Here is a 57,671-nt window from a genome sequence, read left to right as displayed (position 1 = left end):
GCAACCAATATGTATTAAATTTCATGGGGGTTACTAAAATTTTTGACGGACAAAAAACATACACTATTGTTCCTGAAGACGAAGAAGTTACAGTTTCTAAAGTGAACGAGAAAGATGATAATGCTATCACTCCTTCAAAAATGCTTACTTTCTTTAATTCTGGCTATAAATACAATATGGATATTGTACAAAACGTAAAAGGAAGAAAAATTCAATACATTAAACTAGTCCCAACTACTGGAAAAGACCAAAGAAAAGAAATTCTTTTAGGCATTGATGTTCAGACAAAACACATCTATAATTTGATTGAAACTGGAAAAAACGGAACAAAAACAACTTTAACCGTTAATTCTTTTAAAACCAATCAGCCTTTATCAAAAAATCAATTTACCTTTGTAGCGAGTAAATATCCGAAATACTACATCAATAAATTAGATTAATCAGAAGGTTGAAAATTCTAGACAAATACTTATTAAAAACATTCTTACTTACATTTACTACGGTATTTGTAATCTTATTTTTCATATTCATACTTCAAACAGTATGGCTATTTATATCAGAACTAGCAGGTAAAGATCTCGACTTAATATTGGTTGTGAAATTCCTGCTTTTTTCTATGCCTCGTATTATACCACTGGTTTTACCCTTATCGGTTTTATTGGCCTCTATTATGACTTTCGGAAACTTAGCCGAAAACTATGAGTTTGCCGCAATGAAATCGTCAGGGATTTCGCTGCAGAGAGCGATGCGAGTCTTAATTATTTTTATTTTCGTTTTAAGTATTGTTGCATTTTGGTTTGCCAACAATGTTATTCCTTACGCTGAATATAAATTTGTCAACTTTAGAAAAAATATAGCACAAGCTAAACCTGCAATGGCGATTGCTGAGGGTCAGTTTAACGATGTTGGCTTCTATAATATTAAGGTTAATAAAAAAACAGGCGAAAACGGAAATCATCTTACAGGAGTAACCATTCATGAAAAGCCTAATAATATGGGCGAAAACAAAACAGTTATAAAATCTAAAACTGGCGAACTGGTAAGCAGCGAGCAGTCTAGTATTTTAAAACTGATTTTAAATGATGGTTATTATTATCAAGATGTCACTCCAAAAAAATACGAAGATCGCGCTAAACTTCCTTTTATAAAAGGAAAGTTCAAAAAACAGATCATCAACATAGATTTATCGGAATTAAACAAAGTGGATGACAGCAAGGAAAGTATCGCTGGTACAAATGCAATGTTGAATGTTAATGAATTACGATACACATTAGATTCATTAAACAAAAACTTAGACAACGAAATTATTTCTTTTTCAGAGAATATAAATCAGCGTGTCGGAATTAGAAAAGCTCCTCCAGTAGCAGTAAAAAAAGATTTTAAGAAAAAACAACTTCCTAACGATCTTATGTCAATGTATTCTAACAAAGACCAAGTAGACATTTTAAAAATGGCTGCAAGCACTGTTACAAGTAATATTTATTCGATAGAAACTACTCAAAAAGATTTAAAGGACAAACAACGTGAAATCAACAAACATTTAAGTGCTTTTTACGAAAAGTTTGTTATTGCCTTTGCCTGTTTTTTAATGTTTTTTATTGGAGCTCCCCTCGGTGCTATTATTAGAAAAGGCGGACTTGGGCTTCCAATTGTTTTTGCCGTTTTAATCTTTATTACTTTTCACTTTATCAATACTTTCGGAAAAAGATTATCACAAGAGGGCGGTATGACTCCTTTTATGGGATCATGGATGTCGTCGTTTATTTTATTGCCGTTAGCAGTTCTTTTGACTTATAGAGCAACAAACGACAACGGATTAATTAATTTTGATGCGATTACAACTCCAATTTCACAACTATTTCAGAAAATTTCTGAGCGGTTCTCACCTGCTCAAAAGCAACAATAATTATGTCAACAACAAAAATACAACTGAATACCATTGAAGAAGCTATAGAAGATATTCGTCAAGGTAAAGTAATCATTGTAGTCGATGATGAAGATCGTGAAAATGAAGGTGATTTTTTAGCAGCAGCTGAAAAAATAACACCTGAAATGATCAATTTTATGGCTACCCACGGACGCGGTTTAATCTGTACACCATTGACAGAAAGCCGTTGTAAAGAACTAGACCTTCGTGCCATGGTTACTAACAATACAGATCATATGGAAACTGCTTTTACAGTTTCTGTTGATTTAAAAGGAAATGGAGTTACAACTGGAATTTCGGCTGCCGACCGTTCAAAAACAGTTGAAGCTTTGGTTGATCCTAATACAAAACCACACGATTTAGCTCGTCCTGGTCATATTTTTCCTTTGATCGCTAAACAAGGCGGTGTTTTAAGAAGAACAGGCCATACCGAAGCTGCAATTGATTTTGCTCGTCTAGCAGGTTTTAAACCAGCTGGTGTAATCTGTGAAATCTTAAACGAAGATGGAACAATGTCTCGTTTACCTGAATTGATAAAAGTGGCGCAGAAATTTAATTTGAAATTAGTTTCGATTGAAGATTTGGTTGCTTACAGAATGCAGCACGATAGTTTGATCGTTAAAAAAGAAGATTTTGATATCGAAACTCGTTTTGGAACTTTTCGTTTGAGAGCTTACGAGCAGACTACCAATAAACAAATTCATATTGCATTAACAAAAGGAACGTGGAGTTCTGGAGAACCTATATTAACTAGAATCCACTCTAGTCAGGTAAATAATGATTTATTAGGAACATTGACTAATAATGCAGAACAGCAATTAGACGAAATGTTTAAAGTGATTAATGAAAACGGAAAAGGTGCTGTTATTTTTATCAATCAAGATATGACCGCTGTTAATCTTCTAAACAGAATTTCAGAACTTAAATCACTCCAATCGCAAGGAACATTAAAAGCTCCAAAAGTTATTATTGACAGCAAAGACTACGGAATTGGCGCTCAAATCCTTCATGATATTGATATTTCTAAAATTAGATTAGTTTCGAATACAGAGCAAACAAAACGTGTTGGTATGATTGGTTACGGACTTGAAATTACAGAATACGTTAATTACTAATATGGGGACAATAGAAGAAAGAATTCAGAAATCTGAGACACGTATATTCAAAGCCGTTTTTCCAAGCACAACTAACCATTATGATACTTTATTTGGAGGAACTGCACTTCATTTAATGGATGAAGTTGCTTTCATTTGCGCAACACGCTTTAGCCGTAAAAAAGTTGTTACAATATCTACAGGACAAATTGACTTTAAAAAAGCAATTCCGGCCGGTACTTTAATCGAATTAGTTGCAAAAGTAGACAGCGTTGGAAGAACCAGCTGTAAAATCCATGTTGATATTTTTATGGAACAAATGTATTCTGAGCTTCGCGAAACGGTAGTTTCGGGAACTTTTTCTTTTGTTGCAGTTGATGAGAACAAAAAACCGACCCCGATTTTGGACGATTTGGATTAATTTACAAAAAAATCGTGTTTCGGAAATACTGATAATTAGATACTTGAAAATTATATTAAAAAAACTCAGAAAAAAGTTTTTATAATCGGAAAAGCGCACTATATTTGCACTCGCAATCACGAAATGATAGCGACATATTGGAGAAATGGCAGAGCGGTCGAATGCGGCAGTCTTGAAAACTGTTGACTGTAACAGGTCCGGGGGTTCGAATCCCTCTTTCTCCGCCAGTAGAAGTTTCAGAAGAAACTTTAAAAGTCAAAAGCCTTTAAACACTAGTGTTTAAAGGCTTTTTCGTTTTTGCAGACTTTTCAAAAAGCACATGTTTTATCAAAGAATGGTTACCCTATTAGTTACCCCGTCTTTTTTTGATTTTTTTTTCTCAAAAAAGGGTAACTAAAACAAAAGAATTCCTTGGGAATTCCCTGCTGTTTATGGGCTCTCTTAAAATTTTTAATTCAATTTGATTATTAATTTTAAAACTAGATAACATGTTAAAAGTAATTTTTTACCAGAAATCCGACAGAGTAAACAAGAACGGCGAATCTCCAATCTATGCCCGTTTGAGTTACAATGACAAACAAATTTCAATGTCAACCGGACAAGCCATTTCAAAAGAAAGATGGGCCAGCACCAATAACCTTAGAAACCAGCTTAAAATTGAAAAGGAAATAGTAATCAAAAACCTGCTTGATCTTTTCCAGCTCAATGTTGCCAAAAAATTTACTGAACTATTCAGAATCGATCCTGAGGTCAACCTTCAATTATTAAAAGCTGAACTGACAGGAAAAGACAAAATCGACCAGTCTCAAGGCTCTACCATAATTGTGATTTTGGACACTTATATCTTATTTTTCAGCAAAAGAGTCAACTCAGGAGAACGTGCTCCGGCTTCATTGCAGAAGTACAAAAGGGCAAAAGACCTGCTTCTGAGTTTCATCAATAGCAACTATAAAAAGGAAGACATGCCGTCATCTGAACTATCCAGCTCATTTGTCTTTAAACTGGAACAGTTCCTTAAATATGAGAGCAGTTTTAAAGATCAGACAGGCATAAAAAACAATTCGGTGGTAAAATATATGAAAATGTACAAAACTGCCTGCAATTACGCCATCAAGATGGATTTGATCATAAAAAATCCATTCAATATATATGACGGCAGACTGAGTGTCAAAGATGCTGTTTTCCTTACCCAGCAGGAACTGAACACAATCGAGAGCAAAATATTTCAGACGCCGCGTCTGGAAAAAGTTAAGGACATATTTCTTTTCAGCTGCTATACAGGATATGCACCCATCGACGCCTTGGAACTCACTGAAAGAAACTTATCCGAAGATTCAAATGGAAATTTATGGATTATGACCAGCAGGGCAAAAACTGCAATTAGGGCCAATGTACCGGTACTACCTACGGTTGAGAAAATTATTTTTAAATATAAAAACCAGCAGAAAGGTCTTATTCCCAAAATTTCAAACCAGAAAATGAATGCCTATCTGAAGGAAATTGCCGATGTCTGTGGCATAAATAAACACCTTACTTGGTATGTTGCCAGACATACTTTTGCCACCACTGTCACTTTAGGAAATGGGGTAAGACTGGAAAATGTATCTGCAATGATGGGACATACCAACACTAAACAAACCCAGCATTACGCAAAAGTTTTGGATGTGAACATAATGGAAGACATGGAAAAACTGAAATCTAAATTTAGGTAAAATACTTTCAAAAAAAAGGTTTCTTGATTTGAAACCTCCATTTAAAATTTAATCAAATACGTCTAACTATTAAATTAAAAAAAATGCTAAAAAACCATTCCATAATTCCTGATATAAAAGCAATAATTGAAACTTCAAAAGAACGCGCAATTAGAGCTGTCGACAATGAAAGAACTGCGATGTATTGGTCGATCGGAAAACGAATTTTCGAGGAAGAACAGCAGGGAAAAGAAAGAGCCGACTATGGCGCTTATTTAATTAAATATCTTGCAGAAGAATTACAGCCGCAATACGGAACTGGCTTTTCAATAAGGCAATTAGAAAGATACCGCCAATTTTACAGAACTTTTCCAATTGCGTCCGCACTGCGGACGCAATTGAGCTGGACACAATACAAACTTCTGATATCCATTGCTAATCAGGAAAAAAGAGAGTTCTATATTGCCGAAAGTGTTAAAAACAATTGGACATCACGCCAGCTGGAGCGACAGATAAACAGCAGTCTATTTGAACGACTCTTAATAAGCAGTGATCAAAAAAGTATACTAGCTGTTGCACAAAATGAAAAACTGCCTTCAGATGCCCGCGAAATCATAAAGGATCCTATGTATTTAGAATTCTTGGGCTTAAAACGCGAAGCTGCATACTATGAAAAAGATCTGGAAAAGGCAATTATCACTCATCTTCAGGAGTTCTTATTAGAAATTGGAAATGGTTTTTCATTTGTTTCTAGACAAAAAAGAATACATATTGATGGAGATGAATTTTTTGTAGACATGGTTTTGTACAATCGATTACTTCAGTGTTTTGTTTTGATAGAAATTAAAACTCACAAACTTATCCATCAGGATATTGGACAATTGCAGATGTATGTCAATTATTATGACCGCATTGAAAAAAACGACAACGAAAACCCTACTATAGGAATATTGCTGTGTGCTGATAAAAATGACGGAGTAGTTAAATTCACATTACCTGAAAACAACAAAAGTATAATTGCAAGCCAGTATCATTTATACCTTCCGACTGAAGAGCAACTACTTGAAGAAGTCAAGAAAGAACTGGCAAATTTCGAAGAAGACAAAAAATGATTTTAAAAATAAGTCCCAGAAATTCACAACGCAGTATCCGAAGACGATTTACTTAAATGAGATACGGATAAGACACAAAACAGAAAGCCTGCAGAAAATCTGCAGGCTTTCTTAAATCCAGCTAAATCTGTGACGGTAATTCATCAAGTCATCTTAATGTTGCAGAGTCTGTAGTTCTACTTCTATCAGAAACAACAGGTCTGCATTATCTTTATTAGCATATCTAACTGAAACAGCACCATCTGCATAAGCTTAAATTTATATCAGCACTAAAAGCTAATATTGATACAACATTAAAAGCTAATACTCAATCAACATTAAAATTGCTTTTAAAAAGACCTTTAAAAGATAGGAAACCCTTCCAGTTGAACTTAAGTCCTATATTTAACCTCATATATGTATATAGATTTCTATAGTTTTCTATACATAAACTCATAACTCTATACAGATCTTGGACAGAATACATCTCAAATCTTACCATCATCAAATTATAAAATTCACAGGCAAAAAAAACTCTAAACGTTAATTGGAGGACATACCTTTTTGTCCAAAAAAACTAAGGCTGTTTTTAAAAATATTTCACGGGTCAATGTTTTGGAGCAGAATCATGACACTCAGCACTTATCAATAAGTTTGCTAAGATTAAAATCAAACCCTTTTTAACTTGGGTTCGAATGGTAGAGCTTCAGTAATCTTTAACAATTTTATCTGAGTTTGAAAATATGGATCTCAATTGTCGTTACAGTGTCACGACAATTTTCCTGTTAACTAGCTGTAAAATGCTTGCACTTTATTTTCCCAAAGTTAATTTGGTATTTACTTTCCAATTGTGCCGACAGTGACGGCACAATTGGTTTTCACTATTGTATCCGCAGTTTGGACCTAATTCTATAATGGCCTATTAATTTTCAGTGCTTTCAATTAATTTGTCTATATTTCCTTTTACAAGTTGTTCTAATTGATAGGTCTCAAGCCCTAAAGGTTTATCTAACCCGCGCATTGCATATTCAAATTTTATTTTACTTTTTGAATATGAAGGTTTCAAGGTTTAGGTTCGAATCCTGCTCTCTGCGTTTATCACAAACATTACCGATTGTATATTTCCTTTTTTTTTATGGAATTCAACACGTTATCTTTATGTTGCGGATTCTGAAGCTCCACCAGTACAATTTTCAATGGCAAACAAATTTCAATGTCAATTGGGCAAGGCATTTTAAAAGAACGATATGCCTGGAGGCACAGACATCTCGGTAAAAGTTAGATACAAATCTGGATGAATTATAACATAACAAAAGATACACTAGAAGGACTCAATATTGATAGTAAATTATAATATTCCGAATAACAACTTTTAGCCATGTAGGTTGGACAAATGTATTAACCAATATTATCAGGATTTACAAGTTTATTTCCATTCTTAAATTCCCTATCAACAAGATGGAAATTTTCCAGCTTCTCTTCAGCCCATACATTTTCTGGAATGTGCTCCAGTAAAATGATCTGAAATTGCTTCTTTTTTTTCTTGAAGCCGTTGATAAAATTATCCATGTATTTGAGTGCCTTGTTTAATTTCTCCCTATCCGTTTCTGATAAATCCTTAATATCAACCTTATCCGCTTTTTCTATCTTTTTATCTTTTCTGGTCTGATCATAATATGGCGTACTTACCTGGTCCAACATAAGGAATGTCGGGACATAGATATTTTCCTTATCCCTATTGATATAGTTATGCGTTCCTCCGAAAAATGCAAGATGCAGATACAAATAGATAGAGGCACTGCCCAATTGTTGCCATTTGATCACTTCATTTGTCTTTGAATTAATTAAATCCAATCTATTAGCGGACTCATTATAAAAGGCTTTATATTCAGAATAGTTTTCGATTTGAAGTTCTTTTAATGCCTCATCTATACTTTCTCCTAAAAAATTCAGAACAACCCTCTTTAATTCTGGATCTTCATCTAATTCCTTTGATTTTTCAATTATTTTTTCTTCCAGTTCTTTTTTCCTGCTATTATAATCTTCAGTCTTGGAATCATTTTCGTAATCTTCTAATTTACTTTTGACATAGCCAAGATGGATATACTTTTGCTTCTCTGTCGCTCGAATACTTTGAGCTTCGGGATGTTCCTGAATTTTGGAATTAACTTCTGCTAAATCGGATTTAAATTTTTTGATTTCCCCACTGACATCCAAAGTCATTGAATCTTTAACTGTCATTTTTTTTGTCAGTGACTGCAGGCTGCTGAATTCGCCGTCTAAATTATCAATTAGATTTACTACCGTTTTAGTAGTCAGAAGATCATTAAAATTATCTTTTATGTACCTAATAGGCAACAGACTGTCAATATCCGATTTCAGATAATCCTGATACTTTTTATTCTGCTTTTCATATCCGCTGAGGTTTCTAATTTTAAGCAGAATCTCCGTTTTTTTATTTTTTAATTGAGTGAGTTCCGATGGTGTTGGATCGATGTCTTCAATACCATTGTGAATCAGACTTTTCAATTTTGCAACCACCTCAGCATCGTCGTAAATATTATGATTAATCAAATTTAGCTCTTTGGTTTTCGTATACAAGCCGCCCAGAATTTCCTTAAATTTCAGTTTATTGGCAATCTCTATCGATTGTCTTTTTTCCAGTTTTGCAAGTTCAATCTCAATTTTTTTGATTTCACTATTGAGCAAAATATTTTTTGGAGTCTGGGCTCCTATAACCCAGTCTAAGAGCTTCATAACAGAAAGTGCATCCTTATACCTGCTTTCTTCATGCTTGTCAAATAGATAGTGCCCGCTTGGAAGGGTTTCCTGTCTCTGTATGCAAAACAGCCAGAGAAAATACCTAAAAGAAATCTTGGTATTGGCTTTTATGCTACCTGAACCTGTAAAATTAGTTTCAGCATCTATGCCAAATTCCTTGCTCAAAACCTTCTTCAGCCCCCCGTTCGTCATGTTGGCTACAGGCATTTCCGGTATTATGCCGATATCTGAAAAATAATACTCATTAAATGTCGTTGAACTTGTTATCGCCCCCCTTGCAATAGTAAATTCTTTGCCGTTAATGACAAAATTAACTCCATACCATTTTACATTTTCACCTATGAATTTAGGGGATATATCAGTTGAACTTGCTAAAAAGCAATAATCGATTATCCGTATTATGGACGATTTTCCTGTCGTGCTGTCCCCTGTAATAACATTGATTTTATTAGGCAGGAAATCCAACTCTCTTGTGCTGCCGTTATTAAACCACAATTTGATCTGCTTTATGTAAAAATTCATAATTCTATCTTTAATGATGAGTATAATTCAATCGCTTCAATCTCTAAAATGACCTGCAATTTTTCCGAAGCTGCCACTATATTCTTAGCCCTAGATCCCAAAGAGTCGGATTGCAGATCAAAGCTGTTTTCGAGATAGATGATTGAATTCGATTCCATTTTTATAAATTTTAACTCCTCTGCAATACAGACAGCATTGAAAGTCAATGCATAAAAATTCTTGAATGAACCATTGAAATTTAAAAAACTTCCAATCCTGCGTGAAACTAAATCCTGAATTCCGATTACCTTTGCATTCTTATTCTTCAGGAATGACACTAGATTATCGTTTAACAGAAATGGAAGTATCAGAAAAACTTTCGAGTATTCAAGAGTTTTCATTTTTGACATTACACTCAAGATTGCCACCAAGGCAACTCCTTCATTATTATATAAAAATTTATTTGTTGCCATATTTGTCTTTCCACTCTTTTAGCCATCCTATTCTTAACTCATCGCTTAAATAGATAAATGTTCCATTTGAAATATCCTGTTCCATTTCGACGGAACTTAATTTAAGCACTTCCAGCATACAGTCATCATAACAGTCAAGCGAATTATTCTCTTCACTATTTACCTGTCTATGTCTAATCTGATGTCGATGTTTCCATCTCTTAACCGCTTGCTGAAAGTAAAGCTCCCGTTCCTCAGGCAAAATTATATTATCCCGCTCTTCCCATTTTTTTAAGTTTGCCAGACATATTTGCATATAATGGTTATATTCAATAACATCCTCCAAATTCACATTTAGATCAAGAAGCTGCTTAGCAAATATTTTATCTTCCAATTTTGGATTTAACACCCGTTCATGAGTGGTTTTATAAAATTTCGAATTTCGAACCTTATCCAAAACAGGCTGCAGAATTTTCTTTGAAAAATCTTCCTTGCTGTATACAACCTTTTCATTATCCTTAATTGTCAGGTAATTAATCGTTCTCAATCTTCCCTCAATTTCAAAGTAGGCATCTTCATAATTATCGACAGCCAAATTTATTTTTAGATATTCTTGAATCTGACCGATCAGATCGTCTTCATTTAGGGTAACATTAATTCTACCGAGGAATTGCTCTAAATGTTTAAACTCTAGAAAATCACTTACAGATTTGTTTAAAACAGGTTCCGCGGGGGATTCATCATCGCCTTTTTTCTTTTTTGAAATTTTTTTAGGCTGAATTAATATTCGCAAATTTTCTTTGAACTGCCCAATATCTATAGTTCCTTCTCTCAGTGCATCAAGGTTGGTTAAAAACACGTTTTCGTCACTTTTAGATTTGTTGGTAACCAATCCAAAATATGTGCTAGCGATAAAAGCCGTTTGGGATAAATCATCCTCCCTTCCATCCTCTGGGTCGCATATCAGTTTCATCCAGTTGTCAATCGTATGCCAAAGCGAATAATCTTTTGAAGACAAATTTTTGGCAGAACCATCAGTTTTGGTTTGAAGCGTATGTTTTAGCTGTAGCAGTTTTAATTCGTTACTGCTCGTTATGACAATATCATCTTTTTCTTCAACGCTCAATGATTCATTGGGATCTAATTTTAATAATTGAAGAAGTGCATAATAGTGCTGATAATGAAATCCGATCTCTTTTTTATCTGCCGCAGTTTGATCCTGAAATTTTCTACTCATTAAATTGGTGATGATTTAAATTTTGAAATTAAGTCAAAGTCCTAAATCGGAGGCATAACTTCATTTTTTTGGAAATGTAATTAAAAAAAATTAACAAAAAAAATATTATTTTAAAAAGGACTGGTGATTTCTAAAATCGTAAAAAGGAGGCTTCAAAAAACACACACAAAGAGTTATAAAGTACCTAGGAAATCATTTTTTAGCATTGCAGTTAAAATAAAATCTGTTTTCAGAAATTGAATCCATATCATGATAAAATTTTAAATAGATGACAGGTAGGGGATACTCGCTAATTAATAAATCAATTCAATCAAACATACATAATTGACTATACTTAGTTTTACATTTTTCTATAATCTCCCATCTAAACGTCTAATTAGCTTTATAAATTTTAAAGCTAAACAGCAAGTTCCTCTTACATAGCAAAATTAAAAAGCTGTAAAATTAAAATCGCTTGCATTTTACATCAATAATAATTATCGCGCTTTTATCCTTGCCACTCTGCTAATTTTATCTAAATAACGAATATTCATACGATCCGCATCTTGCATTGCCGATTGTATTTTATTATTAAACTTTTCAAATACCGCGCTTTGCCTAACTGTATTGCCTCCAAATTTCAACGTTGAAAAAGCAGTTCCTATTAATGGATTTCCAGTTACCATTCCAAGACCATCAAGAGCTACGCTTGTCACAAGATCGATGGTGTTAGGATTTATTTTTCCCTTATTTAATTTTTTTACGATTTCATTGTTGTAATGCGCAACTTTTTCCGTTCGCTCATCTTCTGTAAGTAAAGCAAGTGTTTCCATAAGCAGTTTTCCTCCTGAAAAGGTAGGAAAACGATCAATTTCTTTTTCAAGTTCTGTAACTGAAATAAAATCATTTACCCTGATAATATCTATTGGATTGATTTGTATTACTCCATTCTGGGCTTTTATGTCATTTTCAGCATACGAATTTAAATAGCCCCCAGTAGCGCATTTATAGAAATTGAGAAAATCACCCATAAGGCAAGCATAAAACTGATCGGAATAATCCTCAGGCGACCCAAATGGAAAATATGTAGCTTCTAACGCATTAGACAAATGGATTGAAGAAGAAAACATAGTAAATTCAAATGAACGATCTTTTCCAGACTGTTCACTTATCTTTCTTTCAAGCAGATTATTAATCCCGAAAATAGACGTCCCAAAAGTTCCTTTTTGGTGCAATGCTTCAAAAGATTGCCTGCGAGCCTTTATAGGCCAGGTCAGCATCTCCATCAAAAATCTAGAATCAACTCCCGTCTCTTGTCCAAGTAAAGCGCACACTTGTCCAATTTGATTCAAAACATCAGGATCATTAAAAATATAATTGTCTGAAATTGAAACTATGTCTGTTTGCTGTAAAGCTGCAAGTGCTCTTCTTGTTATGACTGCGTCCGGACAAGCCTCATAAGCCTCCATCAAAAACGACAGATCGTATCGCGATTCCATCTGGGTCAAAACAAGCTTTATCCTTCCCTTTTTGATTAGATCTAGAAATTCCTTTTTCAATATATTAGCTTCTTTCAGCCATTTTTCAATTTTCGTTTCAAAAGGAGGCGTTAAATATACTACCTGAAATAGCAGCAAATGATTTCGCAAATCAATATTTGTAAAAATGCTAAAATCTACATAACAGGAGTAATTCTTTTCATTATAAAAATAAAGATCATTTTTCTTAAAAGAACCTTCAAATATTTTATCTACGTTGTCAAACCATAAAGACTCGTCCCGTTTTGAGAATTCAAAACCATTATTTTTGCGCAGTCTCGACGAATGCAGGAACTGAATGGCATCAAATTCATATTGCGGAAAATCATCAATTTCCTCTTCCATGTGCTGGTCAACCACTTCGAAATCAAATGGAAGATTCATTCCTTTTAAGAAATTTTCCACTTTTGAACGTTCCCCGATGCTTAAAAATTTGTGCGTCGTAGACTGTCCATCATTTAAGACATGCCTTGCTGTAAAAATTTTTACACCCGTCTGAACTGTTTCAATTTTATAAAATCTAACGCTTGGAAACTTAGACAGTAGTAGGTTAAAAAGCATCACAGCACTTAAATACATTCCTTCAAATCCTTTTGAGATCGCACTGTCTTCAATTGGATCAATAATCTCCTGAAACTCGAGAGGCGCTTCTTTGACAACTGTTACTGGCACAGAAATTGGTCTGATACTGTGATTAAAATTTTCGACGATATCTTGAAAATTATCTCCCACATTTTGGCAGTAGATTACAAAGTTACTATCTGATATTTGATAAATCGATGTGCTCATTTGAGGATATTCTCCTCTTAAGTTAAGATCAGCTCTTTTTATAACACCTTTGAATGACATTTCGTAATTAATTAAATTAAAAATAATAGTAAACGCACTTGTATTCACTAACACAAACTACCCTAGTTCCATAAATTAATTCGCCACCAAAACCCTAAAAAAAGAAAAAGTGTGCGTTATCAATGACGTAAATATACTACAAAGAACTATATCATTATGACTTGAAAAACCTATTCCACAAGTTTTTATAACGGCCTTCACAAATAAATCAAAATGAAAAATTTATAAAATTGGCCACTAAACTTTAGACTAGAACTAAATTAACTATTTGATTGCTATCGTTTCGGAAAGATCTACGGTTGCTATCAAGGCAGCTATATATTGCTGCATCTCATTTAGCTATTCAGACAGCGTCTCGAACGTATTCACATGGAATTCATAATCCTGATCCAACATTTGAATTATTTCAGTAAAGCCTTTTGAAATCAGATTTCCTAATAAATTTATGATATTGATATGCTGTCGAGCATCAAAATCTTTTCTCACCTTTAACAGTATTGCTTACTGGATTGACAGAACTTGTCTCTTTTTTCGAACTTAATTAAACTTTTCTCTACATCGTATAGATTGAAACAACTACCTCCTCCACATGATCGTTAGCTTATCTAATTGTAAACTCCAATTTTAAACGAGATCAATATAAAAGAACTTATTTTGGAGATTAAAACGTCTAAATACTAACTCTAAATAGTTTTGTGCTCAGAAGTTTTATGATTTTTAACAGTAATACTGCGATAACACTTTTCAAAGTTAATTATCAACTTTACAAATCTTTACAATTGTGTCCGCACTGCGGACACAATTGAACTAATCACGTAAAAAGATTCACAAAGAATAATAAAAATCCATAAATACATAAGTAAATTATAGCCTTTATTGTACGAGCAAATCATTAAACTCACAACCTCTGTATCACAAGGAGTTAACAGCTCAATTAAAATGACAGTAGCAAATAAAAATTATTTCCTTTATAAAACTATCAAAAAAATTTCTAGAATTGAAAAAACATTTTATCTTTGCACCCGCAATGAGCAAATGATTGCGTCTTATTGGAGGAATGGCAGAGCGGTCGAATGCGGCAGTCTTGAAAACTGTTGACTGTAACAGGTCCGGGGGTTCGAATCCCTCTTCCTCCGCCAGTAGAAGTTTCTAAAGAAACTTTACAAATCAAAAGCCTTTAAACACTAGTGTTTAAAGGCTTTTTTATTTAGAATTGTATCGAATCCTAATTGTAAAAAGGAACCCTTTTTAGTTACCCGCTCTACTTTGAACTCTTTTTTAAAAATCTGGGTAACTAATTAAATGCGGAATTATGATTCGTTGCTTCTGAGTATTTTATCGATCTTTCCACTGTCATACAAAAAAATATCTCCCAACTTAGTGTAGGGCAAAATTCCGGTCTGCCTATACTTTATAATGGTATTATTGGACAGTCCAAACATCTTTTTTAGATCCTCATTTCTGTAATATTCAGGCCTCAAAACTTTCCCCTGGCTGATTTTTGAATCAATTGCTTGCAGTCTTAAAAGTACAGCCTCTATTAATTGTTCTACTCTCATAACAAAAGAGAGCTTTCTTTCTTTTTTTGTCATCACTAAAAATTTAAATTTTAAACTAACCTATTTTTACCAGGTCTCACCGGCTCTCAATCCTTCTTTTCCTCTCCTGTAATCTTATTATAAGATCTTGCAGAAATACAATCTGCTTCTCTCTGTATGTGTAACCCTTACATTCGGAAAACTGTCTGCTGATCGACTTGATTTTCGACTGTCCATTGCCATCACCGGCATATGTAAAATTATTTTCAATGAAGAACTGGAACTTACTTCTATTGTTTTTTTCATCTATCGCATCAAAAAATAAAATTCTCTCATCCATTAAAACATAGAAGAGCTGGGCTAAATCAATTTTATTATATCTGGATTTACATTTTTCTTTAGAAGGAAAGAACTGCATTTTATTATCCCGACCAATTACACAGCATAGATTTTCTAACAGGCAAAGCCTTTCATCTAATTTTAAAATATGATTGAATAACGTTGCTAACTTTTCACTTTTCATCATCCATAAACTTAGTCATCACACTATAAATGAATATATATTGTTAAGTCTTTTTCAACTAGCGTCGAGATAGACAGATTTGTACATTTTCACTGTGCAAGTACATTTAGCGACAAATATAGTAGACCGCTTTAAAATTGATTAGACACTTGTAATTGTTGGCATCATTTGTCCCTAAAAGGTCTGCCCCCGCTGCCTTTTTGCACACCAGTTTTACAAATAGTATCATATGACCAAAGTGGTGTTGACGGTTTCTAATCCTTCATATATAAAAACCCGTTATTACCGGCAATGGTAACAAGAGGCTGAACAGCCTGTTTGTACCGCAGATAATCAAGCCCTGTATCCTGTTGCAAATCAGGAAAAATGGTAAGATAATCTTCCAAATATTTATTCTTTGCGTTGTGGCTTTTCACTATTTCATAGGCTAGCTTTTGGAGATTAAAAAAATCATCAAAATGTTTTTCGATCAAGGGAAGCTTATCACCTTTGGAAGAATTAAAAATTTTATCAATTGGGATTAAGTTCCAAATTAAATCATGAGAAACAAACGCATGAGGAATGAAATGGTCTAAAGCAAATTTCTTCTCCTGAAAAACCAGTCTTTTATTTGTAAAAATACATTCTACTGCTCCCAATTCAGCAAAGACCAGCTTCCAATACTCATTGGTTTGCTTCATTAAAGAGTTTCTGGATAAAGCCCTGCTTATTTTATTTGAAATATCCGGAACATTAGGGTTTCTTTTTTGAAGAAAAAGTGACAAATTCCAATAACAGAAGTCTCTAAGTATTTTTGAATTTGATTTCAGATAAGAAATCCAGAGGGGATTTATCTCTATAGCATCTTTTTCTAAACGGTAGATGCATCCGTGCTCAAAATCCTGAGAAAGGGAATAAATGTTATTGCGATTTCCCGGAAACCAGGACGAGATAAACCAGTGGGGTACATTTTTATCAAAATGATTTAATATTTTTATTGTTTCAAGGCTGGGGGTGTTTTCTAAAACGGTATTGATTACATTTTTATTTTCATTTACCCTGAGACCTTCTATTCTTAAAATTGCCATAACAGATTCCTGGATAAGATCCTGTTTTCCAAAAGAAACATGAAAGTAATTTACCGTATACCAGGAGCTGCTGATCATTCTCGCAAAAAGCATGCGCTTAGGAATATAGGTATGATCTTGTTCTACCAGTTCCAGAATAGCCAGGAACCAGTAAAATTTATAGGTGGCAGAAGTATTGGCAAATACCGATGCCAATTTGTTCACTGGCAGATTTTGGTCATATGGCAGGCTCATGTTCAGCTTTATAAATAATTATTATCAGTCAATATATGGATTAAATCTAAAGATTCTTCTTCAATCCATTTGTCCTGGGCAATTAATTCAGTAATTAATTCAATCTGTTGCGATGAAAAATCATTTCTGTTTAAATTTGAAAAATCATTACCCTTCCATTTGCTTTTATGATGTTTTACATTAACATCAATTGCAGCCTCAAGTGAAAGGGGCTGTATAATTTTAACCTCAGCACCTTTGGACCTGAATATCTTTTTAACAGTTGAATATATCAGTAATCCGTTATAATCCCAATCGCAAAAATAATATATTGGAAGCTTTAATTTGTCCTGGGAAATATCTTCCAGCGGTTTAGTATTATTACCCCCGACATACCATAGTTCAATATTGCGGTTTTTATATTCCAGAGGAACCTTAAGACAGTCAATATTTTCGCAAAGAACAATGATTTTTGGTTCATAGCAGTCAACAACAAACCGCCACTGATTATTTTTAGGGTCCTTTTCCGGAAATTCAGACAATTCCAATATTTTCAGAACAGCATTCCTTACACTGAGTTTATTTGATAGATATTTAGAATTTTGATTTTTATAAATTAAAGCAGATAACTTTTTCTCTGTCGTCACATTCTTTTTTATTTCTTCCTTATTATAAAAAACAAACATGAGTGCCTTTAAATCCTGTTCGTCAAAAGATTTTTTCGCATCGTTTTCAATACCTGATCTTTCAAAGAAATTATTGTAATATTGATAGGTTTCTAAAAATTCCTGCTCAAAATACTCCTTAAATCTTGGTGATGCTTCGATAATATTGTGGTTGCCGACTTTATATTTTATCAGTTTCTTCTGTTTTAAAATTACCTGATTGATGAAATCACTATTTATAATTTTTAATTTTGTTTGTTTTAAAGTGTAAAGCTGATACAGTCCCTTTAGGTATTTCCATTCCATCTTTTTCATAATCAGCTATTTGAAAGTCCAAAAATTGGAACCGGGGTATAATTTACATTTTCATCTTCTAAACTATTATGCAGCAGATATATGTTTTGATTCTCCGCATCAATTTTATTGGGGTTTATCGATAATGATAAAATCTGGTAATGATTTGCTATTGCGATCTGGTAAAGCATATCAAAATTACTTCCAAGTCCTTCTGCCTCATCAATTGCCATATATCGGATCCCTTCTTGATTTTTAGATTTTGTCCCTTTGTCCAGCAATGATAATTTTGCCATGCATAAAAGTGCTATTGCTGAATACGTCTGGCTGGTACTGCCGTCGGTCTTGTTGCCTTGAGCTGATTTAATTGAAAATTTCAATCCATAATAGGATTTCGGATTCAATAAATCCTTAATTTCAAGTTTAACTGTCCTTGAACCGCCGGTTCGATAAAATGCTTCTCTTAATTTGTCTTCTAATGCCGGGAAATTTTCAAATTCTGCAGAAAATGTTTTAAGGGTTTCAAATAAGGACTCATCAATACCGTACTGGATATCTTTATTGATTTGCTCGGTGAAATTATTCATCCACTCTTTTTTAAGGACATCATCAAATAATACATCCAGACTGACTTTATGACCGCCGCTTATTTTTTTTTCTTCTGAATTCAAAAAGTTGCTTATAATTCTTATATCCATCAATTGGCTGCTTACCTCATTGGAAACATCATCTATGATTTCACTTAATTTTTGGAGCTTTCGGCTGTTTAGCTTTCTATTTTTAATATTTATATTTCGCAGGTAATTAGATATATTCTCCACTATATCTTCTTCCAGCAGATCCCTTTGGTCAAATATTTCCTGAGGCAGAATTTCTATGCATAAAGAACTAAAGTCATCCGTCCCTTCATAAAGGTGCTGTTTGTCTTTAATGAAAGTATAAACCACGGTTTTATACCTGGAAATATATTCAATATTAGAAGCGGTGTATTTTTTTTCTAATTCTTCAACGGCAATATCATCGGAAGCATCCAAAGCTGTTTCATTTGCAAACAGGTCAGGATTTTGGATATAAATCTCATTTTTTTTATGCCCATAATCTGAAATTCTCAGATCTATCTCCTTTAAGGAATCAGACTGATTGTTATTGATGAATTGAGTGCTGCATTCTTGCTTGAGTTTAAAAAAATAGTCAGGCGCCTTTTCTATCGATTGCTTTAAATATTCAAGACCTGCATTAAAAGTGGACTTGAAATTATATTTATCTTTGTAAAAGTCAATATTCTCAATTATGACCGGCATCTTAAAAGTTTTAAGTTCCTGCTCCAGGTTATGATTCAGATTACCCCATTTTCTTTTCTCCTGCTCTAGTTTACTATAATTTGTTTCTGCATTTGCAAGCTCTTCATTAATTTGTTTCTCTCTGGAAAATTCATCCAAATAATCATCAAAAACTGCCTTTTCCAAATTGTACATCTGGTGGTCTTCAAGCTGATATTCAAGCCCCAGGTCTGAATTAAATGCCAGCAGGTAATCATCGGGATTTTCGAGTTCTTCCAAAACTTCTCTAAGAAGTTCAATACTTGATAGTTTTCCCTCTAAAACTTTAATATCTTCTTTTATTGTAGAGGTTTGTTTCTGGAAATATTCCTTGATCCCTTCTTTATCCTGCTTATCAAAAATGGGCGATTCTACAATTGGTATATACTCCATAAGCCCCTCTAAACTAATCCAAAAACCTTTGCTGTCTTTTTTTGCGATTTGTAGATTCTCCAGTAATAGATCTGGTTTGGGGATAAACCGCAAAGCAGGATTATCTGGTTCTTGGACCCGAATATCCTCATTTTGGTATTTATGAACTATGCTTTCTTGAAATAAATCTAGTGTCGCAGTCTGATTTAAAGTCCAATGTGCTAAAGATTTTTCATCTTCAATATTATTTAAAGCCTTTAATTTGTTTTTGATTTCAAGCTCTTTTCTATAAAGATCGCTTTTTGAATTGATCTGCACCAGTATATTTTTACCGGCAAGTCTTTCAGCGATAAAAAAGTTTAAAATGTTTTTAGCTTTCAGTTTTTCGGTCAGTTCCTTTACCTGGTTTATCTGATGCTTGTTTTGATGGTATTTGCTGTAGCGTGCCTGCAGATCTTCTTTGGAGCAATTAAAATCTTTTAGCCAGTCGCTCAATACTTTTACTTTACCGGCACTTTCCTCGCACTTGTTTTTTTCTTTAAATGCAGCCACCCAGTTTGGTTCTATACGGTCTATTTTTTCTTTTGTGCTGATTATTTTCTGCTCGACAATATTTTTTAATTCAATAAGTCTTTCTGAACTCTCTTCATAAAGATTGATCTTCTCAGTGATCTGTTTTTCTGCATCGGCAATTTCTTTTGAATAAAAATTAAAAGATGCCAGGAGAAAAATCTGCTGTTTTTTATCCTTTTCATTTTTCAGTTTCAGCAGTTCACTCAGCGCTTTCTGCTTATCTGTGAGCAGTTCAATTTCATTTAGGTTTTTTTCAAACTCTTTGGAATCTCCGTTTAATGCTATCACGGTATCATTGAATTTTCTGAGCAATTCTTTTTCTTTTTCCTCTCCAAATAAAAAGTTCTGCAATTTTATGCTTTTGTTCATATCCAGAGATTCTCTGGAAAATGCCTGGATAATTTTGGCATAATTCTCCAGAGTTTTACTGCTGATTGACAAATCAATTGGCAGTATTTCATTTTTAAAAAGAATTTTATGATAACTAGAAGTCTTGTACCACGACTCGCAGGTCAGCTCCAAGGTATCTATGAGATGTTCTTTCAAATTCTCCATAGGCAGTATCTGGTCATCTTTAAGAAAATCGGCATATCCCAAAGTTTTATCGAAAGCCTCTAGTGTAGTGTCGTCTTCAAAATTACTGCCTTTCTGGATAATAAACATATTAGACATGCCGGAGCTTTCCAAATAAATGCCGATCCCAATAAATTTATTCTTCTCAACTTCGACATTTATAAAAGCATAGCCCATATCGGTCCCCTTGCCATCAGTTCTTAAAACCATTGTACTGGGCTGTCTTGGACCGGTGCTTTTTGTTGGGGAATGAAATGCGGCAGCACCTACACAGATCAATTGCAGCATATCAGAAATCATACTCTTTCCGGCTCCGCCCTCACCGACAAAATCAGTCCTGAACGAATTGAAATCATAGTCAAATCCCTGATGGTGAACTATCCCTAAAGCGGACAGCCTTTTAATTATAGGATATTTTTTCATTTCAGTTCGTTTAGGGTTTCATCTATGTTTATTATATAGTCCTCATATACTTTTAGCAATCGTTGAAAAGCCGGTAGTATATGAAACTCATCTTTTTCCAGGGTTATCCATCCAATTTTCTTAAATTCTTCAAGAGCAGACCCGATGGTCTTATCTATAAGGTCATCATTGTAATTCCCGGGAGTTGTGTTTTTAGATTTGGCTATTAAAGCATAAATTCCCTTTTTATAGTCTTCAGATTCAATACGGATCTTTTCTTTTAATTTTTGAACAGATTCCAGATCAATTTCTCTGTCAATAAAAACAATTTTATAAATCAGAAACCCAATAATTACATACTCGCTTTTGAGCATATGCCTGTGCTTCTCAGAAATGTTTCCTCTATTATTGTTGATAAAATCCAGGTAATAATAAATTGCACTATCCTGGCCTGCTTCAACCAGGTCAACCTTAAAAAAAGTATTATAATACATTTTTAGACTTTCCTGGTTCTGTGAGATAAAATTGAACTGGTTTATTTGTTTCCCCTGCTTTTGAAAGTGCATCCCATCCTTCAGTAAATAATCAATTGATGCAAACAGCTCCTCTGCGTTGTCACTGTAGAGAAAACTGCTCAGGCTAATTTTATTACTTTCATTTTCCATAGCGTTATATTTTTAAATTCAGGATGGATTTCCAGTTCTTTATCAATCTGCAGCTTAAATTTTTCTTTATTGCCGTAAACATATTTAATGATATTAAATGTTACGCTCACAGCAATCTGGCCGCTTTTATTTTCTTGAATAATTTTAAAAAAGACTTCTGATAACCTGATGCTTCCTTTTAATTCTATTTCTGACAAAATGTATTTTTCCCAGTTCCTGATAGTATCTATTTCCTTTATTTTATCATGGGCTTTCTTAACGTTTTCCCCTATTTCCTTCTGGTTCTCAATATATTTTTTTCTTTCCTTTGGCTTGGATGGAAATAATTCGCGGTCTTTGTCAATTATGGTAAAGTTTGGTGTATCGATATGAATTTTAGGAACAGTTAAATTGCCGGGAAACACAACGGGTTTATTTCTGTTGTTGGATTCTACAGTGCTTTTATATAATAGCAGATGAATGAACTTCTCAATTTTTGAACTCAGCAGCGGTTTGCTCAATGTTGAAAATAACTGCCTTATTTTGGGCTGGATCCTGTCTAATTTCCTATCAATTGAATTCAGCCTTTCATTGATGTATTTCACAAATGAATACACTTCGGAAATCAGCTCATTTACCTCATTGTCTGCATTTTGCTTATTCTCCAGCAGACCTCTTATCGTTTTTGTTTCAGAATAGGCCGAGCGCAGTTCTTTTACGTGGTTCTGCGCATTGTTCATACTCAGGTCCGTAGCTATAAGGATATCTATGAATTTTTGGTTGCTGAAATCAGTTTCCCTCTTAAGTACTTCAATAGACTCTGTTATCTGTCTGTCTAAGAAATCAATCTGTTCCCTAAGGTCAGGCTCGAACTTTTTAAAAATTTCTGTGAGCCAGAACAGCAACTCTCTTTCATCGCTGCTTTCTTCCAGTGTTTTGGAAAGATGGCTGCAGATTTTCTGGATCCGCGTTGGATTAAAAGCTCCTTTAAGGGTTTCTTTTGCATGTCTACAGAATTTATAGGCATAATCTTTAAAAAAATACTTTTGGGATTCCTGGCTGTAATCTAAAAAATACTCCTGCAGGTCCATTATATGACTGGAATAGACCTCTTTTGGATAACGTTCTTTTGTCTTGTATATCCTTTCAAAAGCATCATGAAGATCTTTTTCCGTAAATTTATCATCATCAAAAAGACCCTCAATAATTTTCTCGTAAATCAGTACTATGGCAAGGCCGATCTCCCTGTCAGGAAACAGCAGTTTATACGTTTTTTCTTCATTTAGAATTTTAATGAAGTCAAAATTTGTCTGTTCGGCATTTTTCAATTGCAATAAATTGTTTGTTTTACAAATTTTAATTAATGCTTACTCTTTAAATTAAAAATATCGCTTCTTCCTTACACTTAAAAAAATTTCGCAGATCTCTTATAAAATTCGATTTCATTTGTTTTAAGCTTAGTATATCCCTTAATAATGATCTCCTTCATTAAGCCTGATTCTATGGGCCGAATAAACACTAACGATTGGCAATTTTTTGCTTAAGGCGAATTTTTCTCAGCCAGCTGATTTTTAAGTTCATTATTACAGCGTAAATAATTTTGTCACGCTCCTGCCTTCTTTTATCACGGTCAATTTCATTTTCTATCGAGATATGCACAATTTCGAAATCAATTGCCTCACGCATTTGAATTGCTTTTCTAATTCTTGGATAATCCCGAAGAAGCCTAGTTGCCTGGTCCTGGCTTTTTAATGAATCTAATCGATTACTGGCAATAAACACTTTGCCTTTATCGTAGAACGGCAAGTAATCAATCATTCCGTCAATCCATTCAATACTGACCGCCAGAGGCAGATAGCCATTCTCAAAATAAAAAAGTTCTTCACTGACAAATTCTATATATTCAGCGGATTTATCAATCGGCACTCCACTGCGTTTTGTAATTTTCTTAAAATTGGAAACACACTTTTCCATAGTGGTAAAATGAATTTGTTTCTTTGAAGAACTGTATGCCCACCATAATCCCACTAAAGAAATCGCTGTTACACAATAAGAGACAGTTTCTGCGAAGTCCTTAAAGTTGTTTATTCCAAATTCCATTTTGATACTTTTTTATACAATGGCTAATATCCTTGAAATAGAAGAAGACTGTAAACCAAAATAATTTTCTTACCAAACATATCAAATCGGCTTTAATTATTTATACGGTTTTCCGTAAATAGTGTTTTTAAACAGCAAATTAGCTTTTTAAAAAATAAAGGGAGCACGTAAAAGTACCTGTTTTAAGAAATTAAATAGAGACAGTTCCAGAGCTATTACAACATAAAATTACAATTGTTCTTTTCATCGCATTACCAGCTGCAATATTTTAAAACCGCAAACCTTATTTCCAAATTCTGCTGCTCGTAAATGCAGGGCTTTCAATCACACCAGCCGTTTTTCCGATGCCTTTTTCACAAGCTTCCACACCTGTTTTACTCAAAGGGCCGGTATGCTGTTTATCCCATTTCAAGAGCAAAGGTATGATCGTGCCCTTAACCCAGCATCAAGGTCATGCCCTTCGGGTATGCCAGAAAATCTCCACCCATACGGGTCGTATTTTCTGTCAGAACCTTGCTGCTGCTAGACACTAACCTTTTATGCTCGTGAAACGAAACAAAGCATACTGCGGCTCTTTAGACGAATAAAAAAAATGTCAGAAATGAAAAAATACAGCATTGGAAACAGCCAGAAAGTGAAACAAAACTTCAGCACCAGCTCTCATTGCCGAATAAATCAAATGAAAATCAAAAAAGAGAATTTAAATAACGTAAAAAAGCAGAAATCATGAACATCATTGGAAGAGTGACAAAAGATGCAGTAGTACGCACCTTGTCAAACAGTAAACAGGTAGTAAATTTTTCAGTAGCAACGAGCGATCGCTACAGAAACAAAGAAGGCGAGCGTGTGGAACAGACAACCTTCTTTGAGTGTGCTTACTGGATAAGCCCAAAAGTAGCGGGTATACTTACTAAAGGAACCCTTGTGGAACTTACTGGCAGGGTAAGCGCCCGAGCATGGACAGGAAATAACGGAGAACCCCGAGCAGGACTGAATTTCAACACATCGCAGATCAAACTGCACGGGAGCGTTAAAAAATCAGGTACAGCAGACACTGCTCCGCAGGCAGAAAACAAAACCCCTGCCCTACAACCGCCTGCGGACGACCTCCCATTTTAAGACGCAGTATACATTCAATTATAAACAATTAAATCATTTATCATGGCACATAATATCAATTACAACAGCAATACAGGACATTATTCATTTTTCACCGTAAAAGAAAAAGCGTGGCACTCTCTGGGGCAGATTGTGCAGGAATACCCAACAAGCGCAGAGGCTATAAAATACGCTGGGCTGGATTATGAAGTAGCTAAAAGCCCCTTATTTACAAAAGGCTCGGGAATTATACAAACTTCTGACAGCATTGAAACAGGAAATACGGAACTTAAAGTTCCCGACTATTTCGCTACTGTCCGCACAGATAATAATACCGTGCTCGGTGTTGTGGGAAAAGACTACCATATCGTACAAAACCGTGAGGCGTTCAGTTTTTTTGATGCTATTGTCGGAGGGTCAGATGGTATCTTGTATGAAACTGCAGGGGCATTGGGCAATGGAGAGCGCATCTTTATTACCGCCAAACTTCCTGATTATATCAGGGTTGGAAATGGCGATGATGTAACTGAAAAGTACATTTTCCTGACCACTTCACATGATGGAAGCGGAAGCATTACCGCAGCCTTTACCCCTATTCGCATAGTTTGCCAAAATACCCTTAACGCTTCGCTCCGCTCGATGAGCAACGTGGTGCGCATCAGACATACCTCAGGTGCTAAACAGCGTTTGGATGATGCGCACAAGGTTATGGGACTGGCAAATACGCTGAGCACTCAGCTAGAGGACATATTCAACCATTGGGCTAAGGTAAAGGTTACTGATAAGGAAGTAAAGAATCTTATTCAGTTGGCTTTATGTCCCAACAAAGAAACAATGGATTTACTACAAAAAGGGGCTGAGGATGAAGTTTCTACTTTGTTTAAAAATACTGTAGAAGATGCATTTTCATATGCTATGGTCAGCGATTCCCAACAGATGGAAACTACAAAAGGCACACTTTTCGGGGCATACAATGCCGTGACGGGCTACTATCAGAATGTGCGCAAATATAAAGATGATCAGGCCAAACTTCAATCCATTGTAATGGGCGGTACGGCACAGCTAAAGACCCAAAAGGCTTTTGAACTCTGCACCTCTTTTGCAACCGTCGGTAGCGAAATCCTAAATCTTAACTAAAACCATAGGCGACTGCCTGCAAAGACAGTCGCCTTTACAACCTTAAGCGGTAAAGTAATAATCAATTGGACAATTAAATTCTTAGAGAAATGGACACAAATTTTTTCAATCAGATAGCGCAGTTGCAGATTATAGGCGATTTACATCTAACGATTGCAAAAGGAGCACAAAACAATCTTATTGTTTCGGTTTTGATTCAAAATGACGCCTGCAGGGATAATGCAAAAAACATCATTCCCCCCCTTAATCTTAGGGGAACAGCAGAGGAGCTTGACAACGGTTTTTTTCAGACCATAACCACCCCTATAGAGTCCGCTTCGGGTTTAATGGTGGATATGGAATCTTTTATGAAACAAATCGAAGAAACTAAAAAACAATCCGCCATTGAGAAGGAGAAAGCAGACTCGCAGAAAAAACAGAATGAAGCCAAAGACAAAAAATTCAAAGACGCAATGGCAAAGGCGGATGAACTCGAAAAAGAAGGCAAATTCCGTGAGGCATGGATCAAAGTGCCCGAAATAGCAGAGTTCCCCCAAAAGGCTGAGGAGATAAGAAGGAGAAAAACGTCCCTATCGGACAGGTTTGCCACTCCATGCCTCTTCGGGGCAATGGAAGAAAAACCCCAACCGAAAAGTACAGAGCAAATTAATGCCCTTTACCCTGCTCATGAAATGGAACAAGAAGACGAGCAGGAAGACGAGGAAGAATAAAAAAATAATCTAAATATCAGAAATTATGTTATTAGCAACGCAGTTAGAGAGAGTATTTATACTCAAAGACAAGGGGCAGGAAATCAGGCTCACTGACCCCGAACCACGATGGAGCGCAGAAACGGTGCTCAACTTTTATGCAGGCACATACCCGATACTGACCACCTCCAAAATCTCAGCACCTGCCATTAAAGATGATGCTGTCGAATACCGATTTGAAAGCGTAATGGGAACGAAAGGTTAATTAAATTTCAAAGCAATGAATTATGCAAAAGACAATCATAGCGGGGACAATCGTCCCGCCACAGCAAAAAAGACAAAAAGAGTTGCACGCACAGCTCAGCGAGTTTATGATTTGGATGCAAAGACCAAAAGATGCGGGCGAAATACAAAAGGACAAGCAAAAATCAGTCCCTTCTCATATGCTTCCGATGGTTTTCTAAGGACTTCGTTCCTGCCTAAACTCAAAGAAACCAAAACGGTGCAGGCTCGTAAGAGATTTGAAAAAACAGAGAAGGATTTTTATAAGTCCCTTTCTGAGCTTGCCAGGCATTATAATATAGCACCGATGTGTACAACAGATTTTGAATATCCCTACAATTTGGCTTTAGCTATTTCGGATATAGAAAAAAAGCTAAAAGAAAGTGTTTTAAACTGCCCCGAAATCCGTTTACTGCAAGAGGGTAAGAAAATCTACTTTATCAGCGAGGAAAAATACAATACAGGCACAACCCTGTATTATATCCCCATCCAACCGCTTTATCAAATGGCGCATGACCCCAAGGTTAAAAAAAATGTACAACTGCTTATTTCCGTCTGCTCTTATCTCTATCATATTGCGGATATTCCCTATTACAGGCAAGAGAACAGCTACTTATATTGGATGTATGAAATGCACAAGGAATGGGCAGAACAGGACGATGAAGAGGACGACAGCCATAAAAATATCCTTGAATTTGATAAAGCCCAGCTCATGGGAGATTATATCGAGAAGAAGATCTTTAACCGAATCAATTTAGCCGTTTTTGAAAAGCGTTTAAAATCTTTTAAAAGAAGAAATGCTTTTGATGAAGACTGCTATCAGACTGCCTGCAACGCCTTTGCTTTATATACACAGTATCCAAATGAGAATATTTTTCGAAATGCACCAACGGCTGAGAATCCTGAAAGTGACCAAGAAGAAAACGAATACATAAGCATGGAAAAATACATTTCCTTCATATCGGACACTAAAGGCTGGCTTTATGAGAATATTGCCCAAAGCATCAACAACGAATTTAACGAGTATACCCAAATGGATGAACCCACTGTCATCAAATGTTTTGACGGCACAGCCGTAAATACTGAGAGCCTTGATTTTGAGAGCCGATTATTTACGCTGTTGGATGATCTGTGCCGAATATTGTACAACTATGAAACCTCATCACTATGAAGACAACAAAGAATATAACAGCAAGTTTTGGCACATTGTACCGTCCAAAATCCGCACTGGTTTTCTATCAGGCTGATTCAGTCGATAGAGATATCTATGTAGAGCATTTTGATATGGATAAAAACGGCAGTCCAATTAATGCCCACCCTCTTACAGAGCGTGAAGCAAAAGCGCTCGCCAAGGCATTGCAGAGCGAAAAAGACAGCGCTAAAGCTTTTCTAAAATCGAGCGGGATTCTTCCCGCACATATACTGCATATCAATGCAAGCATCAATAAAGGCGCAGTACTATGGTACACCAAAGCGCAAAAAAAACAGCTTTATTTCGTGAGCGGTTTGGATATTCCATGCGGTGTGGCGCACGTACCGCCAATGCTATGGCAAGCAACAAAAAACAGCCTAAGGGTATTTGCCCTTTTAGACAACAGAAGACCAACAGAGAAAACACCTTTGCACCACTCCCCTTTTTTTAATATCTACCAAGATGGCAGGGTTTGTATGGGCACGGTTACCATGAGAATTAAAAGCTCTGCTTCCATTGAGGAATTTACTAACGCTTGGCAGGAATATTTTTTCAACAGTTATTTCAGCCACTTAATGGGAGAAAACAGCCCCGTAAAGGGTAACTGCGTCAGCCTTTGGAAAGACCTTATTGCAACAGGCAGGACTTTTCCTGTTGACGTCTTGAAAAAAAACAATAAAACACTTCAAAATCTATTGTCATGAATACCGAGAAAGCAAAAATACATTTTACCGATAATTATCTCCTTAGCCCCAGCAACCCTGTTAGTATAAACCTAATTGGCGCAGGGGGTACAGGCTCAAAGGTGCTTACCGCCCTGATGGAAATGAACCACAGCCTTATTGAACTCGGGCACGCAGGACTATCGGTGCGTCTTTGGGACGATGACATTGTAAGTGATGCCAATTTAGGAAGACAGCGTTTTGCCGAGTGTGAAACAGGCTTATACAAATCCGTCACTCTTATTAACCGTGCCAACCGTTTTATGGGAACAAATTGGAAAGCGGAAAACAATAAATTTGAAAAAGACCCACTTGGAAGACTTCCAAAAAATGCAGAGTCCAATATTTATATTTCATGTGTGGACAGCGTAAAGTCCCGCTTTGATATAGCCGATATTTTGAACATGCAGAATGATCGCACCTTGTACAGGGACAAGCCAAAATACTGGATGGACTTTGGCAACAGCCAGCACACAGGGCAGGTTATACTGTCCACTATCACAGCTATAAAACAGCCCGATTCTAAAAAGTATGAAACTGTGGCAAGCCTGCCATTTATTACCGAAGAATTTGGAGATGTATTAAAACAGTCCGAATCTCTAGACAATACCCCGAGCTGTTCACTAGCGGAAAGCCTTGAGAAACAAGACTTGTTTATAAATGCCGCGCTCGCTCAGTTGGGATGCTCGCTGTTGTGGAATTTGTTTCGCTGTGGCATGACCGAAAACAGGGGATTTTTTATCAATCTTAAAGATTTCCGCTCGCATCCCTTAAAAGTAGGCTGACCCGAATATCGGGCGGCAAAAAGACACTCCCTTCCTATGGTCGGGAGAGTCTTTTTGCATTTATCGGTACAGCCATTTTGCCGAAATGCAATGCTCGCTATTTCATCAAAAAGGCTGTGATTTGATCGCTGAGGTATATGAAATATACCTTTTGTCATCCCCAGCGGACTTCTTTTCTTTCCACATGAGCGGTCAAAGAAAAGAAGCAAAAGAAGGCCGCCTGATTACTGTGAGTTTTGTTTTACTTTTTAAAAATACTCCACCAAAATTCTGTAAATTCGTGCCTCGCATTTTAAATTTAATTGCAAACCTTATTCACTAAAAATAAATTTTAAATAACAACTAAACTTCTAAATTATTAAACCACATATTTATGAATAGTATTACAGATGAAATAAAAAATGATGTTGCCGAATATTTTATTTCAGACAGCAGGGAATTCTTATTTAGATACCAAAAATTGAGAGAGTTTCAAACTCATATATCCAATAGGAGTAAATTAATGATAGATTTAATTTTTTCAATTGAATGCAGCTTAAAGGCCATCATTTTCTTAGAATCTACCGAAGATGAAAAAGCAGTCTACAAGAAAATTAAAACGCATGACCTGAAAAAACTATCTGCCCTTGTAGTGGATAAATCAGGGCTTGCAGGGCTTGAACAATCCATTATTGATAATAGTGATCTGTATAATGTCAGTTCAAGGTACACACTTGATGCAAACATAAATTTCAGGGAAAACAATGTCCTGGGCAAATTGTATTATGATACAATAGCAAATTTTGAATGGCTTGATAAACTTAGTGAAGTAGCACAAGACGTATTAAATTTTGCCAAGTCTAAGACCTCCTCAGAGATTAAAATAACTAATATGGGCGATTTAGATTTAGAGAATCTTATTGAAAAAGCAGAACGGATAAACAATATATCCAAACCGTAAAACTCCTTAAAACAGGGATACTACGATTTCAAATCTAAAAAAAGCGACCTAGATAGGTCGCTTTTAGTTTTAGGTTATGATTCTTAATTTTATAGGCAATATTAAAATCTGAGTTGCATGTCGTTTATCAATCTGGCTTTTATGAGATCTGAATTATTTACGTCAAGACGTTGATGCCTGCCGCCGTTCTTTTCGAAAATTTCAATCTGTAGTTCCTTGTCATGCGCAATTGTAAACTGATCAAGCAGAAAAACATTCTTATCGATGGTCTTCCCTGCGACCTCATCCAAAGGTTTATAAGTACGCAGAGGCGTCAGCATTCTTTCCTGCAATACGGTGCGCCTGGCTAACTTTTTGTCCACAACTTTAAAAGTGATAAAATCTATCTGGAAAGGGACATGGGCTTGATTTGTGATTTCCGTATGGAAATAATATTTCCCATTATGGATGTAAATCCCTTTTAAATTAAACTTTATACCGAAACTTTTGGACCCGATATGCCTTAGCATACGTTTATCTTTTTTGTAAATGTTTTCCATCAATAATGCCGCCAGCGAGGGAGAGCTGTTTCCCAGCTCTTCAAAAAGCACATGATTTTCCGGCGTCTTTTCTGCTGCTTTTTGCACTGTATGCAGGTCATAACTCAGTATATCCGGGTTGGGGCTGTAATGCACATCAAAGCTGTAAAAATGACCGTCATTGGTAATGACCGAAAAGTTGGTTTCAGGTTCAAAGTCCTTAACCGCCGCTTTTACACGCAGCACATTTTCCGCATCATCTGCTTTTCCTGCAATTAAATATTCACTGCCCAGGTCAACATATCGAATGGCAGTTGGAAAAATCAGGTGGGAAGTTTTTTCATAAGTCACTTCCAGTTGGAAAGGATCTATAGTTCCTAAAACTAATAAATTGTCTTTATGATCCTGTGCAAAGCACGACAGCGTGCAACTGGCAAAAAGAGCAATTACACAAAATTCTTTAAAATATTCTTTCATTGTTTATTTTTTAAGTTCAATATTATTTTTTTGAAACCAGAAACAATTGGTGCCCTGACTTGAGGGTCACCTTAGGCATTTTTACTTTTTTGGAAAAATAACCTGAAATTCCCTGAACTACTCCCCTGCTTAAATCTGCTGCCATCTGCTGTCCTGCTGATTGGGTCAGCATCAGGCTTGTTCCTGACTGCTGGCTCATATTACCCGCCATTTCACTAAGGGCAGAACGCTCCAGCGAATACGGCACATACAAACCCTGCTGTCCATCGAGATCATAACCTGTTATGTCTACCCAAGTAATGTTACCCGCTATCTCAATAGAGCTGACTTTAAGCTGTAAACGCCCTGTCTGAATTTTCGCTTCTGCCGTTATCATTGTGCCCTTTGGCAAAATACCACTAGGTATCCGTGCAGGCTCAAGTAAACGCAGTCGTACAATACCCTCTCCGATAATAGTCTTGGTTTGATCAACGCAGGCCCTGATACTATTCCTGGATTGTATGACTTGTTTCACATCCCCTGCTGTATAAAACCCATTGGTTTTATACATATTTTTGTTCCAGCTTTCTGCAAAAACACTATCTGAAACTTCATGGTACAGGGCTGATACTACATTTTTTTCAGCGGGTCTGAATGTTGTAAAATTTGCTGTCTGCTTGCTTGCAGAAGATTTTTGTACAGTACTATCAGCACCAACCGGTGGTTTAACTGTGCCTGTTGAAGGGAGATATTTAGCGGCCATCTGATATGACTTTTCCATTAAAGACAATTGATCATCAACCGTTACAGGGGCAGGCACATCTTTTTCAGCCAGCTTTTCCTTTAAATCCTTCAGCTGCTTTCGAAGCTCATTGGCTTCTCTGTTATCTTCCTGATAAAAGGACCCCAATGTACTTTGCGCATTTCGATAGCTGTTTAGTGCGGGATTATCACTTTGGGGTTTATCATCATAGGATTTGCCTTGCCCCTGATCATCTGATAATTTTGGTGTCTCATCGCCTGATGCGCTGTTCTCTTTCCAATAATCAGAGAGTGCCATAATAGCGTTGCGCTTTTTCTGCTCCTTCTCCTCAAGCATTTGCTGCTCGTAGGCTTTCTCTTTATCTGCCTGCATTTCCTGATCCGCGGCCTGAGGCACGCTGTCGTTGAGCCCGATATTTTTGATTTCCTTTTTATCTGAAGAAGGCTTAAATATCAAATACATGCAGCCCACAAATACAACACCCATTAAGCCAAATATCAACGGCTTTTTCATTCTTTCCATGCTGCTCTTTTTTTCATCTCCAAAAGGAACAGCCTTACTTTGGCTGTACTCCTCAATGAGGATACTGCCTTTTTTATTTTCTTTCATAAATCTTATTTTTTAGCGTTGTTGATCCTTTGTCCTGCTGATAGACAGCACTTTCATTCTCCTTAAATGCAGCGTTTTCGATATGTTCAATAACTATAGTTTGATGAAATTTTCTGCTGTCATACCAGATTTTAAAAATGATCCATGCCGTGAGCAGCAGGTACGCTGTAAAAAAGTAGAGTATGTATTGGTGCTGTTTCTCTAAAGACAGCTGATCCCAGCCTTTGTCCAGATTGTCAAGCCATCGTTCTATATCTTTTCTTATGTTTTTCATAATTTATTAGTGTTACATCCTGAAATGCTTTTTTGCAGCTGCAGATTTCTGTGTTATTGATTCACTTACCATCGCTATTGCTTCATTTTTAGTCGGTACAGTAGTGGCAGAAAGATTGCTTAGTGCTGCCTGCGCTAAGGATTGGCCAAACTGATCTTTTCTGATTACCTCCATTTTTTGAAGATCAAAACCTCCATTTTCTTGTTTAATCCACATATGGCATTCAACTCTTGGTTTATCATCTCCAAGCCACTGTGGATAACCGCTAAGGATAAATTCAGGTTTGAGTTTATCTAAGCCCGCTTCGCAGCTATGTAAATATTCAAGTATACTTTCCCTGATTTTTCCCGGATAAGCTCCTTGAGTAAGAAAATAACCATTGTAGCCTTTATCGGAAAGGATTTTGCTAAGCGTATCCAAATCATGTTCTGCTGTCATAGCTGTTTCTTTTTAACGGTCAATAACCTCTATATCGCTGTTTTGAATCACGGAAAACTTCTCGATATTGAATCCCTGCGGGTTGTTGTCCGACCGCACCGAGTTTACAAGAAAGCACGATGTAACGAGACTTCTTTTTGTTACGTTGCTCGAACGTATAATAAACTCACGCGCGTAAGTACGCACCGCGTAAGGGTAGGTATCAAAACTGCACACTACACTGTCTACCTCAATACGCTGCTGCACATTACCCGATATAATACGGTTGTAATATCCTTTTTCCGAAAGGTCTTTATAATAATCAAAGGCGCTTTTATCGGCAAGGTTGAATGCCCGCTTCATATTGTTTTCAATGGCCTTTTTGTCAGGAGCCAGCGTAAAGAAAAGCTCGTGAAAACGCCTCACATGTTCTCTTGCTTCCACCGGGCGGTTAATAGAGGCATCCTGGGAAAGTGCCAGCATCAGGGATTTCCCGTTATCAAGTACATAAATTTTCTCTCGTTGCTGCTCTGCAAAGCGGTAGGAATGCCACACGGCATATGCTGCTACAACTATGCACAGTGTGGCAAACACAATCGCGTAGAGTCGTATCTGCCTGAAACTGTTTTCTATATTTCTTAGTGTTATAAATTCCATTTTAATTCAGTAATTAATTATTTTACTTGTTCATTAATCTTCCGCCGATATTCCCTGCCGTAGAACCGGCTCCTGCCCCGGCAATATTTCCGGTTTTCATGGCTGTCTGGTTTACATTACGGGTAAAATTTCCCGCGCCCCCCGCCTGAATGATCCATCCTGTTACCGTTGGAATAGTAAAGTATCCCACAATACCGATAATCATAAAGATAATGTACACCGTATTGGAGGTATCGGGAATAAAAGCCGGATCGGCAAGCATCTCAATATCCCTTTCGATAATCAGGGATTGTATACGGGCCAGCATCGAACTGAACAAATCCGCTACCGGAAGCCACAGGTACACACTTATATATCTTGTGATCCATTGGGTAAGAGTGGACTCAAAGCCATCCCAAACCGAAATAGCGAAAGCTATTGGTCCGAGAATGGAGAGCACAATAAGAAAAAAAGTCCTTATCGTGTCGATAACCAGCGCAGCCGCCTGAAAAAGCACTTCGAGCAGATTTCTAAACCATTCCTTTATTGCTTTTTTAACCTCCTGCGCTTCCCTCTCCATATACATTCCGGCCATTGTCCCGATATCCGAAGGCGACCAGCCGAGTTCATCGAGTTTCTTGTCAAACTCTTCATCCGATGCCATGTAGGCAGTTTCAGGATTTCTTACCATAGCCTCGTATTCCAACTGGTCTTTCTGCTGCTGGAGCTTATTGAGGTCCAGCACCTGATCTTCGAGTATGCCGTGGGTTCCGGTAACCACCGGGCTCAACACCGCATTGATACTTCCCAGTACTATGGTGGGGAAAAACATAATACAAAGGCCTAAAGCGAAGGGACGCAGCAGTGGAAACATGTCAATGGGTTCAGCGCGGGCGAGTGCCTGCCAGACCTTTAACGCCACATAAAACAAAGCCCCCAGTCCTGCAAGACCTTTCGCCACTGCCGCCATATCACCTGCAAGGGGCATCATGTCATCATATAATGAACGCAGGACTTCGTGGAGATTATTAAATTCCATAACCTACCAGTATTTTTGTTTGGAAGTCCCATACAGGTCCAGCACACTCTTTGCATCGTTTTTCTTCTTTGCCCTTAAATAGCTCACAGATATATTTTTGTTGGTATAATATCGAACCAGACTATGGTAGTCCTTTACTTCTTTGTATATACGGTTGATAATATCCATACGCTCCTTATCATTTAGAGAAAGACTAGAGGAGCTTACAATCTGTTTGAGTTCTTTCAAAAGCTCGGTACTTTCTCCCAGCAGCGCTGCGTATCCGTTGCCAATAGCGACGAGTTCCTCAGCAGAAAAATTGGGATCACCTATCATCCTTCCGAAATTCTGTACATACATCTTTGAAACATCTCCTACCAATAATACAGTCTGCTGCACCTTTCGGGCATCTTTAACCAGATTATTTACAGCCTGTAGCTTGTCGTAATATTCTTTGCCCTGTTTATAGACCTTTTCCACTTCCTTGAAGTTTTTAACAACATTAGAAACCGTGGAAGAGGTCTGTATGATTTCGTTGGCACTGTTTAAAATGCCCGAGGCCAGGTTGGCAGGGTCTGTAACTACAAATTGGGCATTAACATCCGGTGCTGCGGCAAACATTAGTACCGCGCACACCATTACTACTATTTTTTTCATTTTATTTGAATTTTAAATTGTTAATCATTTTTGATTTTCATTGTCCCTTCTTTGCAAAGCGATATGCCTGATGGCGAGCTCTACATTACCGCCAAGTTCAGACGCCAGCTGCATTACTTCCATTTTTTCGGTTTCTTCTGTGGTATAGGCCAGATACTCCTCAAGGCTTACCTCAGTGGCATATACCGCCGAGTGCGTACCTCCAAGACCTATCCATACTTCTTTGTAAAGCCTTGAAGGATTATTGTTCATATTGATGGAAAGTACCTGCGCTTTTTCCTTATCGGTAAGACCGAGCATGGCCTGAATCTCATCAAACTTATTCATGTACTTGCGCTGGTCCAGCAGGATTTTACAGTCGGAATTATTGATAATACTTTCCTTGACAATGGGAGACTTTATGATATCATCCACTTCCTGGGTTACCACAATTGCTTCACCGAAAAATTTCCGAACAGTCTTAAAAAGATACTTCAGATATTCGGCCATTCCTTCTTTGGCAATGGCTTTCCAGGCCTCCTCGATCAGGATAAGTTTGCGGATCCCTTTAAGCCTTCGCATCTTATTGATAAACACCTCCATAATGATAATGGTTACAATGGGAAAGAGAATTTTGTGGTCTTTGATGGCATCGATCTCAAAAACGATAAAACGTTTGGACAGCAGGTCTAACTGTTTGTCGGAATTCAACAGGTAATCATACTCCCCTCCCTTATAATACGGTTCAAGAACATTCAGGAAATTGGCAAGATCAAAGTCTTTTTCCCTCACTTGTTTCTCCTGAAGTACAAGGCGATAGTCGCCCTGTACATAGTCATAAAAACTATTAAAAGACGGGTACTCATCACGTTGCTTGATACGTTCAATGTAGCCGCTTACGGCATTGGACAAAGCCACTTCTTCTGAGCGCGTCGGCGGCTCATCATCACGTTTCCACAAAGTGAGAATCAGTGTTTTTACACTTTCCCTTTTTTCGATATCAAAAATACCATCATCGGTATAGAAAGGATTAAAAGCGATAGGGTTATCTTCGGTATAAGTGAAATACACCCCATCCTCCCCTTTTGTTTTGCTTTTTATGAGCTCACACAATCCCTGATAAGAATTACCGGTATCTACCAAAAGTACATGTGCCCCTTGCTCATAATACTGCCTGACCATGTGATTGGTAAAAAAAGATTTACCGCTTCCCGAGGGTCCTAGTATAAACTTGTTTCTGTTGGTAATAACACCTCGTTTCATCGGCAGGTCCGAAATGTCCAGATGGATGGGTTTGCCTGTAAGCCTGTCAGCCATTTTGATACCAAAGGGCGATGGCGAATTATGATAATTGGTTTCCTGCGTGAAAAAACACAATGCAGGTTCTATAAACGTGTAAAAGCTCTCCTCACTAGGAAAATCGCCCCCGTTCCCGGGCATTCCTGCCCAGTACAGCGTAGCGGTATCCACTGTGTTGTGTCTTGGCTTGCATTCCATCAGTGCAAGGGCACTTCCGCAGTCGTTCTTGAGCTGTTTTAGCTCGCCGGGATCATCCGACCAGGCCATGATATTGAAGTGTGCCCTGATGGAAGACAGTCCAAAAGAATGCGCTTCATTCAAATAGCGCTCGATCCACTCCTTGTTGATCTGGTTGGCACGGCTGTACCTCGCTAGTGAATGCATATTCTTTGCTGACTTTTCAAACTTCTGCAGGTTTTCTTCGCTGTTGTCCAGAAACAAATATTGGTTGTAAATATGGTTGCAGCTCAGCAGAAGTCCAACAGGAGCGGCAAAAGACAAACGGCAGTCGCTGCGATCGGTAGATAGTTTTTCATAGCGGGCATCAGCTGAAACAGTTCCGGGCAGGTCGTCCGTATCAGACAAAGTATGCAGGCATAGTCTTTTACTGCCAATTCGCACCTCTTCACTTCCGAGCGCTATGTCCTGCAGGGGTGTTCCGTCTTCTCTGGAGAGTGTAAGGTACTGTTCAAGTAGTCCCTGTTTTCCATCACCCCCTATAATGTCCTGCTCGCTCAGTTGTTCCAGCCTGATAAATCCACTGTCATTGACAATGCGCTCAAACTGAGCAACCCCTTCCATAAAATGGTGGATCACTTCTTTATCTCTTACCTCCTTGGGCACAAGTACACCTTTGCAGAGTGATGAAAAATTACTCTGCAGCCGCATGCGCTCTTTAGTGGTCTTGGTAAGGAACAGATAGCAGTAATGGTTCAGAAACGGACGCTCATTAAAATGACGCTCGTAGGACTTTGCCAAAAAACTCTGCTCCTTCTGTTCCATATCAGGATCGTAACTTTCCTTGATGTACCAATCCTGTTTGTGAACAATTGTAAAATCAGGCAGTGTTTTAATAGCCTTATGCCAGGCGGAATGAATCGCTTCATATTCTGCTGAGCCCACGGTAAATAGTTCAGGCAGCTGTACAGCAAAACAGGCTGTAATATCCGCATCTTTGGACACAATACAATTGTGCTCAACAGCCAGAAGCGGAAACCTGCTTTCCAGTGTTGTGGCTTTTGCTCTATTTCTCATAAGGCGCCGGCTTTAGGGGTAAACTTCAGACAGCGATGCAGCGCCTTTCGGCAGATAATGTAGCGAGGATGCCTTTTTCTCGCGCCAATTTTCATCAGCCCGTGCTCGCCGTATTTTTTGTTCATAGAAAAGGTCTGCCACACAATAAGCGAAGCGCCGCCTGCCCCTACAAACAAACAGCCATAGGAATTGAGCCCTGCCATGTACAGTATCATAACCAAGAGCAGTATTCCAAGGAGTCCGCCCGCAAAAATGAAAAGATACTGGGCTTTAAGTCCCTTGAATTCGACTGTCCTTCCAATGCCTTTATTGATGTTGTAAGTACTCATAAGGCCCCGGATTAAAGAAAGAAGGAACGTAGAATGGTAGCGGCCACAATCAGGAAAATACAGGCCCCAAACCAGCTTGCGGCAGTTTTGCTTGTATCGGGATCCCCGCTGCTGAATTTGTTATATACCTTAACACCTCCGATTAGTCCCACCACTGCCCCTATGGCGTAGATGAGCTGTGTAGCGGGATCAAAATAAGAAGTAACCATCTGTGTGGCTTCGGTAATCCCTGCCGTCCCATCCCCTTGTGCAAATGCACCAAATCCTGTGAGCAATAACACTATTGCATGCACGACTTTTTTTCTTTGTTTTTCCATAATCAAACATTTTAAATTGTTGTTGATATCCCGCAGTATGCGGGCTTTGGGAACAAAGGTGTTATGCAAACAGAAGTGCTGTAATAAAGTGGTGATCAGCGGAATCGTTTGGCAATGTGTGGCTGTGTAAAAATGAAAAAAGGCTGTCTCTAGAATTAGAAACAGCCTCGTTTTATGCTAAACTTAGTATATCTTACATTATTTTATTAATTTGAATACTTAGATAAAAATTAGTGGAATGTAGAGAGAGTTATAATGAATTATTATCTAATTTACCCTTAACTTGTCTTTCGTATATCTCCTCAAGATCACGTCCTATTATCTCTATTTTTCCTGGGTCCAAATCTTTTTCAATCATCATTTTAACTGATGCCGTGATTGTACTCCAGGCCATTTTTGAGTTACCAAAATCACTAATTGGTTTCGCCTGGTATGGTAAGGCTGAAAATCGTTGAAGGTTGTAAGGTTCTTTTCTGCCCCAATCATAAAATTCTAAAATAACCGGTACAATTTTTATATTTTCTCCATTATCATATCGATCAATAGCTGTTTTTATTTCATGTTCAATGATATACTTCGTACTATAAAAATATTCGCTAATCATAAAAAATACGATGTCCGCCTCCTGAAATTTATGCTTAATCTTTGCGTTCCAATCATCTCCCGGATTCAAACTGGTACAATACCATGGCTGTTCAATTAGTTCTGCATCAATTAAAGGTTGTAAATATCTTCTAAGAGTATGTATATGAGCAAGATCTTTTTTAGAATATGATATTACTACTTTTTTCTTCTTAACAGGCGTGTCTATAAATTCCATATAATCTTTTAGTTTAAAAAGTTTTTTTTGTTCTGATTTTAAAGGCTCTGATAATTTCTTCTCTGAAAAGATATACTTACCAATTTCTGCATATTTTTCAAGCAGTTCTTTTGATATATAATCTACACCATCCAATGTAACCATTTCTTCCAGTTCGTAGCCCTGATTGACATCTCTAATGAACTTAAGTACATCGTCCCTGAATAGAGGGTTTTCCTTTTGTGATAAATCATTAATATCAATGCAGGCATTACCGTCTTCATTACCAAGATGAAACCTTATCATTACAATTTCATCTGTGTTTGGATTCTTAATTATCAATCCGTCTCTCCAATAATAAAATATATCTTTATTCTTATCAGAAGAAAAAAGCGTTCCGAATTTTTGAAATATACTTAAAATAACATTTTTATGGATGAATCCTTTGAACTCAAATCTTCGATATGTAATCTGACCTTCATTTAGAAACAGCTTAATCTTTCCATCAGGAATTTTAGGCAAATAAAGCGGTGCTATATACATCTCAGAGTAAGGATTTTTAAAAACAATCTTGAATTCTTCCATCATCAAAAGTAAATCATCAACCTTACCATCATCAGTTCCAAGAAGCCTTACAACATAATCTCTTCTAAATTCTCCCTTTCTATCCACAAGCTTTTCAAGAACTTTATGCATATTCTCGATAACCCATTTCTTATCTATATATATCTTTTCGTCAGTGCCTCTACTAGTACATAAAACAAGTCCTACTTGTTCTAAATATTTAACTAATCTTTTAGCTTGAGAATCATCAATGGGATTTTTAAGTATTCTATTGCAGTAACTCACAAATTCTAAAAAAGTTAAAACGGGTTCTCCTTTATAAGAATTTATACTATTTTTTATTGTCTCATAGAACTTTGGAAGAACAGCTCCAATGATGTTCATCTTATTGAGCATCTCCAAAAATAAACTATCGAAATGGTCTAAATTTCTTTTAGGTTTAATCGAGACATTAATCATGTCGTAAATAAAAGAATAATCTTCCGATAGCGTCTTATTCTCTTGAAACACAATTTTAGAAGCATTATCAACCTTATTCTGAATCAACAGAAGTGGGCTGTCATAAGTGACATCTCTTTTAATCTCAAATTCAAAATTGTCTGCTTCAACATCTTTGGTATAAAACTTTACGGAATCCAACCAATAATTTATTGGATAATCTTGTGTTTCAACTTCTATCTCTAAATTTTCTCTTGTTTTCTGAGTGATTTTTCTTGTATTTAAATTATCTGTTTCTTTATCCCATAACAGGAGATAAATTGTATTAGTGCTGTAAAATAAATGATGAGTGTCGTGATAATAATCATGTCCACCAAAATCAAAAACATGCAGCAGACATTCTTCTCCAATGGTATTAACCGAATACTTACTTTTTATAATCTTCTCTTCCATCCAAAGTGTAGGGAGATGTTCATCTTCAAGACCACTTTCCTTGTCTAAGTATTTTACCAGAGTAGATTTACCTACTTCACTATTACCTACAAGAATAACCTTAATATCTTTATTGACATAACGACCTCTTTTCTCTATATCATCAAGAACTCCTAAAACTGCTTCTTTGCCTAAAGTTACGATTTCCATTGGTGGCAATTCCAAAGGATTCTTTGCTATATTTAAGGTGTTTAATTCCCATTTATCATTACTAATCCCAATATTCTGAATGATTTTTATAATCGGTCGGAGATCTCTGATACTATTGTTATGTAAGTCTAAAGTCTCAATATTATCTAATCCGCTAATAAAATCTACTGTCTTTATCTTATTATTACTTAGATACAACTCTTTAAGATTATGGAGTTCATTTAAAACTTCAACTTTCGAAATATTATTATTATTTAGGTGAACGATTTTTAGTGAGGATAATTTCTTTAGACCTATTATGTTAGTCAACTCATTATTACTTAAATTTAAGTATTCAAGCTTTTTTAATTTGGAAATAGGAGCAAGGGAAGTGATGCCCCATCTGTTCCATTTTTGGTTATTATACTCATTCCAATCGCCTCCGCAAACTAAGCTTTTCAATTCGGAGAATTCACTCATTGATACTGGCAAAGATTGGATATTATTTCTATTTCCTTTGTTTTTACTGGTAAGTTTTCTCCATTTGCCATTTTTGTATTCAGCCCATTCATTACTTAAAATCAGTACTTCAATATGAGTACATTCAAAAAGTTCAGGTATAATCTCCAAATCTGTTAATCCACAATTCCCTAAATCCAATATTTTTGAATTGGTTTTTATACAATCCTCAATTAGAAAACTTGCCAACGACAAATCAGTGTATCTTAGATTATCTTCAAGAAAATGATCCTTTGAAATACCCTCGTCCCAAATAGGTTTGATAAATGGCAGATAAAGAATGCGACTACAAAGGGCACCGAAATTTTCAGGATTTTGGGTTTTTAATCCTAGTCTTCTAAAAAAACTGAATATTGCATCTTCAATACCATCATGATAAATACCCTCAGGAAAAATTTTATCCAAAACTTTCTTTCTATGATTCTCAGAAAGCATTGTGAGATTATTACTGGGGGACTTTAGGTATGTGAATGCATTTTTAATACTAGGACTCAAAGAGCTATCCTTTTTGGTTAACTTAAATTTGACTAAGTTCAAAAACCAATCATTCTGACGGACAGCAGATTTAGCTAATACACGTTTGTCTGGATATCTATTCCATATATTCTTATGGTATGCATTAAAATCGATGTATGCGATTAATTCTCCACAAAGGATTGTAAATTCATGTTGTTCTTTAGATAAATCAGAATTGATGAACTCCTTAAAAGTAACTCCTGAGGACTTAAATTGATTTGTTAATTGTTCGTAAAAAACCTTAGGTAATTCATGTTCTAGGTATTCATTAAATTTTTCTACAGCTAATTCATAGTAAGGCCGCTCATTATATTGGATTTCTTCAACAAATTTGCTTATACGGATATTAGGAATTTCGGCTTCAATAACGAGCTGACCACTGGGCGTGTCTATATTTAGTACCTGGTTGCTTACTGAGAAATGCACTTCTTCATCAGGAGTACAAAAAGTTAACGCAGCACCTTGTACATTTTCATTTTCATAAAATGCAGAACGCATAATATTTAGACTTAAATGTGGTTGAAGTTTACCTGCTCCCGTTCCTAATAATGGAGCAGCAATTTTCTTAATGTGTTTTAATTCCGCTACTTTTTCTGATAATCTTTTTCCTATTAGTCTGATAGCATAATAAGCACTTTGATTTCCATCGACCGTGCAAACAAAAGCAATTAGTTTTCTCTTTGCTTTTTCAGGTAATAGTATTACATCGCCAAGTTCATAGTTATTCTTCTTCCAAAGATCAGTTGCAATATTTAGTTCATCTAAACCGCTCCTAAAAGAATTAGAAATAGTACCATTTGTGGAAATTGGTATCAATAATAAATCACAATCGACATCAAAAATACTATTGTTTAAAAAATCATTCATGCTCAACATTTTATAGTTCTAATTCTACGAATCCTTACTGATTCTAAATTCTTTTATTCCGTTTAATCAATGCAACAGTATTTCTAAATTGATATTTCGCTTAATTCAAGATTATTTTTGTATCAAGCCCTCGAAGCTTAGTTATTAGTGAAAATGTTTCTTTCTCAAGTCTAACTCATTGGTAAAAATTTGCTAACTATACTAACACTTTTTCACAATATTCCAGCTAGTTATCTACTACTTCTTTCATTGTTCTCCCAATGCAATTTTAATGTCGATGGATTTGTATAATACAATAATTAACACGTATATATTTGCGAATTTAAAGTTAATACCAATACGAACAAAGTACACTAAAAATATTTTTAATGATTATTTAAATAGTGATGCTAATACATAAAAAGACGTTTAGCAAAAACAAAAAAAGAGCTTGCTTACACAAACTCACCAATATCAAAATCATTCAGATCATTTTTCCTAAAAGTAGAAGTGTCTGCTTCGATTTCAGAAGAAAGTCTCCCGTCCAATAGCTCTCCTATTTTTCGGGAGGTGCTTTCCATGGAATTTTCCAATAGTGCAAATAATTCGGTTCCTTGCATTTTCCGAACTGTCGTAACCGCAGCTTCTTTTTGATAGGGCTCCACTTTATCATTTTTCAGAAGCATCCACACGGAACTTAGCTCTTCAAAGGTAACCCCTTGGGCAAAACCGTCATCACCATCAGATATTCCATACCTTTTCCAATCCTCTTCCTCTTGCTCTAAATCAGGTATACTTTTTAAAACATCTTCCTGCCCTTTCTGGGGCATTTGTATATTATCACCTTTCTCTATTTCAACATCAAAATTATCTGTTTTCTTCTCAGAGTCTTTTTTTTGGCTTACATTGGCACTATTAGGTAACAAAAGGCTTTTTTGCAGCTTAGGCTGCCCCATAATATCGGGAAGATTCGCACTAAATTTTTCAAGTGTTTTTTTTGGTGCTTTGCTCCTATCGGTAATAATTTTATCATGCAACATTAGGGCAATAATTATCAACAGGCAGACTAGAATTACTGTTTCCATAATCATAAAATAGGTTTGTATTTACCATTGAAACTTGTTGTGATCTGTTCACCGAATTCCTGAAAGTGATAATCCAGCAGATTGTCCAAATAGGCATAAATAGTTATCTTATCTTCGCCTATTACCTGGACTATACGGGTCAGCTTCTCATGAAAATCAGGACGGATATAAACCGTCTTACCATCTCGTGCATTTGTAGTGGGCTTTTTGAAAAAGATGCTTTCATAATCCTCTGTAACTTTTCTGATCCGGTTCCGGTCCTTTGGTATGGGTTTTTCCAATGGTGGCTTTATCGGAATTACGGATTGTTGTTTCTCAAACTGCAGGCCTTCCTTTTTTACCCCGTCTACCATCAAGTTCATCATCAATTCTTCGTTGATTTCTATATTTTCTTTTTTTGGATGATTTTCTTCCATAACCTTACAATTGAACTATTCTTAAAAATTCTGTCATAAATTGGTCCAAACGGCAGACACTCATCAAGCGCTCATCCGGCGGCATCAAAGTAGAACGAAAAACGGTTTTAGCACCTGCTTCACTTTCTTTACGGAATCGTATGCTGTTCATTACCTGACATTGCATCAGGTTTAATCCCAGCTCTTCAATAAGTTTAGTGTAGAGATCATACAAAGGAGAGCGTTCACGACCATCCACCTGATTCCAAAACAGATTTATCGTTTTAATGGCGTTTTCTCCTTCTTTCATAATTACATCCTTCATCAGCTGGGTAAAAATAAGCGAGCTTTCCATTACCACACGATCTGCAGTGATAGGCGTAAAAATATGATGCATACCGGCAAGGGCTTTTAAAATACCTGGAGTATTAACCGTTCCTGGAAGATCAAAAAAAACAAAGTCAAATTTAGTATCTGTAGTTTCAAAAAAATCATCTGCAGCCCGCAGTACCCCTTCAGCTTTATGCTGTATGATGGGATACGCTTTTTTGTTAATGCTTGAAAATTGTTTAAATGCAGCCTTTTTTAAAAAATCATTCTCCATAACCATAGACAGATCACGGGCCTTCATTTTCATCAGGCTATATTGGGGAAAGTCTGCATCAAATACTGCCACATTGTAACCCAGACGATAATGAAGTGTGCTGGCTGTAAGCGCCGTAAAGGTGGATTTGCCTACACCTCCCTTTTGGGAGGAAAAGGCAATAAATACTGGTTTGTGTTCTGTTTTCATTTTATATATATTAAATTATATACTACTATTTGTTCTTAGTGAAATATATATCTACAAGTACTCACACAGATGTAATATTGTATAAAAACACATATCTATTGAAGTACTTATTCCACTGCTTGAATAATGTCATATGCCCATTGGTCTGCAAGCAGCGAGATCACTAATTTTGTACCATCATACCTATTGACTTTTCTAATTCTATAAACAGACAATTATGTATTTAAAGCTGTGCATCTGCACATATCCGCATCCATAAACTGATGTAGGTCTAAATGAATGTCTACACAATTATAGATCTGCGTAACAACATAAATACCTTTCTGCATCTGTCTGCACATTCAAAGAAATGCCATTATATATGTCCCTATTCGAAGGTGGAACGTATTGACACTTGTTGGCATTGTTTGCCACTGTTCTTGATTACAATTTTGCGCAGAAGAGACATTTACTTTGCATAGTAATTTTTAGTAACCAACTTATGCAAAAACAATATGACTTATCTGGTACAAAAGTTAACAGCCTTAAGCTGTTTCTCCCCTCTACATTTAATCCGTCCCGCAGGGCGGATTTTAGTGTTCGCCAGAACACGGCAAGTTGTGTTTTGAGGCACTCGAAATTCGATTAGTGCCTCAAAACAACTTGCCCTGCCGGGAGCTGAAAAACACCTTCCGAAGTCAGGGTTTTCAAGAAGTTAAAATTGGATGTATGATGAGCGAGAACAATAACAAAAAACGAAACAAAGGCGGCCGGACACCAAAAAATGATCCTAGTATTTACCGCCATGTATTTCGCCTGAACGAGCAGGAAAATGCAAAACTACTATCCCTTTTTGAAGCATCTCAAATGACCAATAAAGCAAAGTTTATCATTTCTCAATTGTTTGGAAAGGAGATAAAAACCGTTAAGATCGATAAGGGAGCTATTGATTTTTATATGCGCCTGACTACTTTTTATAGCCAGTTCCGCTTGGTTGGAGTGAATTACAACCAGATTGTAAAGCTGCTTTATCGCCATTTTTCAGAGAAAAAAGCAGCTGCATATCTGTATAAATTGGAAAAGCAGACAGCCGAAATGGCTTCTTTATGTCAAAAAATCATTGAGTTAAGTCACGAATTTGAAGCAAAATATCTCAAAAAATGATCGCAAAGATTGGAAGAGGAAGCAATTTATATGGAGCATTGACGTACAATCAGCTCAAGGTTGAAAACGAAAACGGACAAATTATTTTTACCAATAAGATAATTGAAAACGCTGACGGGTATTATTCCGTAGCACAATTAACCCAGTCTTTTGCGCCTTACCTAATAGCCAACCGTAATACCGAAAAACATACGCTGCATATTTCGCTCAATCCTCACCCGGATGACAAGGTAAGCGATGAAAAATTCCGGGAAATGGCAGAACAGTATATGCGGGAAATGGGTTATGGCCAGCAACCTTTTGTAGTATTTAAACATACCGATATTGACCGCAGCCATATTCATATTGTATCGGTTTGTGTGGACGAGCAGGGCAAAAAGATTTCGGACAAGTTCGAGAAAATGCGGTCTATGAATGTGTGCCGTGAGCTGGAAAGAAAATACGGATTGATAGCCGCAACAGATAAGGAGCATCGGGAGAATAATAAAATTTTCCGTCCTGTAAATTACAAAGCCGGAGATGTGAAAAGTCAAATTGCTTCAGTAGTTAGACACTTCCCGAATTATTACAAGTTTCAGACTTTGGGCGAGTACAATGCCTTGCTTTCCCTGTTTAACATTGCGACTGAAAAAGTAGAGGGCGAATTACAAGGGCAGTTACGGCATGGTCTATTATACATTCCTTTAAACGAGAAAAGTGAAAGAGCCGGGCATCCGTTCAAGGCTTCATTGTTTGGTAAAGATGCAGGGCTTCCGGCTTTGGAATTGCATTTTGCAAAATGCAAAACAGATTTGAAAGACCTCCCAACCCAAAAGATATTGCAATCAGCCGTTACCATAGCTTTAAAATCAACTACTGATGAGCTGGCTTTTAAAAAATATTTAGCCCAGCAGGGGATTAATGTAGTGGTAAGGAGGAATGATACAGGGCGCATTTATGGAATGACTTTTATAGACCACAATTCTAAAACCGTTTGGAACGGTTCACGTTTGAGCAAGGAACTTTCTGCCAATATCTTTAATGATTATTGGAACAATAACATCAAGCCGAAGATTAATGTACCAGTAGAATTACAACCGAAAATATCTACATCAAATGATGCAGATCTTCCTGCGGAAGAACCACATCCTTACTTCGACTTCTTAAATGATGAAAAACACGAAGACGGTTTGATTGAAGCATTAGGCGGTTTGCTTCCCAAAGAACAAGGCGAAGATTATGGGGAACAGGATTTTGCCAATAAGTTGAAAAAAAAGAGCAAACGAAAGAACAAATAGCACTTATAGCAGTATATTTTTTCTTATTTTAAAACAGTAATTAAGGCAAATCCCTTTCCCAATGAGAGGCATCTTTGATTGAAAGCTCATCTTCTGGAATAACTAGAAATGTTTTTTTTAATAATGGAACCGGATTAATAAATGATGTGGCTGTACTTACAGTTTCATCAAAGAACCAGTTCTGATAAGATCTTGAATATGATTGAAAATAATGATAATAAATCCAGCAGAGCCTGTTTTGATCTTTACTTATATTTATATTTTCCATTGTAGTGATTATCTTTTCCAATCTTGCCCTCTCAACTTCCGGTCCGTCGAAGGTTTCCATTCCGATATGTATAATTGAATTGGTATCTGAGCTGAATTGGTTTATGGCATCATTTATTTGATTTCGGACGTCTCTGGCTTTCGCAAATATAGCTTCACTGGCATCACAATAACAATGTACTCCGTAAGCATTCCTAATATCTGATATATATAGGTTGTTCGCGTTATCTTCCCCTACATAAAAAAAGTTCCCAATAAAACCAGATGTGAAACTTGAATGATCTATAGGTTTACTGGCTATAAGCTCGAAATGCTGGGGAGAGTTATTTTTCACAAAAAATTCCTTAACATGCCTTTGAAAGGCTGAAATATCAACAAATGAAAAATCTATATCTACTTTTTCATTTGAAATTATCCTTCCTGATATCTTATTCTTGGGAATTATATCTTTAAGAATATCATACAAGTAAGTGTCTGGGAGTGATATTAATTCAACATGAAAAGTAATATCCAATAATACATTATAATGAAGCAATATTTTACTTATTTGAGAAATAAGAATCTGTCTTTTATTTGTTTCTTTATAAGTGTAATCGGATGTCTTCATTTGTCTTTTGCATTCAATCTGCCATTGCTCCATACCTTTGGAAACTAAAAAATCAGGAGTTTTACCCGATTTTCCTTCTGCAATTATCTTTACCGTCCATCCATTTCTTGTCCATAAAAGTGCAGTTAATATTTCAAATAAAATTGCATCTGCTTCCGAAGGTCTTTTCCTGACTAAATCACGCATTTTTTTATTAATGCCTTCAATATTTTTTAGCAAATCAAGATCAGTGCCCAAGCGATGAAATATGGGAATTACCCTGGCTCCCTGATAAAATTCATATTTATGGGGTTCATATAAATAAGTATGAACAAGGTATAAGTACCAACCTATTTGGTCTTTTTGTATGGCAACTAAAGTACCTTCATTTATTTGTTCTGAAGAAAACCCTGAAGTTTTAATTATACCGCTCAAATGATCTTCAATTTTTTTCTTTCTCCCATTCCAGTCCTCTTCTGAAATAAACTTTCTAATCCATATGTAAGCGTTTTCAATTTCAATTTCTTGATTTGTACTAACAGGAAATTGAGATAAAGGCATTCTTGGAATCATCTGCTGTTTTTTAGAAATTAATTATCCCAAATTACCACTAGTATTGGAGTTATGCAAATAATTGGAATGTATTTAAGTTCTTATCAGACAAATAACGTCATCTGCTGACATACAAGACCGTCCTTACTATTGATCTTCTACTCCCATATAACTTCACTTCTGTATTTAATTCAGTACAATGCAAGGAGAAGATGATTTAAGAGGACTTGCCAAAATTATGGCGTTTATGAGAGCTGTTAGCATCCTGCTTGTACTGGCACATGTTTATTGGTACTGTTACAGTTTTTTTCTTGATAGAGGATGGACATTGGAGCTTATCAATAGGATATTGGGGAATTTCCAACGCACAGCAGCTATTTTTTCAAATACGCTTTACACTAAGGTATTTGCTATTCTATTACTTGGATTAAGCTGTTTGGGTACCAAAGGTGTAAAGAACGCAAAAATAAGCCGAAATAAGATATACTTGGCTTTAGGTATTGGATTGGTCCTTTTTTTTATGAATACCTTTTTATTAAATACATCATTGGATAAGTCTGCCTTTTTTTATATCCTTACTATGGGACTGGGTTACATCTCTCTGATGATGGCCGGTTTATGGACCAGCCGGTTACTTCGTACCAACCTGATGCAGGATGTATTTAACAATGAGAACGAGAGCTTCCAGCAGGAAACCAAACTCATGGAAAATGAATACTCCGTTAATCTTCCTACCAGATTTTATTATAAAAATAAATGGAACTATGGCTGGATCAATATTGTCAATCCATTTCGGGCCACAATTGTATTGGGTACTCCGGGATCAGGTAAATCATACGCCATTATCAATAATTACATTAAGCAGCAGATTGAAAAAGGATTTTCGATGTATATCTACGATTTTAAGTTTGATGACCTATCTACCATTGCCTATAACCATTTATTAAAGCATCACGATAAATATGAAGTTAAACCAAAATTCTATGTCATCAACTTTGACAACCCCAGAAAAAGCCATCGCTGCAATCCTCTAAATCCGGATTTCATGAGCGATATTTCCGATGCCTATGAAGCGGCTTATACCATTATGCTGAACCTGAACCGAAGCTGGATACAGAAGCAGGGGGATTTTTTTGTTGAAAGTCCGATTATTCTCCTGGCGGCTATCATATGGTTTTTGAAGATTTATGATAATGGCAGGTATTGTACATTTCCCCACGCCATTGAATTACTCAATAAAAAGTACGCAGATGTATTTACCATTCTCACCTCCTATCCCGAACTGGAAAACTACTTATCCCCTTTTATGGATGCCTGGCAAAGCGGGGCCCAGGATCAGTTGCAGGGACAGATTGCATCAGCAAAAATACCATTATCGCGTATGATCTCCCCTAGCCTCTATTGGGTAATGACCGGAGATGATTTTTCATTGGACATCAACAATCCCAAAGAACCTAAGATACTCTGTGTCGGCAATAATCCGGATCGTCAGAATATTTATTCTGCAGCACTCGGCCTATATAATTCCCGTATAGTAAAACTCATCAATAAAAAAGGTCAGTTAAAGAGTTCTGTTATTATAGATGAGCTTCCCACAATTTACTTTAGGGGCCTCGATAACCTTATTGCAACTGCAAGGAGCAATAAGGTGGCAGTATGTTTGGGATTTCAGGATTATTCGCAATTGACCCGTGATTATGGGGACAAAGAAAGTAAGGTAATTCAAAATACGGTAGGTAACATTTTCAGCGGTCAGGTTGTTGGCGAAACTGCCAAAAACCTCTCAGAACGTTTTGGAAAAGTACTGCAGAAAAGACAGAGTTTATCCATCAACCGTAATGATACCTCTACTTCCATTTCCACACAATTGGACAGTCTTATCCCTGGATCTAAAATTTCTACATTGACCCAGGGTGTTTTTGTAGGCGCCGTATCGGACAATTTTGATCAGCGTATCGAGCAGAAAATATTCCACGCAGAAATCGTGGTGGATAATGAAAAAGTAGCAGCCGAAACAAAAGCCTATCAGAGAATTCCCGAGATTTTATGCTTTAAAGACAATAACGGCCAAGACAATATGAAACAAGAAATAGATGCTAATTACAAACAGATAAAAAGGGATATTGTTCTGATTATTGAAGGTGAGTTGGAACGGATAAAAAATGATCCTTACTTACAGCACTTAGTGCAAAAAGTTACTCCTAAAGAAGTTAAATAATCCAAATAGATTTCAAGGTCATTATCCGTTAATAATACTCTGATTCAAAAAAATGATTTTAACACAACAACCTTATTAAACCAATCTAAAAAATAATCCTTGAATTACTCCCTTTATCAAAGATAATTTATAAATTATTAAAAAACAGGTATTTATACCTAAAATTTAAATTTAAAAATTTTATAAATTCACTTTTTAAAATTATAGATCGAACATGCGAATAAATAAAACCGTTATGATCTAATAAGAATGGTAGATTAAAAAAAATATTAATTCAATTTTTTTAGAATGAAAAAAACAATACTATTACTTACTTTAGTTTTTTTAATAATTGCTTGTGACGATACAAAGAAAGTTCCAGCAGATATTTTAAACAGAATAAAAGATTCCTACACTACGAAAAGTTTAACAGGAAAAAAAATCAAACTTTCCGAAGTCAAGAGCCCGACAGCAGCTGACGCAACTGTACTTCCAACTTGGATAAGCAATAAAATGTACGTCACTGAAAATGCCGATGCACTTAAATACAATCCAGCAGCTTTAATTGGATCACTAATTAGGCTTTATCCTAATGGTGAATTTGAAGTATTTCCCGTTACTTATAACGTTCGAATAGAAAATGAATTACCTGAACTCACTAGCATTGCAAAACCTATAAACTTCTATGAACAAACATTCACTTCTTCAACTAGATTTAATGCTGATTTTGTAGTAGGTGGAATTAATATTGAATCTGATGAAATGATGAAAATATCATATACCGAGACTAACTATATAAATCTAGAAAAATTCGATTCAAAAAAATTAGAAAATTTAAAAAATGAGATCAAAGCAATTCCTAATTCCAATTTAAAAGACTGGGCAATTGTAAGAGGTATTGTTCTTACTGACTGCGCTTATACTAAACATAAGCAAGCACAGGCTGATGCTAACGTAAAAGCCAGCTGGCTCTCGGCAAATACTAAATTTTACAGACAAACAGGAAATTCAGATAATTTTAGACTACTATCAATTGATAAGGAAAGTTTATTCTTAGATAAAGAATAAATCTCATTCGGTTTAATAAACCTAAAAATATATAAAATGGCTATACAACTAATTTACAATGATGGACTTCAGATATTTAGTGAGGCGTGTAAAATGGCAAACCAAATACTTTCTTCTCCAGAATTTTTCCAGTTAATAGCTTCTAGAACAAAATCCTTTAGAGAAACTATTCCAGCAGATCTGGAACCTTCTAAAATTGCAAAGTTATTTGAAGAGTCTAATCTTGTTCTTACCTTAACACACTATGAAAGACCATCTTCCGTTGGAGGTGCTTATTCTAAAACGTATCCAAATCAGATATTTGTAAATACAAACACTAACAGGTCAGGTTGTACTTATGCTGCAGTTTTAGTGCACGAATGTGTTCATGCCTTAAGTCACCACACTAAAGACATTGATTTTACCCATGATAATGATAAACCTGAGAAAAATCAGGATACCGCCCCATATGCAATTCAAAAAGCAGTAAGAAAATACTTTTGCGGAGAATCACTCGTCGATGAAAAAAGTTTAATACTAGTAGAAACCAAGGTCAATAGTGACGATTTCACAAGACTAAATACTGCAGACACAGACTCTAGGGCTGATAATTCAAGAACTTATAAAAATCTTAATAATAATGACTCAAATCTCATTACTATTAATGGAAAAGATTATAATACTGAGCTTTATAGTATAGCATCACTTAATGAGAATAACAATTTTATCAACATTGCCTTTTTTGAGAACCCTACTCACTTTAAATTAGCTAAATCCTCTAAGGACTTTGCAGAAAAAATAAATTTATTAGAATTAGCGCATCAAAATGCTTTAAAACTGGAAATTGTATATCAAATTAATACAGAAGAAATAGTTGAAGTAAATAAGGCCCCTATGCAGCTTACATCTCTAAGCTATTATAAAGACAATCGTTTCCTTCCTCAGGTAAAAAAAGATTTAAAACATTCGATCGAAAATCATGATAAGCTTAACGATATTTTTAATTTTATTGTATTACAATCATGTAAAAGTACTCAACAATCTATATCCCCCTGTATTCCTTTTCATTATAAAAAAGATGGCTGTTATGCAAGGGCACATAAAATGAGATATATTATAGAAGAAATTTATGGTTATAATTCAGAGAAAATATTTTCATACGATTCCGTTACACCCAGGAATAATGATGCTGTTTATAAACTAGCTGTCAAAGATGGATTAACTTGTATATATTGGTGGTATCATGTTGCTCCGCTAGTTAAGGTCCAAGAAAATGATCAAATCAAAGAATATGTTATTGATCCATCAATAGCAGAAAGTCCGTTAACAAAAGAAGAATGGGTAAATTCTCAGGAAGAAAAATTCTGTTCCCTTAATTCCAGAGTGGGTAGCACAGAAATTAGACCATCCTATATTTATTTTCCAAATGGTGCATTAGACGAAAATTATGAAAATACAGACCGTACGTTACGAAAATACAGTCGCAGCTAAAATGTAAAAATCTACTTTCTATAACTATTACCAAATTAAAGCTAACAGTTTTGTTTAGTATTTGGCATCTTTTAACGAGTAAAAAAAATTAAGAACTTTCATATAATACTTTGTGGCCATGGTAAGAAAAATAGATATTCACACTCACTTATTTAATTTAAAATATCTTCCAGTTGCTGGAATTTTAAAAAGATATGCCGAACCCTATATTACACATAATATCGCAATTGCTATAGAACGTTTATTGATAAGTCATACCGATAGTATGTTCGATAATTCCAATGAAAATTTTGACATTTTAAAAAAACAAGATAGCAATCACGATTTTTTTACCTTCAATAAAAATCTGGAGATAAATTTTTTAGAAAGAGATTTTTACCAGATTAAGAAAGAAATTGTAAATGTAATTCCGGATGAGCAATTTTTAGAACCCGAAATTATCACTGGATTGCAAGAATTTCAAACTGAAGCAATACTTGATAATTTTTTAGCTGAAGATGAAATTATAGATTTTACAATGACCAGTTCTTTCCTACTGGAGCAAAATCAAAATATCTTTCAAAAATTACGCAATTTATTTGAGCGACTAATCGAATGGCTTTGTACTAAAGTAAAACAACTTGCGAATTATTTTAAATGGTTCCGTTTTATGCAAAGAAGCGAAGAAGAAATCCTTAATTACTTGGTTACAAAAGATGAAAAAGAGGTAGATTTATACATCCATCATATGATGGATGTAGATAACTTTTTTAATGATAATTTATTAGCTAAAAAATACAACTCTTATTTTGATTTTGCAGAAGAGCAAATTCAAAACATGTATAACCTAAATAAAAAATATAACAATAAGATTTTTGGTTTCGTTGCCTTTGATCCTAGTAAAAAGGATTGTATTGAAATAATTAAAAATGCCATTGAAAACAAAGGATTTAAAGGAATTAAATTCTATCCTCCAATGGGATATCGTTCATACGATGATCCACAGTATAAAGAGCGTATTGAAGATCTTTTTCAATATTGTATAAGTAAGAGCATACCTCTTTTTGCTCACTGCAATAAAGAAGGTTTTGAATCTCAACCAACAAAACACAGCGGTTATAATTCAAGTCCAATGTACTGGCTAAAAACTTTAAAAAAATATCCAGAACTTCGTCTTTGTCTTGCACATGCAGGTGGTGGTGAAGGTTGGTTTTCTAATGTTTCCCCACAAGATGAAATTTTAGAATCTCAAATTACTGATTTATTAATTGGAAATGATGCGAACCAAACGAATTGGAATTCTTCGTATGCAAAAATTGTATTCAAATTATGTGTAGTATATAAAAATGTGTATTGCGATGTAGCATACTTAGATGAGCTTACCCATGTAGGTGAATATTCTAATCTTAGAGTAAGACTTCTAAATCTTTTTAGAAGTGAGCCTATTTTTTCTAAAAAAATAATTTATGGAAGTGATTGGCATATGTTGTTCCAGGAGGGCGTAAACCAAGTTTATATTTCTAATTATATCAAGTTATTTAATGAAATTGGTTTTTCAGAAGAAAACAGAGACGATTTTTTTAGAAAAAATGCACTGAATTATCTTAATCTATTGGTATAACTATAAAAAACAATCAGTGTAATTCATTGTCAAAGAATTAAATATCTCATACCCACCTTTACGTCAGTATCGTTTCTAAGTACTCCCGAGAGCATAAAAATTCCTTGATTGAAAACGTTTTTTTTAAGGAAGCATCCGACATTATCTTTAACTGACTGATTAAAACCGTTTGTTTCTACATGATAAATTCTGGCAAGATCACTGTCGATTTTGACTTGTTTTCCTTTTGCATGTAAATCTGGTTTTCTATTTCTTTTTAGTTAATGCTAGAAGTACTCATGATTTAGGTGAAGATTTGTTTTTCTCAAATTCAAAAGAGCTTTCCCATTTTTCGTTGAGCATAATGTAGGCATTAAACTTCTTTCCCGCTCTGCTTTTCATTCCCTTGATTAGGGAAGTTTTCCCATTGTGCACAAGATTTTCAATTTCATTAATAGTAAGCTGCGCTCCGCACACATTGCGAAACTGCAGCCAGCTGCATATCTTGTCAGGACATTTAACAATATTGTCCCTGATTATCAGTTTTTCTTTTTTACATTTTGGACAAAAAAGCTCAGGGACTTGGATTTTTGAACTCGAGGATTGCAGGAGTTCCTCAGTAATAGAAGATGCGAAAGATTCCATTTCTTTTTGAAAAGCTGCGGCATCTGCCTCTTTATTTTGAATCTTTTGTAAAACTACTTCCCACTGGGCCGTCATTGCCACATCGGCAATCTTTTTGTCTTTGACAAGTTCATATACCTTCAATCCTTTTTGGGTCGGAATCAGCGATTTTATTTCCCTTTGAATGTATCTGCGTTCAAATAAAGTTTCTATAATAGAGGCTCTGGTAGCGGGTGTACCAATTCCTATTTGTAGTAATGCCTTGCGCTCTTCGTAGTTCTCTATTTCTTTTCCAGAGGTTTCCATGGCTGATAAAAGCCCGGCTTCAGTATAAAGAACCGGCGCCTTGGTTTTATTTTCAATAACCAGGGCCTGTTTTATTTTTATCTGCTCTTCTTTCTTAAGTGTGGGAAGTTGCTGCCCAGTCTCGGCAGTTTCAAAGAAAATTCCTGTGATGGAACGCCAGCCGGATTCAATTAACTTACAGCCCTTCAGGATAAAATTGTAATGTAAAACCTCTAAAGTAATTGCCGTTACTTCTTTGGTGCAGGCTTCTGAAACAGCTTCGAGCAGCCGAATAGCAATCATATTGTAAAGTGCATTTTCCTTAACGGTCAATCCCGAAGCTACCTTATCGGTAATAAGTAGAGCATGGTGATCAGTAACGCGCAAATCATTGACGATCCTTTTATTTAAACGTCCCAACTTTAATTTGTTTGTAGCTTCTTTAAATTTTTCCTGATACTGCAGTACTTTAATAAGATTGGGGATCTCCTCCCAGATATCTTCCGGAATGTATTTGCTTCCGGTACGCGGATAGGTAATAAACTTCTTTTCGTAAAGGCCCTGAACAATGCTGAGAGTTTCTTCCGCCGATAGGTTAAGTTTTTTGTTGGCTTCCTTCTGCAAGCCCGTCAAATCAAACAGTAAAGGTGGCTGCTGTATCACATTTTTAATTTCAATTGATGTAATTAAAGCACTATTTTCATTCCTTTTGATGGACTTAAAGGCATCTTGCGCCTGCTTTTCAGTATCCCATTTCTTCTCAGAATGGCTTTTAAAGCTAACAAAGTCCTTGGTATGGGATAACTCAATCTGCCAGTACTTTTGCACTGAA

General features: G+C 35.9%; 49 protein-coding genes and 2 tRNA genes (2 of these 51 running past the window's edge). 22 read left to right on the top strand and 29 right to left on the bottom strand.

What is annotated here, in order from left to right:
- The 7 genes from QMG60_RS10105 to QMG60_RS10075 form a co-directional block, all read left to right on the top strand.
- Positions 1-440: the 3' portion of an outer membrane lipoprotein carrier protein LolA gene (locus tag QMG60_RS10105; protein ID WP_082586858.1), read on the top strand. 253 nt of this gene lie to the left of the window's left edge; the window shows 440 of its 693 coding nt (coding positions 254-693); the start codon falls outside the window, past its left edge; its stop codon occupies positions 438-440.
- 8 nt (positions 441-448) lie between these two features.
- On the top strand, positions 449-1,906 hold the full coding sequence (locus QMG60_RS10100) for an LptF/LptG family permease (protein WP_281867736.1): 1,458 nt from the start codon (positions 449-451) through the stop codon (positions 1,904-1,906).
- A gap of 2 nt (positions 1,907-1,908) precedes the next feature.
- Positions 1,909-3,042 (top strand): 3,4-dihydroxy-2-butanone-4-phosphate synthase, encoded by a 1,134-nt coding sequence (ribB, locus tag QMG60_RS10095; protein WP_281867735.1) that lies wholly within the window; start codon positions 1,909-1,911, stop codon positions 3,040-3,042.
- Between the two features lies 1 nt (position 3,043).
- A complete protein-coding gene (locus QMG60_RS10090; RefSeq protein ID WP_057119338.1) occupies positions 3,044-3,442 on the top strand; it encodes an acyl-CoA thioesterase in 399 nt (132 codons plus the stop codon).
- A gap of 139 nt (positions 3,443-3,581) precedes the next feature.
- Positions 3,582-3,669: transfer RNA gene (locus QMG60_RS10085), tRNA-Ser, on the top strand.
- A 261-nt stretch (positions 3,670-3,930) separates the two neighbouring features.
- Entirely contained in the window at positions 3,931-5,154 is a 1,224-nt protein-coding gene (locus tag QMG60_RS10080) for a site-specific integrase (RefSeq protein WP_281867734.1), read from the top strand.
- A gap of 83 nt (positions 5,155-5,237) precedes the next feature.
- The gene (locus tag QMG60_RS10075; protein ID WP_281867733.1) at positions 5,238-6,245 is read left to right on the top strand and encodes a PDDEXK nuclease domain-containing protein; all 1,008 of its coding nucleotides are present in this window, start codon (positions 5,238-5,240) and stop codon (positions 6,243-6,245) included.
- A 901-nt stretch (positions 6,246-7,146) separates the two neighbouring features.
- On the opposite strand, the gene QMG60_RS10070 is transcribed toward QMG60_RS10075, so the two are convergent.
- The 5 genes from QMG60_RS10070 to QMG60_RS10050 form a co-directional block, all read right to left on the bottom strand.
- On the bottom strand, positions 7,147-7,290 hold the full coding sequence (locus QMG60_RS10070) for a hypothetical protein (RefSeq protein WP_281867732.1): 144 nt from the start codon (positions 7,288-7,290) through the stop codon (positions 7,147-7,149).
- 332 nt (positions 7,291-7,622) lie between these two features.
- Positions 7,623-9,527: a DUF3732 domain-containing protein gene (locus tag QMG60_RS10065; RefSeq protein ID WP_281867731.1), complete on the bottom strand. Its 1,905-nt coding sequence runs from the start codon at positions 9,525-9,527 to the stop codon at positions 7,623-7,625.
- Entirely contained in the window at positions 9,524-9,979 is a 456-nt protein-coding gene (locus QMG60_RS10060; RefSeq protein ID WP_281867730.1) for a three component ABC system middle component, read from the bottom strand. The genes QMG60_RS10065 and QMG60_RS10060 overlap by 4 nt, the downstream gene beginning before the upstream one ends.
- Entirely contained in the window at positions 9,966-11,195 is a 1,230-nt protein-coding gene (locus QMG60_RS10055; protein WP_281867729.1) for a dsDNA nuclease domain-containing protein, read from the bottom strand. The genes QMG60_RS10060 and QMG60_RS10055 overlap by 14 nt, the downstream gene beginning before the upstream one ends.
- Positions 11,196-11,671: 476 nt before the next feature.
- Entirely contained in the window at positions 11,672-13,561 is a 1,890-nt protein-coding gene (locus QMG60_RS10050; RefSeq protein WP_281867728.1) for a hypothetical protein, read from the bottom strand.
- Positions 13,562-14,612: 1,051 nt separating this feature from the next.
- Between QMG60_RS10050 and QMG60_RS10040 the strand changes: the two genes are divergently transcribed.
- Positions 14,613-14,700: transfer RNA gene (locus tag QMG60_RS10040), tRNA-Ser, on the top strand.
- Positions 14,701-14,871: 171 nt separating this feature from the next.
- Here QMG60_RS10040 and QMG60_RS10035 read toward each other — a convergent pair.
- The 8 genes from QMG60_RS10035 to QMG60_RS10000 all read right to left on the bottom strand — a co-directional run bounded on the left by QMG60_RS10035 (position 14,872) and on the right by QMG60_RS10000 (position 23,844).
- Positions 14,872-15,153 (bottom strand): DNA-binding protein, encoded by a 282-nt coding sequence (locus QMG60_RS10035; protein WP_281867727.1) that lies wholly within the window; start codon positions 15,151-15,153, stop codon positions 14,872-14,874.
- Positions 15,154-15,196: 43 nt separating this feature from the next.
- Entirely contained in the window at positions 15,197-15,622 is a 426-nt protein-coding gene (locus QMG60_RS10030) for a hypothetical protein (protein WP_281867726.1), read from the bottom strand.
- A 254-nt stretch (positions 15,623-15,876) separates the two neighbouring features.
- On the bottom strand, positions 15,877-16,893 hold the full coding sequence (locus QMG60_RS10025; RefSeq protein WP_281867725.1) for an HNH endonuclease domain-containing protein: 1,017 nt from the start codon (positions 16,891-16,893) through the stop codon (positions 15,877-15,879).
- A 38-nt stretch (positions 16,894-16,931) separates the two neighbouring features.
- Complete coding sequence (locus tag QMG60_RS10020; protein ID WP_281867724.1) at positions 16,932-17,882, bottom strand: hypothetical protein; 951 nt, start codon at positions 17,880-17,882, stop codon at positions 16,932-16,934.
- Between the two features lie 2 nt (positions 17,883-17,884).
- Entirely contained in the window at positions 17,885-21,121 is a 3,237-nt protein-coding gene (locus tag QMG60_RS10015; RefSeq protein ID WP_281867723.1) for a DNA repair protein Rad50, read from the bottom strand.
- Positions 21,118-21,765: a hypothetical protein gene (locus tag QMG60_RS10010; protein ID WP_281867722.1), complete on the bottom strand. Its 648-nt coding sequence runs from the start codon at positions 21,763-21,765 to the stop codon at positions 21,118-21,120. The genes QMG60_RS10015 and QMG60_RS10010 overlap by 4 nt, the downstream gene beginning before the upstream one ends.
- Positions 21,735-23,072, bottom strand: coding sequence for a hypothetical protein (locus QMG60_RS10005; RefSeq protein ID WP_281867721.1), 1,338 nt, complete (start codon positions 23,070-23,072; stop codon positions 21,735-21,737). The genes QMG60_RS10010 and QMG60_RS10005 overlap by 31 nt, the downstream gene beginning before the upstream one ends.
- Positions 23,073-23,262: 190 nt before the next feature.
- Positions 23,263-23,844 (bottom strand): hypothetical protein, encoded by a 582-nt coding sequence (locus QMG60_RS10000; protein ID WP_281867720.1) that lies wholly within the window; start codon positions 23,842-23,844, stop codon positions 23,263-23,265.
- 726 nt (positions 23,845-24,570) lie between these two features.
- Between QMG60_RS10000 and ssb the strand changes: the two genes are divergently transcribed.
- From ssb to QMG60_RS09960, 8 genes are all read left to right on the top strand, one after another.
- A complete protein-coding gene (gene ssb / locus QMG60_RS09995) occupies positions 24,571-24,963 on the top strand; it encodes a single-stranded DNA-binding protein (RefSeq protein WP_281867719.1) in 393 nt (130 codons plus the stop codon).
- Positions 24,964-25,005: 42 nt separating this feature from the next.
- A complete protein-coding gene (locus tag QMG60_RS09990; RefSeq protein WP_281867718.1) occupies positions 25,006-26,079 on the top strand; it encodes a DUF932 domain-containing protein in 1,074 nt (357 codons plus the stop codon).
- A gap of 89 nt (positions 26,080-26,168) precedes the next feature.
- On the top strand, positions 26,169-26,789 hold the full coding sequence (locus QMG60_RS09985; RefSeq protein ID WP_281867717.1) for a PRTRC system protein E: 621 nt from the start codon (positions 26,169-26,171) through the stop codon (positions 26,787-26,789).
- Positions 26,790-26,814: 25 nt separating this feature from the next.
- Positions 26,815-27,033 carry a PRTRC system protein C gene (locus QMG60_RS09980; protein ID WP_281867716.1) on the top strand — a complete coding sequence of 73 codons (219 nt, stop codon included), beginning with the start codon at positions 26,815-26,817 and terminating at the stop codon, positions 27,031-27,033.
- 15 nt (positions 27,034-27,048) lie between these two features.
- Complete coding sequence (locus QMG60_RS09975) at positions 27,049-28,221, top strand: hypothetical protein (RefSeq protein ID WP_281867715.1); 1,173 nt, start codon at positions 27,049-27,051, stop codon at positions 28,219-28,221.
- A complete protein-coding gene (locus tag QMG60_RS09970; protein WP_281867714.1) occupies positions 28,218-28,946 on the top strand; it encodes a PRTRC system protein B in 729 nt (242 codons plus the stop codon). The genes QMG60_RS09975 and QMG60_RS09970 overlap by 4 nt, the downstream gene beginning before the upstream one ends.
- Entirely contained in the window at positions 28,943-29,749 is an 807-nt protein-coding gene (locus QMG60_RS09965) for a PRTRC system ThiF family protein (protein WP_281867713.1), read from the top strand. The genes QMG60_RS09970 and QMG60_RS09965 overlap by 4 nt, the downstream gene beginning before the upstream one ends.
- Positions 29,750-30,122: 373 nt before the next feature.
- Complete coding sequence (locus QMG60_RS09960; protein WP_281867712.1) at positions 30,123-30,689, top strand: hypothetical protein; 567 nt, start codon at positions 30,123-30,125, stop codon at positions 30,687-30,689.
- A 101-nt stretch (positions 30,690-30,790) separates the two neighbouring features.
- Here QMG60_RS09960 and traN read toward each other — a convergent pair whose 3' ends face one another.
- The 14 genes from traN to QMG60_RS09890 all read right to left on the bottom strand — a co-directional run bounded on the left by traN (position 30,791) and on the right by QMG60_RS09890 (position 45,791).
- Positions 30,791-31,684 (bottom strand): conjugative transposon protein TraN, encoded by an 894-nt coding sequence (traN, locus tag QMG60_RS09955; protein ID WP_281867711.1) that lies wholly within the window; start codon positions 31,682-31,684, stop codon positions 30,791-30,793.
- Positions 31,685-31,706: 22 nt separating this feature from the next.
- The gene (traM, locus tag QMG60_RS09950) at positions 31,707-33,035 is read right to left on the bottom strand and encodes a conjugative transposon protein TraM (protein ID WP_281867710.1); all 1,329 of its coding nucleotides are present in this window, start codon (positions 33,033-33,035) and stop codon (positions 31,707-31,709) included.
- The gene (locus QMG60_RS09945) at positions 33,022-33,309 is read right to left on the bottom strand and encodes a nitrogen regulatory IIA protein (RefSeq protein WP_281867709.1); all 288 of its coding nucleotides are present in this window, start codon (positions 33,307-33,309) and stop codon (positions 33,022-33,024) included. Before QMG60_RS09945 ends, traM begins: the two co-directional genes overlap by 14 nt.
- Before the next feature lie 12 nt (positions 33,310-33,321).
- The gene (locus tag QMG60_RS09940) at positions 33,322-33,747 is read right to left on the bottom strand and encodes a hypothetical protein (protein ID WP_281867708.1); all 426 of its coding nucleotides are present in this window, start codon (positions 33,745-33,747) and stop codon (positions 33,322-33,324) included.
- A gap of 12 nt (positions 33,748-33,759) precedes the next feature.
- A complete protein-coding gene (gene traK, locus QMG60_RS09935; protein WP_281867707.1) occupies positions 33,760-34,383 on the bottom strand; it encodes a conjugative transposon protein TraK in 624 nt (207 codons plus the stop codon).
- A 22-nt stretch (positions 34,384-34,405) separates the two neighbouring features.
- Complete coding sequence (traJ, locus tag QMG60_RS09930; RefSeq protein ID WP_281867706.1) at positions 34,406-35,401, bottom strand: conjugative transposon protein TraJ; 996 nt, start codon at positions 35,399-35,401, stop codon at positions 34,406-34,408.
- A gap of 3 nt (positions 35,402-35,404) precedes the next feature.
- Positions 35,405-36,037, bottom strand: coding sequence for a DUF4141 domain-containing protein (locus QMG60_RS09925; RefSeq protein ID WP_281867705.1), 633 nt, complete (start codon positions 36,035-36,037; stop codon positions 35,405-35,407).
- Positions 36,038-36,061: 24 nt separating this feature from the next.
- Positions 36,062-38,569 (bottom strand): TraG family conjugative transposon ATPase, encoded by a 2,508-nt coding sequence (locus QMG60_RS09920; protein WP_281867704.1) that lies wholly within the window; start codon positions 38,567-38,569, stop codon positions 36,062-36,064.
- The gene (locus tag QMG60_RS09915; protein WP_281867703.1) at positions 38,566-38,898 is read right to left on the bottom strand and encodes a DUF4133 domain-containing protein; all 333 of its coding nucleotides are present in this window, start codon (positions 38,896-38,898) and stop codon (positions 38,566-38,568) included. Before QMG60_RS09915 ends, QMG60_RS09920 begins: the two co-directional genes overlap by 4 nt.
- An 11-nt stretch (positions 38,899-38,909) precedes the next feature.
- On the bottom strand, positions 38,910-39,215 hold the full coding sequence (locus QMG60_RS09910) for a DUF4134 domain-containing protein (RefSeq protein ID WP_281867702.1): 306 nt from the start codon (positions 39,213-39,215) through the stop codon (positions 38,910-38,912).
- 250 nt (positions 39,216-39,465) lie between these two features.
- A complete protein-coding gene (locus QMG60_RS09905; RefSeq protein WP_281867701.1) occupies positions 39,466-43,539 on the bottom strand; it encodes a leucine-rich repeat domain-containing protein in 4,074 nt (1,357 codons plus the stop codon).
- Positions 43,540-43,973: 434 nt separating this feature from the next.
- A complete protein-coding gene (locus QMG60_RS09900) occupies positions 43,974-44,603 on the bottom strand; it encodes a conjugal transfer protein TraD (protein ID WP_281867700.1) in 630 nt (209 codons plus the stop codon).
- Between the two features lie 2 nt (positions 44,604-44,605).
- Entirely contained in the window at positions 44,606-45,019 is a 414-nt protein-coding gene (locus tag QMG60_RS09895) for a DUF3408 domain-containing protein (RefSeq protein WP_281867699.1), read from the bottom strand.
- 4 nt (positions 45,020-45,023) lie between these two features.
- Positions 45,024-45,791 carry a ParA family protein gene (locus QMG60_RS09890; protein WP_281867698.1) on the bottom strand — a complete coding sequence of 256 codons (768 nt, stop codon included), beginning with the start codon at positions 45,789-45,791 and terminating at the stop codon, positions 45,024-45,026.
- A 711-nt stretch (positions 45,792-46,502) separates the two neighbouring features.
- Here QMG60_RS09890 and mobA point away from each other — a divergent pair.
- Together mobA and mobB are read left to right on the top strand one after the other, a co-directional pair.
- Complete coding sequence (gene mobA / locus QMG60_RS09885) at positions 46,503-46,934, top strand: conjugal transfer protein MobA (RefSeq protein ID WP_281867933.1); 432 nt, start codon at positions 46,503-46,505, stop codon at positions 46,932-46,934.
- Positions 46,931-48,211 (top strand): conjugal transfer protein MobB, encoded by a 1,281-nt coding sequence (mobB, locus tag QMG60_RS09880; RefSeq protein WP_281867697.1) that lies wholly within the window; start codon positions 46,931-46,933, stop codon positions 48,209-48,211. The genes mobA and mobB overlap by 4 nt, the downstream gene beginning before the upstream one ends.
- Before the next feature lie 40 nt (positions 48,212-48,251).
- Here mobB and QMG60_RS09875 read toward each other — a convergent pair whose 3' ends face one another.
- A complete protein-coding gene (locus QMG60_RS09875) occupies positions 48,252-49,637 on the bottom strand; it encodes a hypothetical protein (protein WP_281867696.1) in 1,386 nt (461 codons plus the stop codon).
- Between the two features lie 178 nt (positions 49,638-49,815).
- On the opposite strand from QMG60_RS09875, the gene mobC reads away from it, so the two are divergent.
- The 4 genes from mobC (at position 49,816) to QMG60_RS09855 (ending at position 55,951) form a co-directional block, all read left to right on the top strand.
- Positions 49,816-51,834, top strand: coding sequence for a conjugal transfer protein MobC (gene mobC / locus QMG60_RS09870; RefSeq protein ID WP_281867695.1), 2,019 nt, complete (start codon positions 49,816-49,818; stop codon positions 51,832-51,834).
- A 288-nt stretch (positions 51,835-52,122) separates the two neighbouring features.
- Positions 52,123-52,881 carry a hypothetical protein gene (locus tag QMG60_RS09865; RefSeq protein ID WP_281867694.1) on the top strand — a complete coding sequence of 253 codons (759 nt, stop codon included), beginning with the start codon at positions 52,123-52,125 and terminating at the stop codon, positions 52,879-52,881.
- A gap of 36 nt (positions 52,882-52,917) precedes the next feature.
- Positions 52,918-54,351 carry a protein-glutamine glutaminase family protein gene (locus tag QMG60_RS09860; protein WP_281867693.1) on the top strand — a complete coding sequence of 478 codons (1,434 nt, stop codon included), beginning with the start codon at positions 52,918-52,920 and terminating at the stop codon, positions 54,349-54,351.
- Positions 54,352-54,469: 118 nt separating this feature from the next.
- Positions 54,470-55,951: an amidohydrolase family protein gene (locus QMG60_RS09855; protein WP_281867692.1), complete on the top strand. Its 1,482-nt coding sequence runs from the start codon at positions 54,470-54,472 to the stop codon at positions 55,949-55,951.
- Positions 55,952-56,227: 276 nt separating this feature from the next.
- Here the strand turns inward: QMG60_RS09855 and QMG60_RS09850 are convergent, their stop codons facing one another.
- On the bottom strand, positions 56,228-57,671 hold the 3' portion of the coding sequence (locus tag QMG60_RS09850; RefSeq protein WP_281867691.1) for a type IA DNA topoisomerase. Its footprint extends 644 nt past the window's final position; only the last 1,444 of its 2,088 coding nucleotides appear in the window; the start codon falls outside the window, past its right edge — the gene reads right to left on this strand; its stop codon occupies positions 56,228-56,230.

Origin of the sequence: Flavobacterium sp. GSB-24, from assembly GCF_027924665.1 — a bacterium.
Taxonomy (GTDB): domain Bacteria; phylum Bacteroidota; class Bacteroidia; order Flavobacteriales; family Flavobacteriaceae; genus Flavobacterium.
The sequence above is the reverse complement of the archived record's forward strand: the minus strand, read 5'-3'. Positions and strand labels throughout refer to the sequence as shown.

What these genes read in the sequence shown, in the direction of transcription:
- ribB (WP_281867735.1), top strand. Translation starts at nt 1,909, where the DNA reads ATGTCAACAACAAAAATACAACTGAATACCATTGAAGAAGCTATAGAA.
- QMG60_RS10090 (WP_057119338.1), top strand. Translation starts at nt 3,044, where the DNA reads ATGGGGACAATAGAAGAAAGAATTCAGAAATCTGAGACACGTATATTC.
- QMG60_RS10080 (WP_281867734.1), top strand. Translation starts at nt 3,931, where the DNA reads ATGTTAAAAGTAATTTTTTACCAGAAATCCGACAGAGTAAACAAGAAC.
- QMG60_RS10075 (WP_281867733.1), top strand. Translation starts at nt 5,238, where the DNA reads ATGCTAAAAAACCATTCCATAATTCCTGATATAAAAGCAATAATTGAA.
- QMG60_RS10065 (WP_281867731.1), bottom strand. Translation starts at nt 9,527, where the DNA reads ATGAATTTTTACATAAAGCAGATCAAATTGTGGTTTAATAACGGCAGC.
- QMG60_RS10060 (WP_281867730.1), bottom strand. Translation starts at nt 9,979, where the DNA reads ATGGCAACAAATAAATTTTTATATAATAATGAAGGAGTTGCCTTGGTG.
- QMG60_RS10055 (WP_281867729.1), bottom strand. Translation starts at nt 11,195, where the DNA reads ATGAGTAGAAAATTTCAGGATCAAACTGCGGCAGATAAAAAAGAGATC.
- QMG60_RS10050 (WP_281867728.1), bottom strand. Translation starts at nt 13,561, where the DNA reads ATGTCATTCAAAGGTGTTATAAAAAGAGCTGATCTTAACTTAAGAGGA.
- QMG60_RS10035 (WP_281867727.1), bottom strand. Translation starts at nt 15,153, where the DNA reads ATGACAAAAAAAGAAAGAAAGCTCTCTTTTGTTATGAGAGTAGAACAA.
- QMG60_RS10030 (WP_281867726.1), bottom strand. Translation starts at nt 15,622, where the DNA reads ATGAAAAGTGAAAAGTTAGCAACGTTATTCAATCATATTTTAAAATTA.
- QMG60_RS10020 (WP_281867724.1), bottom strand. Translation starts at nt 17,882, where the DNA reads ATGAAAAAGATGGAATGGAAATACCTAAAGGGACTGTATCAGCTTTAC.
- QMG60_RS10015 (WP_281867723.1), bottom strand. Translation starts at nt 21,121, where the DNA reads ATGAAAAAATATCCTATAATTAAAAGGCTGTCCGCTTTAGGGATAGTT.
- QMG60_RS10010 (WP_281867722.1), bottom strand. Translation starts at nt 21,765, where the DNA reads ATGGAAAATGAAAGTAATAAAATTAGCCTGAGCAGTTTTCTCTACAGT.
- QMG60_RS10000 (WP_281867720.1), bottom strand. Translation starts at nt 23,844, where the DNA reads ATGGAATTTGGAATAAACAACTTTAAGGACTTCGCAGAAACTGTCTCT.
- ssb (WP_281867719.1), top strand. Translation starts at nt 24,571, where the DNA reads ATGAACATCATTGGAAGAGTGACAAAAGATGCAGTAGTACGCACCTTG.
- QMG60_RS09990 (WP_281867718.1), top strand. Translation starts at nt 25,006, where the DNA reads ATGGCACATAATATCAATTACAACAGCAATACAGGACATTATTCATTT.
- QMG60_RS09985 (WP_281867717.1), top strand. Translation starts at nt 26,169, where the DNA reads ATGGACACAAATTTTTTCAATCAGATAGCGCAGTTGCAGATTATAGGC.
- QMG60_RS09980 (WP_281867716.1), top strand. Translation starts at nt 26,815, where the DNA reads ATGTTATTAGCAACGCAGTTAGAGAGAGTATTTATACTCAAAGACAAG.
- QMG60_RS09975 (WP_281867715.1), top strand. Translation starts at nt 27,049, where the DNA reads ATGAATTATGCAAAAGACAATCATAGCGGGGACAATCGTCCCGCCACA.
- QMG60_RS09970 (WP_281867714.1), top strand. Translation starts at nt 28,218, where the DNA reads ATGAAGACAACAAAGAATATAACAGCAAGTTTTGGCACATTGTACCGT.
- QMG60_RS09965 (WP_281867713.1), top strand. Translation starts at nt 28,943, where the DNA reads ATGAATACCGAGAAAGCAAAAATACATTTTACCGATAATTATCTCCTT.
- QMG60_RS09960 (WP_281867712.1), top strand. Translation starts at nt 30,123, where the DNA reads ATGAATAGTATTACAGATGAAATAAAAAATGATGTTGCCGAATATTTT.
- traN (WP_281867711.1), bottom strand. Translation starts at nt 31,684, where the DNA reads ATGAAAGAATATTTTAAAGAATTTTGTGTAATTGCTCTTTTTGCCAGT.
- traM (WP_281867710.1), bottom strand. Translation starts at nt 33,035, where the DNA reads ATGAAAGAAAATAAAAAAGGCAGTATCCTCATTGAGGAGTACAGCCAA.
- QMG60_RS09945 (WP_281867709.1), bottom strand. Translation starts at nt 33,309, where the DNA reads ATGAAAAACATAAGAAAAGATATAGAACGATGGCTTGACAATCTGGAC.
- QMG60_RS09940 (WP_281867708.1), bottom strand. Translation starts at nt 33,747, where the DNA reads ATGACAGCAGAACATGATTTGGATACGCTTAGCAAAATCCTTTCCGAT.
- traK (WP_281867707.1), bottom strand. Translation starts at nt 34,383, where the DNA reads ATGGAATTTATAACACTAAGAAATATAGAAAACAGTTTCAGGCAGATA.
- traJ (WP_281867706.1), bottom strand. Translation starts at nt 35,401, where the DNA reads ATGGAATTTAATAATCTCCACGAAGTCCTGCGTTCATTATATGATGAC.
- QMG60_RS09925 (WP_281867705.1), bottom strand. Translation starts at nt 36,037, where the DNA reads ATGAAAAAAATAGTAGTAATGGTGTGCGCGGTACTAATGTTTGCCGCA.
- QMG60_RS09920 (WP_281867704.1), bottom strand. Translation starts at nt 38,569, where the DNA reads ATGAGAAATAGAGCAAAAGCCACAACACTGGAAAGCAGGTTTCCGCTT.
- QMG60_RS09915 (WP_281867703.1), bottom strand. Translation starts at nt 38,898, where the DNA reads ATGAGTACTTACAACATCAATAAAGGCATTGGAAGGACAGTCGAATTC.
- QMG60_RS09910 (WP_281867702.1), bottom strand. Translation starts at nt 39,215, where the DNA reads ATGGAAAAACAAAGAAAAAAAGTCGTGCATGCAATAGTGTTATTGCTC.
- QMG60_RS09905 (WP_281867701.1), bottom strand. Translation starts at nt 43,539, where the DNA reads ATGAATGATTTTTTAAACAATAGTATTTTTGATGTCGATTGTGATTTA.
- QMG60_RS09900 (WP_281867700.1), bottom strand. Translation starts at nt 44,603, where the DNA reads ATGGAAACAGTAATTCTAGTCTGCCTGTTGATAATTATTGCCCTAATG.
- QMG60_RS09895 (WP_281867699.1), bottom strand. Translation starts at nt 45,019, where the DNA reads ATGGAAGAAAATCATCCAAAAAAAGAAAATATAGAAATCAACGAAGAA.
- QMG60_RS09890 (WP_281867698.1), bottom strand. Translation starts at nt 45,791, where the DNA reads ATGAAAACAGAACACAAACCAGTATTTATTGCCTTTTCCTCCCAAAAG.
- mobA (WP_281867933.1), top strand. Translation starts at nt 46,503, where the DNA reads ATGAGCGAGAACAATAACAAAAAACGAAACAAAGGCGGCCGGACACCA.
- mobB (WP_281867697.1), top strand. Translation starts at nt 46,931, where the DNA reads ATGATCGCAAAGATTGGAAGAGGAAGCAATTTATATGGAGCATTGACG.
- QMG60_RS09875 (WP_281867696.1), bottom strand. Translation starts at nt 49,637, where the DNA reads ATGATTCCAAGAATGCCTTTATCTCAATTTCCTGTTAGTACAAATCAA.
- mobC (WP_281867695.1), top strand. Translation starts at nt 49,816, where the DNA reads ATGCAAGGAGAAGATGATTTAAGAGGACTTGCCAAAATTATGGCGTTT.
- QMG60_RS09865 (WP_281867694.1), top strand. Translation starts at nt 52,123, where the DNA reads ATGAAAAAAACAATACTATTACTTACTTTAGTTTTTTTAATAATTGCT.
- QMG60_RS09860 (WP_281867693.1), top strand. Translation starts at nt 52,918, where the DNA reads ATGGCTATACAACTAATTTACAATGATGGACTTCAGATATTTAGTGAG.
- QMG60_RS09855 (WP_281867692.1), top strand. Translation starts at nt 54,470, where the DNA reads ATGGTAAGAAAAATAGATATTCACACTCACTTATTTAATTTAAAATAT.